This window comes from Nostoc sp. PA-18-2419 (genome assembly GCF_005869855.1).
Lineage (GTDB): Bacteria > Cyanobacteriota > Cyanobacteriia > Cyanobacteriales > Nostocaceae > Nostoc.
This window is the reverse complement of the sequence record NZ_SZNH01000003.1, coordinates 380,001-423,127: the sequence shown is the minus strand read 5'-3', so window position 1 is coordinate 423,127 and position 43,127 is coordinate 380,001. Positions and strand designations below refer to the sequence as shown.

38 protein-coding genes and 1 pseudogene are annotated in these 43,127 nt (G+C 39.3%); 20 read left to right on the top strand and 19 right to left on the bottom strand.

Translation table 11 applies throughout. From position 1 onward, the window contains the following. Positions 1 to 414: pseudogene (locus tag FCR06_RS05605) on the bottom strand (IS1 family transposase); the annotation flags it as partial. Between the two features lie 59 nt (positions 415 to 473). Here FCR06_RS05605 and FCR06_RS32420 point away from each other — a divergent pair. Then, positions 474 to 617, top strand: a complete 144-nt coding sequence (locus FCR06_RS32420; protein WP_189523329.1) for a hypothetical protein — start codon at positions 474 to 476, stop codon at positions 615 to 617. Positions 618 to 850: 233 nt separating this feature from the next. On the opposite strand, the gene FCR06_RS05600 is transcribed toward FCR06_RS32420, so the two are convergent. Both FCR06_RS05600 and FCR06_RS05595 read right to left on the bottom strand, forming a co-directional pair. Then, on the bottom strand, positions 851 to 1,534 hold the full coding sequence (locus FCR06_RS05600; RefSeq protein WP_138497842.1) for a DUF6875 domain-containing protein: 684 nt from the start codon (positions 1,532 to 1,534) through the stop codon (positions 851 to 853). 733 nt (positions 1,535 to 2,267) lie between these two features. Next, entirely contained in the window at positions 2,268 to 3,929 is a 1,662-nt protein-coding gene (locus FCR06_RS05595) for an alpha/beta hydrolase (protein ID WP_138497841.1), read from the bottom strand. A 402-nt stretch (positions 3,930 to 4,331) separates the two neighbouring features. Here FCR06_RS05595 and FCR06_RS05590 point away from each other — a divergent pair, with 402 nt between their 5' ends. After that, positions 4,332 to 4,772 carry a hypothetical protein gene (locus FCR06_RS05590; protein ID WP_138497840.1) on the top strand — a complete coding sequence of 147 codons (441 nt, stop codon included), beginning with the start codon at positions 4,332 to 4,334 and terminating at the stop codon, positions 4,770 to 4,772. Positions 4,773 to 4,875: 103 nt separating this feature from the next. On the opposite strand, the gene FCR06_RS05585 is transcribed toward FCR06_RS05590, so the two are convergent. Further along, positions 4,876 to 5,913: a M20/M25/M40 family metallo-hydrolase gene (locus FCR06_RS05585; RefSeq protein WP_138497839.1), complete on the bottom strand. Its 1,038-nt coding sequence runs from the start codon at positions 5,911 to 5,913 to the stop codon at positions 4,876 to 4,878. Positions 5,914 to 6,056: 143 nt separating this feature from the next. Next, positions 6,057 to 8,213 (bottom strand): TIR domain-containing protein, encoded by a 2,157-nt coding sequence (locus FCR06_RS05580; RefSeq protein WP_138497838.1) that lies wholly within the window; start codon positions 8,211 to 8,213, stop codon positions 6,057 to 6,059. Between the two features lie 327 nt (positions 8,214 to 8,540). Between FCR06_RS05580 and FCR06_RS05575 the strand changes: the two genes are divergently transcribed. Then, positions 8,541 to 9,812, top strand: coding sequence for a sulfite exporter TauE/SafE family protein (locus FCR06_RS05575; RefSeq protein WP_138497837.1), 1,272 nt, complete (start codon positions 8,541 to 8,543; stop codon positions 9,810 to 9,812). Continuing rightward, positions 9,787 to 10,464, top strand: coding sequence for a hypothetical protein (locus FCR06_RS05570; protein WP_189523328.1), 678 nt, complete (start codon positions 9,787 to 9,789; stop codon positions 10,462 to 10,464). The genes FCR06_RS05575 and FCR06_RS05570 overlap by 26 nt, the downstream gene beginning before the upstream one ends. 302 nt (positions 10,465 to 10,766) lie before the next feature. Here the strand turns inward: FCR06_RS05570 and FCR06_RS05565 are convergent, their stop codons facing one another. Then, the gene (locus FCR06_RS05565) at positions 10,767 to 11,012 is read right to left on the bottom strand and encodes a hypothetical protein (protein WP_138497836.1); all 246 of its coding nucleotides are present in this window, start codon (positions 11,010 to 11,012) and stop codon (positions 10,767 to 10,769) included. Positions 11,013 to 11,177: 165 nt separating this feature from the next. On the opposite strand from FCR06_RS05565, the gene FCR06_RS05560 reads away from it, so the two are divergent. Beyond that, positions 11,178 to 11,537, top strand: coding sequence for a hypothetical protein (locus tag FCR06_RS05560; protein ID WP_138497835.1), 360 nt, complete (start codon positions 11,178 to 11,180; stop codon positions 11,535 to 11,537). Between the two features lie 69 nt (positions 11,538 to 11,606). On the opposite strand, the gene galE is transcribed toward FCR06_RS05560, so the two are convergent. Continuing rightward, positions 11,607 to 12,605: a UDP-glucose 4-epimerase GalE gene (galE, locus tag FCR06_RS05555; RefSeq protein WP_138497834.1), complete on the bottom strand. Its 999-nt coding sequence runs from the start codon at positions 12,603 to 12,605 to the stop codon at positions 11,607 to 11,609. A 476-nt stretch (positions 12,606 to 13,081) separates the two neighbouring features. Between galE and FCR06_RS05550 the strand changes: the two genes are divergently transcribed. From FCR06_RS05550 to FCR06_RS05530, 5 genes are all read left to right on the top strand, one after another. Then, a complete protein-coding gene (locus FCR06_RS05550) occupies positions 13,082 to 13,735 on the top strand; it encodes a hypothetical protein (protein WP_138497833.1) in 654 nt (217 codons plus the stop codon). Between the two features lie 403 nt (positions 13,736 to 14,138). Next, positions 14,139 to 15,890 (top strand): ABC transporter ATP-binding protein, encoded by a 1,752-nt coding sequence (locus FCR06_RS05545; RefSeq protein ID WP_138497832.1) that lies wholly within the window; start codon positions 14,139 to 14,141, stop codon positions 15,888 to 15,890. A 171-nt stretch (positions 15,891 to 16,061) separates the two neighbouring features. After that, positions 16,062 to 16,802, top strand: a complete 741-nt coding sequence (locus tag FCR06_RS05540) for an SGNH/GDSL hydrolase family protein (RefSeq protein ID WP_138497831.1) — start codon at positions 16,062 to 16,064, stop codon at positions 16,800 to 16,802. Between the two features lie 192 nt (positions 16,803 to 16,994). Beyond that, the gene (locus FCR06_RS05535) at positions 16,995 to 17,666 is read left to right on the top strand and encodes a HupE/UreJ family protein (RefSeq protein WP_138497830.1); all 672 of its coding nucleotides are present in this window, start codon (positions 16,995 to 16,997) and stop codon (positions 17,664 to 17,666) included. 892 nt (positions 17,667 to 18,558) lie between these two features. Continuing rightward, positions 18,559 to 18,858, top strand: coding sequence for a hypothetical protein (locus FCR06_RS05530; RefSeq protein WP_138497829.1), 300 nt, complete (start codon positions 18,559 to 18,561; stop codon positions 18,856 to 18,858). Between the two features lie 60 nt (positions 18,859 to 18,918). Here the strand turns inward: FCR06_RS05530 and surE are convergent, their stop codons facing one another. Then, entirely contained in the window at positions 18,919 to 19,596 is a 678-nt protein-coding gene (surE, locus tag FCR06_RS05525) for a 5'/3'-nucleotidase SurE (RefSeq protein ID WP_138497828.1), read from the bottom strand. A gap of 740 nt (positions 19,597 to 20,336) precedes the next feature. Between surE and psb32 the strand changes: the two genes are divergently transcribed. Next, positions 20,337 to 21,074, top strand: coding sequence for a photosystem II repair protein Psb32 (gene psb32 / locus FCR06_RS05520; RefSeq protein ID WP_138497827.1), 738 nt, complete (start codon positions 20,337 to 20,339; stop codon positions 21,072 to 21,074). A gap of 71 nt (positions 21,075 to 21,145) precedes the next feature. Here psb32 and FCR06_RS05515 read toward each other — a convergent pair whose 3' ends face one another. From FCR06_RS05515 to FCR06_RS05505, 3 genes are all read right to left on the bottom strand, one after another. Further along, entirely contained in the window at positions 21,146 to 21,535 is a 390-nt protein-coding gene (locus tag FCR06_RS05515) for a DUF4346 domain-containing protein (protein WP_138497826.1), read from the bottom strand. A 151-nt stretch (positions 21,536 to 21,686) separates the two neighbouring features. After that, entirely contained in the window at positions 21,687 to 22,871 is a 1,185-nt protein-coding gene (locus FCR06_RS05510; protein ID WP_138497825.1) for a GNAT family N-acetyltransferase, read from the bottom strand. Positions 22,872 to 22,985: 114 nt separating this feature from the next. Beyond that, entirely contained in the window at positions 22,986 to 23,819 is an 834-nt protein-coding gene (locus FCR06_RS05505; protein ID WP_138497824.1) for a RibD family protein, read from the bottom strand. 285 nt (positions 23,820 to 24,104) lie between these two features. On the opposite strand from FCR06_RS05505, the gene FCR06_RS05500 reads away from it, so the two are divergent. After that, the gene (locus FCR06_RS05500) at positions 24,105 to 26,228 is read left to right on the top strand and encodes an ATP-binding protein (protein WP_138497823.1); all 2,124 of its coding nucleotides are present in this window, start codon (positions 24,105 to 24,107) and stop codon (positions 26,226 to 26,228) included. Between the two features lie 107 nt (positions 26,229 to 26,335). Here the strand turns inward: FCR06_RS05500 and FCR06_RS05495 are convergent. From FCR06_RS05495 to FCR06_RS05475, 6 genes are all read right to left on the bottom strand, one after another. Further along, positions 26,336 to 27,177 (bottom strand): IS5 family transposase gene (locus FCR06_RS05495; RefSeq protein WP_223280041.1). Its coding sequence is split into 2 segments (ribosomal slippage): positions 26,336 to 26,793 and positions 26,793 to 27,177, totalling 843 coding nucleotides; the frame shifts between segments, so codons are not numbered across the junction. 124 nt (positions 27,178 to 27,301) lie between these two features. Beyond that, positions 27,302 to 27,430, bottom strand: coding sequence for a hypothetical protein (locus tag FCR06_RS34170; protein ID WP_262984644.1), 129 nt, complete (start codon positions 27,428 to 27,430; stop codon positions 27,302 to 27,304). Between the two features lie 340 nt (positions 27,431 to 27,770). After that, positions 27,771 to 28,037 (bottom strand): NIL domain-containing protein, encoded by a 267-nt coding sequence (locus FCR06_RS05490; RefSeq protein WP_138497822.1) that lies wholly within the window; start codon positions 28,035 to 28,037, stop codon positions 27,771 to 27,773. A gap of 371 nt (positions 28,038 to 28,408) precedes the next feature. Then, positions 28,409 to 29,287: a sulfate ABC transporter permease subunit CysW gene (cysW, locus tag FCR06_RS05485; RefSeq protein WP_138497821.1), complete on the bottom strand. Its 879-nt coding sequence runs from the start codon at positions 29,285 to 29,287 to the stop codon at positions 28,409 to 28,411. Beyond that, the gene (gene cysT / locus FCR06_RS05480; RefSeq protein WP_138497820.1) at positions 29,274 to 30,134 is read right to left on the bottom strand and encodes a sulfate ABC transporter permease subunit CysT; all 861 of its coding nucleotides are present in this window, start codon (positions 30,132 to 30,134) and stop codon (positions 29,274 to 29,276) included. The genes cysW and cysT overlap by 14 nt, the downstream gene beginning before the upstream one ends. A gap of 346 nt (positions 30,135 to 30,480) precedes the next feature. Further along, positions 30,481 to 31,626 (bottom strand): sulfate ABC transporter substrate-binding protein, encoded by a 1,146-nt coding sequence (locus tag FCR06_RS05475; RefSeq protein WP_138497819.1) that lies wholly within the window; start codon positions 31,624 to 31,626, stop codon positions 30,481 to 30,483. 705 nt (positions 31,627 to 32,331) lie between these two features. On the opposite strand from FCR06_RS05475, the gene FCR06_RS05470 reads away from it, so the two are divergent. Further along, on the top strand, positions 32,332 to 33,474 hold the full coding sequence (locus FCR06_RS05470) for a sulfate ABC transporter substrate-binding protein (RefSeq protein ID WP_138497818.1): 1,143 nt from the start codon (positions 32,332 to 32,334) through the stop codon (positions 33,472 to 33,474). A gap of 346 nt (positions 33,475 to 33,820) precedes the next feature. Here the strand turns inward: FCR06_RS05470 and FCR06_RS05465 are convergent, their stop codons facing one another. Continuing rightward, positions 33,821 to 34,600, bottom strand: coding sequence for a class II glutamine amidotransferase (locus FCR06_RS05465; protein WP_138497817.1), 780 nt, complete (start codon positions 34,598 to 34,600; stop codon positions 33,821 to 33,823). A gap of 1,301 nt (positions 34,601 to 35,901) precedes the next feature. Here FCR06_RS05465 and FCR06_RS05460 point away from each other — a divergent pair. The 7 genes from FCR06_RS05460 (at position 35,902) to FCR06_RS05430 (ending at position 42,080) form a co-directional block, all read left to right on the top strand. Continuing rightward, on the top strand, positions 35,902 to 36,405 hold the full coding sequence (locus FCR06_RS05460) for a glutathione peroxidase (protein WP_138497816.1): 504 nt from the start codon (positions 35,902 to 35,904) through the stop codon (positions 36,403 to 36,405). 133 nt (positions 36,406 to 36,538) lie between these two features. Further along, positions 36,539 to 37,363, top strand: coding sequence for an SDR family oxidoreductase (locus FCR06_RS05455; RefSeq protein WP_138497815.1), 825 nt, complete (start codon positions 36,539 to 36,541; stop codon positions 37,361 to 37,363). 21 nt (positions 37,364 to 37,384) lie between these two features. Then, on the top strand, positions 37,385 to 38,314 hold the full coding sequence (locus FCR06_RS05450; RefSeq protein WP_138497814.1) for an alpha/beta fold hydrolase: 930 nt from the start codon (positions 37,385 to 37,387) through the stop codon (positions 38,312 to 38,314). 76 nt (positions 38,315 to 38,390) lie between these two features. Beyond that, positions 38,391 to 39,125, top strand: a complete 735-nt coding sequence (locus FCR06_RS05445) for a redoxin family protein (protein ID WP_138497813.1) — start codon at positions 38,391 to 38,393, stop codon at positions 39,123 to 39,125. 105 nt (positions 39,126 to 39,230) lie between these two features. Beyond that, the gene (locus tag FCR06_RS05440; protein WP_138497812.1) at positions 39,231 to 40,478 is read left to right on the top strand and encodes a hypothetical protein; all 1,248 of its coding nucleotides are present in this window, start codon (positions 39,231 to 39,233) and stop codon (positions 40,476 to 40,478) included. Between the two features lie 59 nt (positions 40,479 to 40,537). Continuing rightward, complete coding sequence (locus FCR06_RS05435) at positions 40,538 to 41,299, top strand: phosphatase PAP2 family protein (protein ID WP_138497811.1); 762 nt, start codon at positions 40,538 to 40,540, stop codon at positions 41,297 to 41,299. 136 nt (positions 41,300 to 41,435) lie between these two features. Further along, on the top strand, positions 41,436 to 42,080 hold the full coding sequence (locus FCR06_RS05430; protein ID WP_138497810.1) for a hypothetical protein: 645 nt from the start codon (positions 41,436 to 41,438) through the stop codon (positions 42,078 to 42,080). Between the two features lie 29 nt (positions 42,081 to 42,109). Here the strand turns inward: FCR06_RS05430 and FCR06_RS05425 are convergent, their stop codons facing one another. Beyond that, positions 42,110 to 43,093: a CHAD domain-containing protein gene (locus FCR06_RS05425; RefSeq protein WP_138497809.1), complete on the bottom strand. Its 984-nt coding sequence runs from the start codon at positions 43,091 to 43,093 to the stop codon at positions 42,110 to 42,112. Between the last annotated feature and the right edge of the window lie 34 nt (positions 43,094 to 43,127).

Here is a 43,127-nt window from a genome sequence, read left to right as displayed (position 1 = left end):
GATTTACTGCTGTCCACAGCCAGATTTTGTTTTGTCTTGAAAAGTTTGCTCAACGGGGGGAACCCCCGCACGCAACTTTTCGCTTTTTGAACCTATAAATGTCTCTAATTCATCTAGTTCTCCAACTTCTGGTATAGCATCTTCTTCTGGTACGTCTGGCAGCTTTTCTCCTATTTGTTTTACCCAAGAAATTATAGTAGTATGATGTACACCTTTAACCCGTTCAATCCCACGAAAACCCATACCATTAAGATACATTTTTAAACATTCTTGTTTAAGTTTCTCTGAGTATCCTTTTAGCGGATCGTACACATCAATAAATTGGCGCTCGCAGTTATTACAGATGTGATTTTGTTTACCTCTCCGTTTTCCATTCTTTCTAATTTCCGTAGACTCACAGTATGGACATTGCACAGTAGATGACCTCAATTCATCCCTCTATTATGCAACACCACCCTGTGCTTTGAGGGTTTGTGACGTACCGTAGTAATCTGGCGAAAGCTATTCACCTATTTGGGGATCGCAGCAACTTCAAAGTTGGTAAAGCTGATTTGCTTGCTGTTGATAATGATATATTGCCATACCAGACTCAACCATCTGTCAAGGGAATTACTTAAATAAAAAAATCATGAGTCAGAATTCACCAATGCTTGAAGTGATGCATTAGAACTCTTCACAAATTTTGCAGAGCAAACAGGGAACACAAAACACAAAACTCTTAACCAGAAACAAGATATGTAGAGAAGTAAGTAGCTTTTGCAAATATTGAATACAAGTTTATATCAGTTATAATTTATCAATCATTAGTACTAAATGATAACTTATCACTGATTCAGACCTGAATAAACATTTATTCAATCAGCACTAAGTTTTCTGCTTTTACTTGTTCTTTTGCTAAAGCCAAGGCTTGATAAGCATTTTTAAACCTTGTCTCATCTGTAAATTTATGACCAAAATGCTTTAGATAAGCTTCCAGATACTTAATACGTAAGTGTGGATCGCTCGGACTTTGCATAAAGGGGAGGTCTGCTTCAACCATGAACCGAATAGCTAACAAGGGAATAGGGCTACGAAGTGGACGGAAGTTTGGGTTATGCAAACCAGAACTTTCATTACGTTTATGAAATTCTCCGAGCATTAATCCTGATTCGACAAATAAAGGTTTAAGTTTTTGTTGAACGCTATCTATCAATTCAGGAGCTTCGTCTATATGAACGTCGGGAAATATTAGCAGAAAAGCTCTACTAATAGTTAATTCTTGCTCTTTGACTTCCATATTTAGGAAGATATCTCGGTAATGTTTAACTATATTTTCTACTTGTTCTGGATACAAGTCTTTTGTATGAATAACTGCTAAACGAATGCTATTTGATTTAAGAGAGTGAGGTACAAAAGGGCAAACTACACCAGGTCTGCCTAAATGAGGATGAGGTCTTCCTAAAAAATTTTTGACCCACTCCAAAATTTGGATGAAGTGGGGAAAGTCTTCGCCTTCCTGAAGTTGTTCAATTTCAATAGGTGTATAGAGTTGCATTAGCTTAAGTGTGTAGTAATTGTTCAATTTTTAATTCACAACTATTTGAATGATGCCGTTTAATACCTAAAATTACTTTTTATATAAAAAATTAGCCTTAGATTATGTTGTCTTTCTAGCTGATTTATAATCTTTAAAAGATAAATTTTTTATATTTTGTGTATTTATATTAGTTAAAAGCAACCCATACAGCACAAAATGTATTTTAGGCTTAAAGAATTTATTTTTTATGAACATCATTTATAATATTTTCGTTAAGATATCTATTTTTTGAGTTTGCCCTCCTGCTTTTTTAGTATTTATATAGCTCATAATATTTTTAACAAAAGTATTATAAAGTTAATATCTTAATATTTAATTTTATTGTGAAAATTTAGTATAGATTTTAAAATACTGATATTGAGTTATAAAAATAATCAGTATTAATATTTAAATATTAAAGTATATAAAAAAATATTTAAATATTTGTAAAATACAGTTAATATCATGCTATCAAAAGTTTATGATTAAGGGTAGCGCAGAGATATCTTGACACTCATAGCTTTGAATCACAAATAATTTTTTGAACTTGATACAAAGTAAAATAAGTATTAAGTAAATATACTTTAAATTTAAGTAATAAAAATAACAATAACAATTTTTATAAAGTTACTCATAGACCCAGGTAATATGCGATAGAGAATAGGCAATAAGGAATAGACAATTAACATTTTTTCTATTCCTTATTGCCTATTTATTTTTCAATAAATTCTTTTACTACTGCCATAGCGTTGGGAGGAATCTGGGTAATTAAGCGAAATGGAAATGCCGGGGTTGAGGAAAAGTTTGCATAATCCGATGTCAGAAAGATAGCGTAGTTTTTTGCTTCTGGAGTTAGTTGTGCTGCGAACGCCAAAGTTAAGGCTTTAACTAACTTACGAACATCAGCTGCTTGTTCGCCGACAACTTCACCGCCGCTAATCGGGGTATTTGTTTGTCCTATTTGATCCATAGTAGTACTGGGGTCTTTTACACTTAGATGAGTGCCTCCAACTACACCAACTAGCCATTTGGGGGATGGAATTTTGTCAAATCCGGTAATTTGTTCGGTTAAAGCTGGGGTGGTTTTATCTGCCGAACTTGTCAAGATCAAAGTAGGAACTTGCACCTTGGTTAACCCAGTTTTGCCAAATATTAAAGAAGTTGTGGGGTTAAGAGCGATCGCCCCTTTGATTCTAGTATCCCGTAATTGATAGCTATTTTCCGGCAGTTCTTGAGCAATGCACTGCATACCTTCTCCCAAACTCAAGATAGACAAGTTCTGTTTACAGCGCTGTTTGAGACTTTCTAGTTGTAACTCAGCACCAGCAATTGCTAAAGCTGTACCACCTCCAAATGAATAGCCAACAACCATCGCCTTGGTGGTTGCAAGTTTCCCAACAAGGGGGTTATTAGCTGTTTGGTTGAGCTTTTCTAATTCGTCGAGAACAAAACTAATATCTTGAGGGCGACGCAAAAATTCCTCAGGTTTGACAACTCTGGTTTTCCCTTGAAGTGCTGAATCGACATTGGTCGCATTACTACCGGGATGTTCTAAGGCTGCTACCACATAACCGTGAGATGCTAGATGTTCTGCTAGATAGCGCAAGTCTGTGCGGACTGACCCGAAACCATGAGAAAAGACAATTACAGGTTTGTCAGGAGTTGCAGCAGTTGACCAGTAAACATCAACTGGAATTTTGCGATTGTGCTTTTGGTCATTCAAGTCTAACTTGAGTACTTTTACTTGAGCTGTTCCTGGTTGAGAGGGATCAAAGGGAAAAGCAATCTGAGGTGTTCTAGGGTGTGGTGTTAGGAGGTCAAGTTGAGGTGCGATCGCTAGCATAAACTGTTGGGTGCGCCAAAAAGCAGTATTCAAACTCCCTGCAACTTTAAAAGCCTGTGGTAAATTAATTTCTAAGCGTTTACTCGGATAAGCGGCAATAAAACTGAGTATAGAAAGACCTTTTGGTGCAGTAGAACCCAATACCAATCCTGCTCGGAGTGCTTGTACTCCAGCTTTGTCCTTTCGGGCTAAGGCTGTAGCAAAGTCATTCAGAATACTTGTGCCAATTTGAGTATTAATTAATCTATCAATGGTGACAACATTTACTGGTAGATTCAGATTTAACGCCTTTAAAAATAACTGACGTTGCTGTTGAGATAATCCTTTAGAGTAAGGCTGCAAACTCCCAGGCAATTTTTTAGTTTTTGCAGCCTTTTGCAACTCACCAAGGGAGATGGCTTCTGTAAATAGACCAAAACGAACAACAACTGTGTCAGCGGCTTTTGCACAAGTATTTGTACTCAACTGTGCAAGTACTATGGCGCACAAGAAACCACCAAGTTTTTTTAGACTTATCCAACTTTTTGCCATAAAAATCTTTACCAATTCATACTTACGGGAATATAACCAATATTTGTGTATTTGACTACTCAATTAATTTACGCTGAATAGAGATAAATTTTTTCTTAAACTTGATAGCGATCACCTTTAACTGGTAAAGATATATGCAGATGCAATCAAAGCCCATCAAAAGCATCATCAATACAACTAACTGTACAATTCATTACAGCTAGAAAATTGAGCAAAATTCGGTGTTAACAGCCACAAAAAACCGATTGTTTCTCAACTAAGTTTAAACAAATGTCCTTTGTGATTAATCGTTTGCTAATCACCAATGACTAACCTGTTGCAGGTGCATAGTCTTATTGCTATTGCTGCACTACCATTACTCTTTAAATTGCACCAATCGCACTAATACTTTTTCCTATTTTTATGCGTCGCCTACTAATTTTTATTTTTATTTTCCTGCTTTCGCTGAGTGTTATTACACTATGGTGGCCAGTGAATGATTCTGCTTGCAATTTTGAGGGTTTTTTAGCATCAAAAACTACAAAATTTCAAGTACAAGCTAGTAAAGTTGTTGTTCAACCGTGGCGTGGTGAACATAAATCATACGGAATCTTTATGATTCCTAATGAATACAAGCAATCTCCATTTTTTGTGTTAACAGTTAAAGGTGCTGGTAGTTATTGTTCAAGACAATTTGGTTATAAAAAAAAGTTTGATGATGTTTTTGCTCAGCCAGGAACTTATTTAGTCAGAAAGTTTATTAGAACTCGAACAGCTGTGCGGATGACTCTCCAAGGTTTGTATTTTCAGCTTAATGATAAAGACAATTGGACATTGACTTTTCCTCAGCCAAAAGCCGAGTAATGAAGAACAATGTTCGCTATATTACCTATATTTGCAATTAAGAAAAATTCCTGTCATATATCAAGTTGCTCTATCCCTAAATGTATTAATTAATAATTACGAATTACGTGGCTGGCTGAGTTGCTAAAACTTCATTTTTTTCTAATAAAGCAGTCGTAGTATTGACTACAATCTGTGCTGCTCCTGTGAAAAATGAGCGATCAATAGTCGCTGGAATATCACTGGGTTGATGATAGTGAGGAGTACGTAAATTTGCGGTATCCGTTACGAGTACAGCACCTACGCCCTGATACCAAAATGGTGCATGGTCGCTGCGTAGGGTATCTGGTGTCAGTATTCCTTTGAGAGGAATTGGTAGTGTCAAAACCGCTGGCAGATTTGATTTTTCTTTATTCTTCTCTAAGTTTTGAAAAGCATTCACTAAAGGTAAATGTTCTGTATCACCTACTACCACTAAAAAATCACCCTTATTACTAGGTGGGCTAATAGGCAATCCTGCAGGATATTTTTGACACCCAGCAGTGTAACAAGCATAAGCTACCATATCCATGACAATCGCCCCGCCCAAATTTTCCAAGCGTGCTGTTTTCTTCACAAAAGCCTGACTACCCAAAAGTCCTGCTTCTTCTTGGTCAAAAAAAGCTAGCTGTAACGTCCGTGATGTGGGACGGGAACCGAGTAATCGCGCAACTTCCAGCATTACGGCTACACCGCTGGCGTTATCATCTGCACCTGGAGAAAAAGCGACAGTATCGTAATGCGCTCCTATAAGAATAGCTTTAGCAGCTTTATTAGTTCCTACACGTTCGGCAAAAATATTCACTCCGTTGGTGAACTTTTCTAATTTAGGCTTCCAGCCGAATTTTTTTAGTTCAGTTGTGATATATGTGCGAGTACGCGATCGCTCTGTTGTCGTGTAGCGCTGAAAATTCAAATTTTGGATATGGGCTAACAGCATGTCAGTAGACACTTGTAAAGTACTGTCAACTTCCTTTAACTCTGGCTGTGGTTGGGGTGTTTCCACTGGAATGCTCTGAACAATTTCTGGTGAGGAACGCTGTTCAAAAAAAGTGCTACCTCTGCTACCCACCACCGCAACTGCAAACAGCGCCAACAGCATCAGCCAAATCCATTTTCTCATGTCATTTATCCTTGGCTTCCAGACTTAGGGTAGCGTAAATCCCAGTCAGCCCACTTTTATTAAAAGGAAAAATTTTTAGCTAGCGCAGAGGCTATGCTTAATAACAAAAGCAATGTGTAGAACAAAACTATACTCTAACTACACTAACAATTAGATGAATTAACTATACAAAACTTAAGCTCACTATTGTTTTGCTCAAGATTATTGAGTTTAATCGGAGTAACCAAAACCCTAATGTTTTTTTCATTGCGATCGCCATTTTCGTCAAAACTTACTCGTAAGCCACTAACTATGCTACTTTCTGAACTAAATGTAGATAAATAATCTTTTATGCTTGAGCGGTCATTTTTTGTTTCTGATTCTAATATTTTGACCAATATTTTAGTTGCTTCATATGCCATAGCAGTTCTGTAATTTACATCACCGTACCAATATTTATATGCTGGCATAGCAAAAATATCTGCTCCAGTCTCTTTAGAATGCCAGTCAACAGCAATAATCAAGCGATTATTGAGTTGCAAATCTGCAAGTTTATTCAAGGTTTCTTGAAGATAAAGTGAATTTGCGCCCAAAATTAACTTGTTTGCATCTGTAGCTTTGATTACATCAATTGCTCTACTAAATGATTTATTACTTCCCACTGTTTGACCATCAGGGAAAACTGCTACAGCATTAGCTTCTCCGATTTCTTTTGAGTATTGACTCAAACTAAAGTCCTGTGCCCATAGTGAAAGCTCATCAATAACACTTCCTTTATTGTCTTTTTCTAAAGCATTTTTAAACTGCTCGAATAGAGATTTACTGAATTTTTCTTCAGGGTTGTCAAAAACAACAACCTTAGGATTAGGTTTTTTAGTTAATAAGTAATTGACCAGGGACTCAGCTTCTACTTTTGTAGAAGAGACAGTGCGAAAAAACACTTTATTATTATCTTTACATTCTGAACGTATATCAAACATAGTGCTACCTGGAGAAATCACAGCAAGATTGCCTTGGCTATATTGTTGTAGAGCCAAACAGGTGCTACTAGAAGCGTAATGTCCTACAACAGCAATAACATCTTTTTGGTTGTTGGCTATTTCATTTGCTATGTTCTCAGCCTGAGATTTATCATTGCCATCATCAGCAATTAATACTTGTAAATTTAACTTTGAATTTTCAGGCACATTAACAACTTCATCTTGTGCCTGAGCCACTCCAAGTAAAATCTGACTTCCAGCATATTTTTTTGTTGGAGCCGCAACAGCAATTGTGTAAAGAGCCGATTCTGGTCGATTAATATGATTCTGTCGTGCTTGAGCGTTGTTACCAAATATCAAAATTTCAGGATCTTTTAAAACTTCTAAAGCCGCATTTTTTTCAGTATTTGTAGCAGAAGCATCATTACGAGATCTCTCTACAACACTTTTAGCATCTTCTCGAATTTTATTAAATATTTCAACTGCTTTTTTATAATGCTCTTTTTTGAATTCTCCCATCCCTGATTCTTTAGCATAGTCATATTTTGCTTTGGCAGGTTTAACCTGTCCAGGATCAAGGAGAGATTTTTCCCCAAAGCTAATGAATTTTTCCACTTGAATGGTAGGTTGGGAATTAGGTCTTAGAAAAAAGAAAAATAGTTCTGATATCAACGGCGAAGCAATCAAGAGAATTACTAACAGACTGATAATTGTTAACCCTACCTGCCGACCAAAACGGTAGCGTCTGCGAAATAAGAGAATCTTGACTCTTCTAGTAATCTTATTTAACCATGATGGCTCGGAAGGTGGTACGACACGATCAGGATTTTCATTAGGTATAGGGAGTACGGGTTGGCGTTTATTATGCAGACCTTCAACTACCCGTCTAATTCCTTTCGCTACATCAGTTAAAGAATCATCCTTTAAACAATCCTTGCAGATAACAGGTTTACCATTTCTCGGCAAAGCCTGAAGATTGCTAAGAGGCTGATATTTCCAATCGCAATGACGAAGAATAACAGGAATGACACAAACTTCACCGCGATTGTGTCGATCCAGTGCGAGCGACATCTCAATGTTATAACAATAATTTGAGGCCAGAAAATCTGCACTAACCAGTAGTAAGACAATATCTGCTGTCCTCAACTGATCTTCAATTTCATTTTGCCAATTTAATCCAGGCTCTATTAGTCGATCATACCAAATTGTAATATAACGCGATTTGATAAGATGAGCGAGATGACTTACCAATTCATCCCGCAGCTTTTCGTCTTTGCGAGAGTAACAAAAAAATACCTTAAGCGCCTCATCTACTACTCCAGAGAATGAGCGTGAATTCATTTTTAGTTCTAAATCTAGTAGCGATTATTCTGGCAAAAATTTATTATACATTGAGACTCTTTACGTGGGAATATTGAGTTTTATATAAAACAAATATATTTGTTTTATCGGCTTTTGGGCAAAAGAACTAATTTTCTAAAATAAACATCAAGTTTGACGCTTTGTCTTTTGACACAGAGCGTAACTTCACTTAAAGTGCCCCAGTAGAGGAGTGCTGAGTACTGAGTACTGAGCAAAGAGAAAGAAAAAAACAATTTCTTCTTTTAATTCTTCAAAATCTTTATTTTGATACTCAAGACTCATGGCTCAGAACTCAGGACTTTTTTTATGGTAGATTTATTGCCGATCGCAATCCTGGGGTTCCTGGGTAGTTTTGGGCATTGCTTTGGGATGTGTGGCCCTCTAACAGTGGCGTTTTCCCTATCTCACCAGCCAAAAATTCCCCACACAGCTTCTTGTGGACGGACATCAACTTTAGAAAAGTCGAATACTCACCAACAGCAATTAAAATTTCATATCCTCTTAAATTTGGGAAGAATGTTGAGCTATGCTCTAGTGGGTGCTGGTATTGGAGCGCTGGGTTCGGTATTACTGCAAGGTGGACAGCTAGCGGGTGTTGGCAGTGATTTCCGGCGTTGGATGGCAATTATAACTGGTGTGATGCTGATTTGGTTTGGGTTAGGACAAATCAAACCCGATTTGCTGCCGCGCATTCCCGTGTTACATCCCCTATTAAAGGGCAGTTTACACGATCGCCTCAGCACTGCGATGGTCAAACTTTCTTTAAAAACCAAATGGTGGACGCCATTACTTTTAGGAATGACTTGGGGTTTAATGCCCTGTGGTTTCTTGTATACTGCCCAAATTAAAGCCGCCCAAACTGGCAATTTATGGATGGGTGGGGCTACTATGCTGGCTTTTGGCTTGGGAACCCTACCCACAATGCTAGGTGTCGGCGTCTCCACGTCTTTGGTGAGTAAAGACAGGCGCAGTCAGTTATTTCGATTAGGTGGTTGGGTTACCCTCGCCATCGGGGGCATCACCTTGCTGCGGACTGGGAACACGATGGTAGATTACACCGGACACGCCGCTTTATTCTGTTTAATTTTGGCTTTAATTGCCCGTCCAATTAGTGGCTTGTGGGCGTCACCTCTGCGTTACCGTCGCGCCTTAGGGGTAGGAGCTTTTGTACTATCTGTGGTTCACACCGTCCACATGATCGAACACTCATTGCAATGGAATTTTGCCGCTTTTTCTTTTCTGCCGCCAGAATTTCAATGGGGGATGGCTGCGGGTGCTGTAGCATTGATATTAATGTCCCCCGCCGCTTTAACGAGTTGGGAATCATTGCAGAAATCTTTGGGCAAGCGTTGGCGACAGATTCATCTATTGGGTGTGCCAGCTTTGCTTTTGAGTGCTATTCATACTCTGTTGATTGGTACCCATTATTTGGGTTCTTTGCAATCAACTTGGGGAAATAAATTAGCGGCAGTACTGATGGTAATTGTTACCCTCAGTGTTTTGTTAGTGCGATCGCGCTTTTTTTGGTCAAAGTTAGCCCTAGAAAAGTTTTATGTTCCCCCAACAAAATCACGGTAAATCATTCTTATTTTCTGGCTTCGTCCCAACGAGTCACAAACAGAGGCATTATCTTAACAAAGCAACAATCAAGTATTTATTATTCCTGAGTTGCTTAACTATATCAATAACTAATTTGTACCCCGTTGCAGCTCATGAAGTGGAAGTAGCTGGAGATGTCGGTGGTACTCTGCACATTGAACCAAATGATAATCCCCGTGCTGGAGAACCCAGCCAAGCCTGGTTTGCCCTTACCCGCAGGGGTGGAAAGGTAATTCCCTTGGCACAATGTAATTGTCGGTTGGCTGTTTATGCTGAACCATATGCACAAGGAGAGCCACCACTTTTAGAGCCAAGCTTAAAATCTGTGGCGGCTGAGCGTTATCAAGGCATCCCAGGTGCAGAAGTTGTCTTTCCCAAAGCGGGAATTTATCAGTTGCAATTAAATGGTAGACCAACCTCAGGGGCAAGATTCAAACCCTTTGAGTTGAAATTTGAAGTTACCGTGGCAGGAGGGTCTACAGAAAATACACGAAACTTGCGAAATGTCAATGGTGATGTAGCCGAGGACGAAAATAGAAGTTTACCATTTTGGGCGATCGCTCTGCCAATCCTCGGATTTATCGCCATTTTATTTGTTGCACTACGAGGAACAAGAGGCGGTAGCGAGTAAAAAAGTGAGGAGATATTTTTCTTGATGTCTCCCTTCGTTTCTATATAAGGTGATTTCTGATAAAAAATACCTATGTTGACGAGTTTCGACTTTCTCAACTCTCGACCACTCAGTTGGTTGAGCGAAGTCCAAACCAACGGCTATGGTAATTTTATTACTAGAATTCACCTTAAGCCTCAATGACAATCGTTTCTTTAAAGGTGGAGTCCAATCATCTATCATTGCGAAGATAATCGCCCTAATAGTTGAGTGTAATTTTCAGCGATCGCACTTTCGGGAAACTCCAAGGTGGATTGCTTATTTTACAAGGATGATGAAAATTCAGAAGGAGTGTTCCCTGTAGCAACTTCCACTTTCCTTGCAGCAACTTCCGCTTTCACGTTTGCGTGTTTCGCGCAAGCTGTAACAACTTCCGCTTTGCTTGCAACAACTTCCGCTTTCACGTTTGCGTGTTTCGCGCAAGCTGTAACAACTTCCGCTTTCCTTGCAATAACTTCCGCTTTCACGTTTGCGTGTTTCACGCAATCTGTAATAGCTTCAGCTTTCACGTTATATCAATTCGTAATTGATAATTGAGAATTTGTAATTACGAATTGGTATAAAGCAAATAAATTTTAGGCTTTTTCATAAAAATCAACAATTCCACGTATGACAACCTTTTCAAAAATTGTCCACTATAGAGTTATCAGTAATTTATAAAATAAGTATTAATTATGGCAAGGCGCAAACGCAATTCACGTACTCTTGGCAAAGCTGAACTACGTCTAGCAAGCGTTAAATCTATTAGTCAAACTCTTGATGTCGGAGAAGGCTTAACAGTCAAAGGTTATACTGAAAGAATTGAAAGAATGCGGCAATCTCTAGAAGCATACAATACCACCCTCTCTACTATTGATATTTTATTAACTCAACTCGTCGAAAATGAAGAAGATTTAGCAGACTATTCGGAAAAATTTTTGCGTGGTATTGCTTATAAATTTGGTAATAATAGCCATGAATATCAGATGGCTGGAGGTACTCGGAAAAGCGAGCGCAAGCGTACTGTGCGTCAAAGCGTGATTTTGCCAAAGTAAGCGTCATTAATTTAACTACATCAAGCAATCTATGAGTAAAGGGGGTGGCAACTCCCCCAGCAGATAAACTTATTTATGTCGCTGTTGATGCCACTGCCACGCATGAGCGACAATATCTTTAATGGATGGGTACTGAGGTTGCCAGCCTAAGATTGTTCTGGCTTGCTCGCTAGTGCCAATGAGAATTGGGGGATCGCCAGGACGGCGATCGCGTTCTTCAACTTTTATAGTAGCTTTTGTTACTGCCTCGGCTGCTGCAATCACTTCTCTGACAGAGAAGCCGCTACCATTGCCCAAATTAAAAACTTCGCTATCGCCACCTTCTAATAAATATTCCAATCCCAAAATATGAGCATCTGCTAAGTCATTAACGTGAATATAGTCACGAATACAAGTACCATCGGGCGTAGGGTAATCGGTGCCGAAAATTGAGATAGATTCTCGTTTGCCTAAGGCTGTCATCAACACCAAGGGAATCAAATGGGTTTCTGGATTGTGATCCTCGCCCAGCAAACCATCGGGATTAGCACCAGCAGCATTAAAATAGCGGAAACGCACTGATTTTAAATCGTAAGCCACATCAAAATCAGTCAGAATCCGCTCTACCATCAGCTTCGTAGCCCCATAGGGATTAATCGGATTTTGGGGATGGGTTTCTGGAATCGGTACGAATTCCGGTACACCATAGGTGGCACAAGTCGAAGAAAAGACAAATTTATTAACAGAAGCCGTCAACATGGCTTCCAACAGCGTCAGAGTCCCAAGGACGTTATTGCGGTAATATTTGGCTGGGTCAGTCACGGATTCTCCCACGTAGGCATAGGCAGAAAAGTGCATCACAGCAGCAATATCATGAGTTTTGAATAATTGATCGAGCAGAGGGCGATCGCTTGTATCGCCAACTATTAGTTCTACTTGTAAAACCTTTTCCACTAAGTCGCGATGCCCATATACCAAATTATCAAGAATGATGACGTTATAACCAGCTTGCTTGAGAGCAAGTACCGTATGGGAGCCAATATATCCAGCTCCGCCTGTGACCAAGATAGTAGGCTTTCCAGACAACATTAGTTTTTCCTTTTAAGTTACAATTACCCAATTAATTTAATTTACTGGTGCCACATTACTCTTCTGGAAATTTATAAATAATAGACGCAGTGTCAAAAAATTGCACTAAAATCACTACGACGGTAGTCTTTCGGTGTGAGGTTGAGGTGTTTTAAGTCAAATGGTGCAATTACTATTTGACGATAAAATAAATCCATTTCCCGAAACCTCTAGGCTAGCTCTTACGGGTTAGCCAGTTGACGCCAGTTGCTCATAGGGAGCTACTCAGTTGTTCGGTATTTCCCGCTCAACAGACTGTCTCCATAAGAATACACTGGTTGATTTATGTCGGGAAACCATTTTGGCAGTTCCTTGTGGGAACCCATAACCTTGGCGGGTAATGCCTGATTTCAAGGAAGTGGCACAAAATCCCTCTCAAAACGGACTGCTTTACCACCGCACTGGCTCACCGCACCAGAAAATTTGAGAGTTAATCTATGTTTCTATTGCTAAGCCGGATACTGCTGTGGCTGTTGATTGGCACTATCGTATATTCTCTGTTCCAGCGATTTTATCCTTCAGGAACTTTTGTCGGGCGATTAATCTTAGTCATTGTGTTGATAATCGTAGCCCTATCATTTCTCAACCCCAGCGAACCAGCTGTAGCGTCGTTGTGGAGGATGATCTCTTTTCCACTTAAGCCTCTAGGAGCCTCTGTTTTAATGATGATTTTTGCAGCTCAGAGGATCAAAGGAGGTGGGATAGACAAACCAGGAGGATACTTAGTGGGTTGGGCACTAACGATTTTGTTGTTGGCAAGTACACCAGCCGTTGCGTATTTTCTTTATAGAGCACCTTTAGCAATGACAGGTGAAAACTATGTAGCAACTGCTGTTCCAACATCTGGCACACTAGTGGCATTAAGTCAACAAAGCACCACAGCAAACATTTCAGATGTGACGGGGGATAGCATTCTTTCTTATAATTTGAGAGTGCCTCCTTACTTATTGCAAGGAAATCTTCAAGATATTCGCACACGCGGTTTACGACTTGAAGACTTTGTACCTAATGCGGAAACCCTGCAACTGACAACGAGAACTTGGGAAAGTTATCTCATTGAAATTTACAGGTTCTTGCGTGTTCAGCGGTAAGAAAGTAAAAAAAAATACTCAAAAGTCCGCAATCCACATTCTAGTAAGGTTTTTGGGAAGTCAAAAATTAAAAGGAGCCACTGCGGTGAGGCAGCCCTCTGATTGGCGGTTTCTGTCGTTAGCCCAAGCGGTAGCGAGGAACGAGCGTCTGGGGGACTGCTCAACCCGAAGGGTCTTGGGGTCTCCACGCCACTTCCTTCAACGGGGGTAACCCCCGCAACAGAGTGGCTTCCCAAGAGCAACTGCCCTCAAGTGGCTCTTAAAAGTTAAAAAGCTGACTTAATCAGCTTTTGGATAATTTTAAATAGTTGATTGACTTTTGTTGTGCTGTACTAGTGGCTGGATTAATTGCTTTGTGGGAGTCGCAGTTAATCTCGGATGATAAAGTTGCAAAATTGCTTTAATGGCAAAATCTCGAAGACTCGCTAAACTTGGTGCTTACCTTCGACCTCATTGGCGGGAAGTCTCTTTAGGCATTCTCGCTTTGTTGTCTGTTAATGCCTTGGGCGTTTATATCCCTTTGCTAATTAGAGATGGTGTTGACAAACTATCAGCAACCTTTACCTGGAATCAAATAATACATTATGTAGTTATAATTGTATTACTTAGTTCAGCAATGTGGCTGATGCGTATGGCTTCACGCATTTGGCTATTTGGGGTAGGGCGTCAAGTAGAATTTGACCTTAAACAACGGATTTTTGAACACTTACTTAGGTTGGAACCGTCTTATTTTGCCAGTAATACTGCTGGTGATTTGATTAATCGGGCTACCAGCGATGTGGACAATATCAGACGGTTAGTGGGTTTTGCCGTCTTGAGTTTGGCAAATACAGTTTTTGCCTATGCTTTGACACTGCCAGTAATGCTAGCGATTAGTGTGGATCTGACGCTAGCCTCTTTGGCAGTGTACCCCTTTATGTTCTTATTTGTGAGTTTGTTTAGCGATCGCTTACGCAAACAACAAGCAGTAGTCCAAGAGCAACTGTCTGACATTAGCGAACTCATCCAAGAAGATATTAGTGGTATTGCTTTAATTAAAATTTATGCCCAAGAAGCAAACGAACGCCGAGCTTTTGCCAAGAAAAATCAGCAGCTATTGGCTGCTAATTTGGAACTGGCAAAAAGTCGAAATACGCTATTTCCGTTAATTGGCGGTTTAGCTAACGTGAGTTCACTGGTAATTATTTGGCTAGGCGCAGGACGAATGTCTTCTGGGACGCTTCAAGTTGGTGACTTTTTAGCACTCTTAATCTATGTCGAGCGTTTAGTTTTCCCCACTGCTCTTTTAGGGTTCACAATTAGCACCTACCAACGAGGTGAAGTTAGTATCGACCGGCTTGAATCTATTCTCAGTGTTACACCGAAAATTAAAGACACAGCTGATACGGTACATTTAACAGCAGATGAACTTAAAGGAGAACTGACGGCTAAAAATCTCAGCTACGCTTATCCTGGTTCTACTACTCCAGCTCTAGCAAATGTTAACTTTACCATTGTTCCTGGAGAAACTGTGGCAATTGTTGGGGCAATTGGTTCGGGAAAATCTACTTTAGCCAATGCTTTGCCGCGTTTGTTGGATATTCAATCAGGACAATTGTTTTTAGATGGGCAAGATATTACTAAAATAGCCTTGGCAGATTTACGAAGTGCGATCGCCTACGTCCCTCAAGATAGTTTTCTCTTTAGTACCACAATCAAAAATAATATCCGCTACGGTGACCCAGTTAGCGAACAAGAAAAGGTAGAATCTGTAGCCAAACTGGCCCAAATTGATACAGAAATTCATAATTTTCCCCAGCAATACGAAACTATTGTTGGCGAACGTGGCATTACTCTTTCTGGCGGTCAACGGCAACGTACTGCCTTAGCTAGAGCTATGCTGGTCGATGCGCCAGTATTAATTTTAGATGATGCCCTCTCCAGTGTAGATAATCAAACAGCTACACAAATTCTCAAAAATCTTTCTAGTGGTACACAGCGTAAGACAGTAATTTTTATTACTCATCAACTATCTGCTGCTGCTGCTGCTGACCGAATTTTTGTTATGGAAAAGGGAGAAATCGTTCAGATGGGAAATCATTTAGAACTTGTACAACAACAGGGTCTTTATAGAAGTTTGTGGAGCCAGCATCAAGTTGAGGAATTATTACATTAAAAATAAGAATTTACAATTGAGAATACAGAATCAATTAGTAGTAGCTGTTGACTGTTAACAGTTGACACTCAACAGTTAACTGTCAATAACATGGGTAGCAAGATTTCACTTTTTCACTTAGTACTACTATGTGTATGTTTATTCTTCTTTTTGATGATTGCTTTGTTTAAAATGCTTGGGATACAGGTTGAAACAACTTCCCTGCAAGTAGCCGAACAGTCAATAAAAGTTTTATTTATTGGCAACAGTTATACATATTTTAATGACCTCCCTTGGTTAACACAACAACTAGCTGAGTCAGCAAAAGAAACCAAAATCCTTAAAACTGATATGGTTGTGGTAGGTGGAGCTACACTAAAAAGTCATTGGAAACGTGGTGAAGCACTCAAGCTGATAAAAGCTAAACGCTGGGATTACGTAGTATTGCAAGAGCAGAGTATTTTACCCATTACCAATCCCCAGCAAATGTACGAGTATGCTAGTCTGTTTAATGCCGAGATTAAGCGAGTTAATTCTCAAACTGTATTTTACCTAACTTGGGCAAAGCAAAATCAACCAGAAACGCAAGAGATATTGACTAATTCATATATGAGCATTGCTCAAAAACTTAATGCTAAAGTTGCACCTGTGGGAATTGTTTGGCAAAAAGTTCGAGAAGCAAATCCGAAATTAAACCTTTATACTTCTGATGGAAGTCATCCTAGCCCTATTGGCTCTTATGTAGCAGCATGTGTATTCTATACAACATTTTATGGTAATAGTCCTCTAGGTTTGAGTCCTCGTATATATAGCAGTAATTCTAGTGCCCCGAAAGAAAGCAACAGAATTGAGTTAGAAAGTTTAAGTGAAACAGATGCCCAAATGATTCAAAATTTGGTTGAGTACGTAGCTCAGCAGTCCTTGGAACGATAATTGATTAGGGCTTACCTCTTAAATTTCAAATTTTGGTAATTCTTCATACAGTTGGTTATTAGCAGACTGTGACTACTACTGAGACTTTATATAACTTTATAAAGTTCAGATGATTCATCGTTATGATCACGTTAGTTTTTTTGGTTAGGTGGGTAGTATAAATTACCGAAAAACCTAACTTGGCATGTGGTAATGTTCAAAACTAAATTATCAAGATTTCCTGCTACAGGGGAATTTTATATCTCTAAGATAGTTGATCGCCATATTGGAGCGATCGCAGCTTTGATTTTAATTAGCTTGCTCAGTTCGTGGAGTGGAACACCAGGCGTTCGCGCCATCTCTAATTCTTGGGAAGGTTTTCTCTGGGGAGTAGCAGATCCAGTCATTAGCTCAAAATGTTTGGTTGGTATTATTGCTATTGGCTTACTATCAGCTATATTTGCTCGTGGCGCTTTGATAGTTGGATGTTTTGTCTTAGCAGCAGTTTTAGGTATTGTAATTCATTTTTTTCAGCTAAATTTACCAGGCACAGAAATAGTGCTGGTTATTTTTACTATTATCTTAAGCATAATGTTGATAATACCAAATCAAGCAAACTTTATAGTAGTTGCTCTGGTGGGTATTAGTGTTGGTTTATTTCAAGGTTACACTCACGGAGAATCGATAACTGAGATAGGAATAATACCATTAATTACGTATATACCAAGTATGGTTTTAACTCAATTTGCAGTTACTATATGTGTTAGACAAATTGGTGATGCGATGGGGATAGGTAAAATCAATCGAATTTTATCCTGGAAAATCAGTATTGCTGGCTTGTCTTTGTATGCGATCGCCATTGTGTTTTTAAGCAATTCGATTTAGACAATTGAATATATTACTTTAGGGAGTGACAAATAAAAAATATCCCACTGTTCGCAGTCAACAGGAGCCAGTCTACAGTTATTCATAGGGATGCACAGCTAAGGTGTGTATCCCTATCGCTTATTTCTTCAATGAATACAAGTAATTAAGAATTATTTGCAAATACATGTATAGTTGTCCTTCAACTGTATAGCGTTTTGAGTAAATAAAATTTCAACTGATTGATTTTGTGAGCGATAGCGTTCGGCATTAATAAAAGTAATAAAATTAATAGTCTTACCAAATTCCTTCTCAGTTGTACTGAAAAATAAAAGGTAAATTGCAATTCTAAGAATTTAAGATTAGTACTTAAATAAATCCTGATTTATTGTCTTTGATAAATTGTTGGACAAAACGTTAAATAACAAGTGTATAATTACTTGGACTTAAGAGGATATCTGAGAAGTGTCAAATATTTCGCCTGATCCCTCCTAGCCCCCTCAAAAAGGGAGATTTAAGGGGATCTACAAGTCTCAAATACAACACCAAAAAGTTTTCAGACATCCTCTAATGACATTAGATACTTGGTTTAATTAAAAGTATCCATTTTAACTATAAATTTACTTAATTTTGGTAGAATCTATCAAGATAATGTAACCGCATTGATAAAAATATTTTTTAAATAACTATTTTTCTATATAGTTAACTATTTTAAACATCTAATTCAAAAGATTTATTAAAAAATGTAATTTATTCAGTACCTAAACACAACATTGGGTAGATGCATCAAGCAACAAAATCACACATATTATCACAATAACAGTGTTATCTAATGTTGGTACTGAAATTAATTATTTCAATTTAAATTAGGAACTTTACTAAGATGCTCTCTCAAAATTAGGGTGGTAAAGAAATGATTTCAACTGGAGTTGAAGTAAAAATAAATCGCTTGGAATCTATTGTTGAACAAATTGGGGAAGCTGTACTCTTAACTACTGAGACAATTGAACGTCTTGCGGAAAGATTGGAGACTGTCAGCACGCAACTCGAAGTACAGGGACAGCAGGTACAGCAACAAGGCTATCAAATTGTTGCTTTATGTGATGCAGTACAAACTCTTGCCGAATCTCAGCATAATTCACTGCAAAAACTCAACGAGTTGACACAAACTCTAGATAGATTTATGTGCTTAATTCAAGGAGCAGGTGATTAAAAAGTAAAAAGAACTATCATCAACTTGATTTTTTTACCTTGTGGCTGCTTTTTCTTTGTGTCAAACTCTTAATTTAGTTACAGCGATATTACCAGAAAAACACACATCTACATCGCTACCAGGAGTGCGATCGCGTTTGCTATATTCTCCAACATAATAAAAATCATTACCCTCAATCCGATAATTGACAGGCAAAGGTTTGATACACGGTTGACAAAACACCAACTCAGGATCTAATTCTCCTGGTTGCAGATGTGGCAAGTTTACATTCCAGAAGCTTCCTGGTTCCAGAGGACGCTTGAGTAAGTCTGCTAAAACTTCAGCTGTCAATTTTGCCGCAAAATCCCAATCGAAATTTTGCTTGGCTTTGCGGTAGTGAGAAATAGCAATTCCAGGAATACCGTGTATTGCGGCTTCTCGGACGGCTGCAACTGTGCCAGAAATGTAGGTATCGACTCCTAAGTTACCCCCAGCGTTGATACCTGAAAGAACCCATTTGACATCCGCAGTAATTTGTGTTATTGCAATTCTTACACAATCAGCAGGAGTGCCAGCGATCGCATATTCAGTTTTAGAACGTTGCTGGAGTTTGATCGCACGAGTGGTGGTGACTTGATGTCCACAGCCAGACTGATGCTCAACAGGAGCCGCAACAACAGCATCGCCTTTTACAGCTTTGACGAGCGCTCGGATACCAGGGGCGTCTATACCGTCATCGTTAGTTAGAATTATGGTCATGTATTAATATTGATATAAACTTAACTTAGACAATTTCTCAAAAAATCATTGGCATTGCTGAATTTAAAGCTGAAATCCCAAAATTACACTTCTTTAACTGGCATTGCATAAATGCACGATGATTATTACAGATTTTTCTTTACACGGCAGTTGCTACCCTCCGAAAACCGCCTTCGGCGTTTACATCTTGTTAATGCCTACCTTACCTTCGTGATGGCACTTACTTATGGGTAGCCAGCCAGTCTGTCGCAGGAGTTCTTGGCATTGTAGGAACTGTGTATAAAGAACGTGTTCTACGTGTTGCCTTGGTTTTTTGCTTGAGACTAATTCATAATTTTCATTGAGCAACGCTAAATTCTTTTTCTAGTTAAAAACAAAAAATGCAGATATCACCCTTTAATCGGTGTAGCAGCTATTACTTGCAGATATGAAAAAAATAACGCTGATTATACCAAAATTATCCATAATAGGATATCATTTCTAGATGGTTTGCAAATTCCGCCCTCAGCATTTGGGTTAATTCCCGAAAGGGCGGTATTTCTTGTAAGTATTCAGTGGGTTAGCCTCAAGTTCGATGCTTATAGTCCTCTTCAAAACAAATTTGTGTAATAAAAAATCCTGTAAAATATATATCTGCTGGCAGTAGCAGAAGCTTCGTTATTGGACAAAACTCGGAACTAGGTGATTTTTACAGTGGTTCTATAGTATTTTTGGTGCAAACCCGTCTTAGAGTTAATACGATGAAACAGCTCCTCAAACAAGTATTTAGCAATCAAAAACATTTTATCCGGCTAATTTTACCATTGGTAACGGTTACTTTAGCAGCTTTGCTATTTACCGCACCTGCTTTAGCCACGGGTGTGTATCAAATACCCAACCTGACATCAGGGAATGAAACCTGGGTTTTGGATCAAGGTGACGTGATTAGTCGTGTGAATGAAGGTAAGATTAGCAGCGCTTTCGAGGATTTGGCGAAGCAAACTGGAAATGAAGTCAGAATCGTTACTATTCGCCATTTTGATTACGGGGAAACACCGGAAAGTTTTACTAAAGAACTGTTTGAAAAATGGTTTCCAACGAAACAAGCCCAAGCTAATCAAACTTTATTAATTCTTGACACAGCCACTAACGGCACTGCAATTATCACTGGGGATCGGGTTAAGTCTTTGCTCACAGACTCTATTGCTGAGAGTGTAGCTAATGAAACCTTGAGTGTACCCTTAAGGAAGGGTAATAAATACAACCAAGCGTTTACGGATGCTAGCGATCGCCTCGTTGCAGTCCTCTCAGGCAAACCCGATCCCGGCCCGCCCGAAATCGCTGATGATGTCCAGGTAGAAGGCACCTTCAAGAAAGCAGGGGAAACTGACCAAGGTAGCGCTACTGCTTGGGTAATAGGATTGTTAATTGCCGCCACCATTATTCCAATGGCGACTTACTACATCTACCTAATAAATCAGCCATCATCTAATGGGTAGTGCCAGAGCTAGGAGTTAGGAGTTAAAAATCTTAACTCCTCACTGCTAACTTTTAACTCCTCACTTAAACTTTAATCTTGAACATACTCTTGTTCTGTAACTAAAGCAACTTCAGCCCGGACAAATTCTCGACCTAAATAAGCTGCATGATTTAATTGAGTAACTGGACAAAGTTGAGTTTCTTCAAAAATTTTCACGCAAAGTTCTTTCGCTGTTCTGCCATTAAAAACTGTAGTGTGAGTTCGTTCTACCTTTTCTCGTGCGGGAATTACTTTTCCCGTTGCTGGGTCGACTGCTAAACCACGCTCATCAATCACATTTGTAAAATGCTTGGCATAAATTAACCCTGCGTCTCTATCCAAGTAAATAATGAAATATCCACTAGGATCGAGGTCAATATGACGCCGAGAAAGTTGCTCGTCAATTGCTGCTAAATCTTTAAACATTAAATCGGTAAGCATTATCAAAAGCAAATTTTTTCTTGAGAGTTTTTACACTCTATCTCAAGTGTAATTCGCTGTTGAGTCTCTAAGTTGTAAGTAGAAAGCAGGAGAAAATAACATTTTCATGCTTGGTGGTGTACAAAGTTTATTCAAACGGACTTTGAATTATTTAAGAATCTCCTCGGTTACTAAATGGCAACTCTGCATTAATTGCCTCAATCTCTTGCTGTTGGAGTTGATTTACTTCTTTAAGATAGGGGCGAATGATTTGTCCTAAACGATTATTGTAAAAGCGGTGCAGACTGTGATTGGGCATAGCTGGGAAACCGCGCCGTTTTTTGTGGCGTCCACCGGCGCCAGGGTCAAAAATTTGGATTCCGTTAGCGATCGCCCACTCAATCGGTGCATAATAACAAGCATCAAAATGCAAGCAATCTATTTCTTGAAAACTGCCCCAATAGCGTCCATAGAGTTTGTCAGCTTTAAACAAACAAAAAGACATTCCTAAAGCATGAGAATTATCTTGCTCGCTATATGCAGCAAATAACAAAACTCGATGGCGATAATCAGTCTGTAGCTGCTCAAAAAACCGTTGTGTAAGATACTTACTACCCCACCAGCCAAATTTATCACAGGTGTCAGCATAAAACTGATACATCAAACGAAAGCAAGACTGAGAAATTTCATCCCCAGTTAACGGCTGCAATCGTAAACCAGCCTTTTCGACAGCTTTACGTTCCCGCTTGATATTGCGACGCTGATTGGCGTTAAATACTTGCAAGTAGTCGTCAAAAGTTTTAAAACCAGAATTTTCCCAGATGTAGCTGTGGTGTAGCCAACTTGTAAAGCCATGCTGTTCCAACACCGGACGCCATTGGGGATCAACGAAAAGAAAATGACAGCCAGAAATTCGATTTTTAACACAGAAAGTGTCAATTTCATGCACCATTATTGCTGTAATTTCATTCTCATCTTCTCCTGGAGCAATTAAAAATCGATAACCTTCAGCGGGGGTAAACGGTGTCATTCCCAGTAGCTTAGGATAATAGCGTATACCAATGCGATCGGCTAATTCTGCCCATTGGTGATCGAAAACAAATTCACCAGAACTATGTCCTTTCAGATAAAGTGGGGCGGCAGCAATGAGTGTTCTATCTCGCCACAATGTCAAATGATTTGGCAACCAACCACTTTTAGCCGTAGCACTTTGGGAAGTTTCGAGATTATTCAGCCACTCCCACTCTAAAAAAGGCGTTTTGAGTGGCATTGCCAAAGCGTTCCAGGCATTTTTGGGTACTTCGGCGATTTTGTCCGTCCAAAGAACAGAATAACGGGGCTTGAGTTGTTCCACCATTGTGTGGGTTGTTAAGCGAGTGGGGACTGGAGACTGGGTATTGGGTATTAACTATGGAAAAACTAATTCCTAATCCCTAGTCCCTAAGCCCTAATCCCCAGTCCCTTACTTAGCCTAATCTAAGAAAGCTGGTTGTTGCAGGCGATAGTGCAAAAACACTTCTTGCTCAACTTGATGAACTTCTAAAAGTTGCAATTTTGGAGCTAAATGTGATAAAAATCCTTTACCATCTACAAGCGTGGGTGCAGTACTGCCACCTAAAATCAGCGGACAGACAGTCAACCATAATTCATCGATTAAATCTAATTCCAGCAAGGAAGCTACTAATTTACCTCCACCCAAAACCACTAAGCGTGTTATATGTATAGTGGCTAGATACTTCAATGCTGCGAGGATGTCAATTTCTCCCGTAGGTGTTTCAAAAACCATAATCTGTTCAAATTTTGGAGGACACTCCTGTGCAGAGGTTTGAGAAGCAACACTCTCCTGTGGTTCAAAGAGTTGTTCCAACTGCTGCCCTTTTGGTAAGCCAGCTTCGTGTTGACCTTTATCTAATTGAAGCGAGTGGCGTGATCCCTTTTGGCTTATGTTCCAAGAAACTGCTCCTGCTGTTGTCGTAAGTAACCAGCGTTTAACTGGTTGCTTGAAAAACTTAATTTCCGGATTCAGGGTTCCAGAGCGTGTAATCACTATATGAACTGGCTGTGGGGGTTTAACCCATTGTGCCCGATGTTGCAGTAAAGTTGGATCTGTTACGGTAAGTGTGGTTCCGTAAGCGGCGACAGTACCAGCACCGAATAAAACGGCATCAGAGGCAGCGATTTGTTTTTCTAAGTGTGCTTTATCAGCCCTTGAACCAAACCGAGCAGGCGAGCGCCTAAAATCTGCTATCTTGCCATCTATACTCATTGCTAAAACAACTGTAGTATGAGGACGATGTTGCAACATGAGATTAGTTTGATTATTTTGGTTGTGAGTGTATAAATATTAAAAAATCCATGCTTGCAAGCTGCTGTTTCCCAATTTCACCACTATATCTATATGAAACACAAATCGTTTTTATATCTACGGTGTATGAGTTTTGGTATAGCACGTTTCTTTTTCTACTATAACAATTTGTTATTTTTAAACATTGAACATCAAGTTATGATAATTTAACTAAATGTCTCATTTAGCTGGTCTAAGTTGCATATCTTTGCTTTTATGGTTTGCAGATGCAAAGTGAGACACTCGATGAGTAATTCCCGTCAATCATCTTTTCGTCGAATCTTAGTAACGAGAATATTGCTTCTTTTTGTCCCAGTTTTACTTTTAGGTGAAATTGTGGCTTTGAATAAGGCACGTTCTAGCCTATTGGCAACTGCCCGTCAAAATTTAACAGAAAGTGCTATTAGTAAAGGGGAAAAAACAACAGATGCGATCGCTCTTCTGAAAGCTGATTTGCTGGGTGCCACTAAAACAACAGTAATTTCCTCGCGTTTGCCTAGCGAAGAAAATGAAATCCTCAGACAATTAAAGCAACAACTTCCAGCGAGTATTGAATGCATCCAATTAACAAATTTGCTCAACCAAAAAATAATTGCTAGTAATTGTGGTGAACGATCAATTGGAGAATTAAGGTTTCCTTTGCCTAGTGACGGAATTGATGTCAAGGCAATGTTTCCATCAAAGTCAGGAATGACTGGTAAAAGAAGCAGCCAAAACCAACTGCAATTAGTATTAACTGCACCAGTTTACGATCGCCGAGGAAATTTAGCTTACAGTTTAAGTATTCAGTCACCACTCTACCAAAAAACGGTAAATCGTCCGGGATCGCTCACAGGTGCTATGGTAGTCATTGCTGAGGACGGCACAATTTTGGCGCATCCATTGACAGGTTGGGTGGGAACTAATATCGAGCAGCATCCAAATGCTTCCCAACTCCAAACTATAATCAAAAATGCAATTGCTGGGCGAAATGATTCAATAAATATATCTTTTCAAGAACAAGAATTACTAGCTGGCTATACAGCGATCGCAAATCCACTCAGCCAACAACAGCAAGAAAAATGGATTGTTTTAGCTGTTACTACTGTTGATAATGCGCTTTTTGGTTTAGAAGAAATCAAACTTATCCTCATCGTTTTAACAGTTGGTTTAATCGGTGCGAGTTTAGTAGCATCCCTATATTTAGCTCCTTACTTGGCAAGTCCTGTAGAAGAATTGCGAGACTACGCTCTAAATATTCACTCTCACCACGCTGCACAACCAGTTCCTCGCAACTTCAAAATCCGAGAATTCAATCAACTAGCTCAAGCACTAGACCAAATGGTAGAACGACTCAAAGCTGGGGCAGAAGAACTAGAAATGGCTTGGAAAGAAGCAAAAAGTGCTAACCAAGTTAAAAGTCAGTTTCTGGCTACGACTTCCCATGAATTGAGAAACCCATTAAATATTATTATTAACTGTATTCGCTTGGTTGAAGAGGGTTTATGTGATGACCGAGAAGAAGAAGTAGAGTTTCTCAAACGTGCGGATGAAACAGCAATTCACTTGCTAGGAATTATTAATGATTTACTCGATATTTCTAAAATTGAAGCAGGTAAACTTTCAGTAGTCACAACGCCAATTGACCTCAGACAATTATTGCTAGAGGTAATTAATTTACAATCAGTTAATGTTCAACAAAAAGGCTTACAATTGAAATGTGAGTTAGATACTAAACCGATACCAATTAAGGCAGACGTCGCAAAACTCAAGCAGGTGCTAATTAATATTATCGGTAACGCTACTAAGTTCACTGACGCTGGAAGCATTACCATTGCTACAGAAATTGAATATAGTAATGGTGCTAAGGTAATAGTCAGTATCAAAGATACAGGTATAGGTATCGATCCAACTCAACAGCACAAACTATTTCGTCCCTTCGTGATGGTGAACGGTACAACTACACGCCAATATGAAGGAACTGGACTAGGATTAGCAATTTCACGGAACTTAATCGAACTCATGGGAGGTAACATCACTCTTGAGAGTGTAGGACTTTATCAAGGTACGACAGTCAAGATTACCTTACCTTTGATTGATATCTCCCTGTTATCAATTCCGAAGAAAGAAGAAAATGTAAGGGATCTTGGATTCTCATCTACAAATGAGGGGGTAAAGATAAGCCCTTACCCTAGCCCACACGAATCTGGCACAAGTCTAGTTGTCGGGACCAACAAATCAGAGAAAGCAGGGGTAGACAAAAAGAACTCCCCGAAGCTTCAACAGCTACCTGGCAAGGAAATTTATCAAATTAGTCTTTCGCCTCAGCAAACTATCCTGCTAAGTCTTCCCAAAGGAGGGGTTTGTGCAAATGGGACATCTCAAAGATAAAAGTAGAAAGATAGCTGATGACTGATGACTGTGAACAGGGGGATATTTTTTTATTTGTCAGTCCCTAAAAGAAACAAGAAAAACAATAGACCTCTTGCAAAAGTCGCTCAGGAAGATTTGATTTTGGGGAGACAAAGCTCATAATTGTAGAGAGCAGCAATCAAATAAAACCTTAAACTAAATCGTTTTCGGCGATTTCTATAAGTAAGGGACAAAATTTTAAATACCTTTAACTTCCGATTTACATGCTCACCTAGAACTCTAATTCTGGCTAATTCTTGATTACTCTTTTTATCCTCACAACTTAATTTATCCCCTCTAGGTTTTTTCTTGGGAATCTGACTATTGTTATGCAGTTTTTGAATACCTTGATAACCTTTATCGCCCAAGCACTCTATATCTTCTCTCAATCTAACTCGACTATTTTTAAATATCCAAAAATCATGCTCTCTACCCTTGCCATGAGCGGTGCAGATGATTTTACCATTTGCTCGGTCTACTACTACTTGTGACTTAAGTGTATGCTGTTTGTTTTTTCCACTGTAAAACTTTTTTTGTTTTTTTTAGGACGTTCAATGGGACTTTCTGTAACATCAACCACTACTACTTCTAACTGATAATTAGAACTAGCCAATTTTTTCTTCCCTGGAAGTGTAAACGCCCTAGATTTAGTCAGTGTATCTTCTATTTTTCGGATAATTCGGTAAGCTGTAGACTCGTTCACTCCCCAAGATTGACCTATATGGAAGTAGGTACGGTACTCTCTCCAGTATTCCAATGTCATCAACAATTTGTCTTCCAACGTGAGTTTACTTGGCCGTCCTGTTTTCTGTTTTGCAAGGCTTGGCGATCGCACTATCTCTAGCATCTGGTTAAAAGTCTCCGGTCGTACACCACACAAGCGTTTAAAGTCTTCTGGCTTTAAGCTTTTTACTTGTTCGTAGGTCATCAATGCTACCCAACTCTAACCTACTTGTCCCACGTATTTGGGACTTTTGCAAGAGGTCTAATACCATTTTGGATCTTGAATTGAAAATTATCTTCTAAATCGTAAGTTCTTAGGACTTACGCATTCACAGTAAATACCAAATGTGTAGTATAGATGCCCGAATTTTCGCCAGAATTTTCGCCAAGATTTTTTGGTATTGAACCGTTAGCTGTAGCTGTTTGTGACACTCTTCCACTTCGTGGAGGTTTGACATTCTCTAATCGCTTGTTGTCATAAAGTCAAGGGAATCATGAAATACCTACTTTCAGTGTTTCCAGTTTATTTTTGCGATCGCCCCTTGAACAAAAACTGATACAACATGAAATTTTAGATTAGCAATCATTTTTAAAATTGGTATGAGTATGCTAGGTTGTATTTTCCAGAAAATGACGACGACGAGATAATTTATTTTTGCGAATACTGTAAGTTATATAACAATTTGCAGTTGAATATGACGAAAGTAGGGTGGCACAGCTATGCTACCCTACTACAATTTAATTTTCGGCATTGCCGAACAGTGGATGAAGCGTAATTGCTGCAATCATCAAATTACTTTACCAATCACTTGTTTTTGCGTCGTCCCAGACTTCTAATTCCAAATCATGAAGATAGGTTAGTCCACTCTGAATTTGTGCTTGTGTTCCTTTTAGTTCTAAATCAAACCAACCATCACCGACAGCATTGGCTCCGAGAATTGCTGCTGTAATATTCACAATCAGACCGTAATCAGATATTAGGCGAGAAATTACAGGTTCCTGGTGATAGTTCTTAGGAATTCTAACTCTAATCCGTTTATGGTTAAGTGTATCGTCAATAGCCATGATTGTTATACCGATTTGAAAAAAGAATGCGACAGATATAAACATCTAAACCTTTGTTCTGTCTGGCTTTCTTAATGCGTAAATTTTGAATTTTGAATTGGTATCACTCGCTGTAAAGGAGAGTCAGGAGCTTCAAGGGCACCAAAAGCAGGGAAGTAGGACAAGAATAGTAACTAACTCCAAACTTTAACTATTACAGCCTATTGCAGGTTTATGCGGTACAAAACTGAGAATTCAAAACTCTAATTATTCTTTATCCCTTCTCCCTTCTGCCTCTTGCCTCCTGCCTCAAAACCTATAACTTTGTACTTCATGTAAACGAAAACTGCTGTAACTCTTGACTCAGCACTCCCTATTTGGGCCAAACTTAATTAGTTAACATCTTTAATACGGGTTTTCCGTTCTAAAATCTCCTTAAGCACTAAGGTGACTACTGCTAGCAACGCTAATAGGACAGCCGCAGAAAAGGCAGCTTCGGTTTCATACTGTTTATAAGCGTCTTCCACAAACAGTGGTAGGCTCTGGGTTTGGTCGGCAATGTTGCCTGATACCACTGAAACTGCGCCGAATTCACCCATTGCTCTGGCATTTGTCAAAATTAAACCGTAGAGTAAGCCCCAACGGATACTCGGTAAAGTGACGCGCCAAAATATTTGCCAATCTTTGGCACCTAAAGTTCTAGCAGCTTCTTCTTGGTCTTTACCAAATTCCTCTAAAACAGGAATTACTTCCCGCGCCACAAAGGGCATACTCACGAAGGCTGTAGCCAGTACCATACCTGGAAAAGCAAAGATAATTTTGATATCAACTGCTTGCAGCCAAGGGCCAAACCAACCATTACGTCCGTAAAGTAAAACAATCATTAATCCTGCGACTACAGGGGAGATGGAAAAAGGCAGGTCAATAATGCTCAAAACTACGGCGCGTCCGGGAAATTTATGACGAGCGATCGCCCAAGCTGCACATAAACCAAATACTGTATTTATTGGGAGAGCAATCGCAGCCAACAATAGCGTCAACCAAGCTGCATGGACAAAGGCTGGCCTAGTCAGGTTGGATAGAAATGGCCCGACTCCTTTGCTGAAAGCTTGGATAAAAACGTTAATTGCAGGGATGTATTGAACTAAGGTTAAATAGGCGATCGCTATAGTAATTAAAACTATTGGCACCCACTTATTCTGCTCTTTCGGCTTGGCTGTAGATGTCTCATCAGATGCAGATGAATGAAAACTTGGCTTATCTACTGTCATATCGCCTTGCCCATGCTTGTAAGAAATTAATTGCTAATAACAATATTAATGAAATTGATAGGAGAACTATGCCAATTACTGTTGCCCCAGAATAGTCATACTGCTCTAATCGCTGGAAAATCAGCACAGGCGCAATTAAATCCTGGAATGGGGTATTGGAAGAAATAATCACTGTAGAACCATATTCTCCAACTGCACGAGAGAAACCCAAGGCAACACCAGTCAAAATTGTCGGAAATAACGGTGGCAAAATCACTTTCCAAAAGGTCTGCCATTGAGAAGCACCCAAACACCAAGCGGCTTCTTCAATTTCATGTTCCATTTCTTGAAGCACAGGTTGTACAGTTCTCACTACAAAAGGCAGTGAGATAAAAATCATTGCCACTGCTACTCCTGTCCGGGTGAAAGATACTTTAATTCCTAAAGGTGATAGCAGGGAGCCTATCCAGCCGTTATCGCTATAAACGGTTGCTAATGTTAACCCTGCGACCGATGTTGGCAATGCAAACGGTAAATCCACCGTGGCATCAATCAGACGTTTCAAGGGAAAGTCATAGCGGACTAAGACCCAAGCAATCAAAGTACCAAATACGCCATTGAGCAGGGCAGCAAACAATGAAGTCACAAAAGTTACGTTGTATGTTGCTAATGCAATATCACTGGTTGCGATCGCCCAAAACCTAGCCGGAGGTTCTGTACTCGCTTTCAGGAACATAGCAACTATCGGCATAAACAACATCACCATCAGGTATGCTATTGTGATTCGCCAAGTCCACGGAACCCGCCCCAATCTTTTCCAGAATGGCGTTTCGCGTTCAACTTCCACAGAAGGAGATACAGTCGTCATAGTCAAAAAATTCAAAATTTAAAATTCACAAAGAAGCTTTTTGCGAGTATTCGTAATTTCTATAGCGGTTCTCGACCCAGTGAAGCACAGTTTTTATCTCTCTCCAAACCTCTGTTAAAAGGAGAGAGGTTTTAAATTTTTCCCCCTTCGGGAAAGGTGTTAGAGAGTTAGGTCTATTTGGATACCTGTACCTCTTTGAATTTAAAATGGCTATAATTCGTAATTGCTAATTCGTAATTCCAGGACAGACTAACTAAATTTAATTTTGGACAAAATCAAAGTTGTAGAGTCATAATTTACGAATTACGAATTACAAATTACGAATTACGAATTACGAATTATTTAATTACCGTTTAGTTTGCGCTTGAATCTTATCAAATACGCCCCCATCTGCGAAGAACTTCTTATCAATTGCTCCCCAACCGCCGAGGTCTGCAACTGTACCCAGAGTTTTCAGCTTAGGAAATTTGTCTGTGACTTCCTTGGTTTGAGCTAAAGTCTCATCCACAGGACGGAATCCCAATTTGACAAACTCTTGCTGTGCTTCTGGGCTATAAAGGTATTTCACAAAACCTTCAGCAACTTCGCGGGTTCCGTGCTTATCGACGTTTTTATCTACCACAGCGATGGGATTGTCGATGGATATATTCACATCGGGGACGACATACTCAACCTTCTCGCCCTTTTGCTGTGCCAAAATAACTTCGTTTTCGTAGTTGATTAAGACATCTCCCTGCCCTTGCTTGGCAAATGTATCAGTAGCTTCCCGCGCATCTTTAGGCAAGATTGGTACATTTTTATAAACTTTAGTTACAAATTCAGTCGCTTTCGCCTCATCGCCACCTGTTTTAATTACAGAATCCCATAATGCTAAGAAATTCCACTTAGCACCGCCGGAAGTTTTGGGGTTAGCGGTAATTAATTTCACACCGTCTTTGGCTAAATCTTGCCAGTCCTTGATGCCTTTAGGATTGCCGGCACGAGTAACTAATGCTGCCACAGATTTCGAGACAATACCATTGTTGGGAACTTCTTTTTCCCATCCTGATTGAATTAATCCAGCCTTCTCAATTTTGGTGGTGTCTCCTGCTAATGCCAGGTGGACAACATCTGCTTCCAAACCATCGATAACGGCACGAGTTTGGGAACCAGAACCGCCATAACTTTGCTTGAAGGTGACAGTTTGGTTATGGTCTTTCTTCCACTGTTCTACAAATTTAGGAATGATGGCTTCGTGAGCAGCTTTGGTAACCGCAAAGGAAACGAGGGTTAGTTGAACATCCTTATTAGTAGCAGCAGCAGGATTGGCAGTAGGTGCTTCGGCCGAAGAATTGCTTCTATCTCCACCAGAGCAGGCCGCTAGCGCCACACTCAATAAAGCCCCTGCTAAAAACAGCGATACAAAGCCTTTGAGCGAATTCAGTCTGAACCGATTGATTGTATGTTCAGCGATCGCTTGTAATATTTTCAGTGGGCGCTGCCACAAACTCATTCTTTTTACTCCACTAAATCTACGTTTACTAGATGGGAATACAGTTATATCCTGTAGTATATTACTAGATTTTTGCAGCAATTTGGTTATAAATACACATAAACCTCATATTCTCGATAGAAAATATGGTGATTCTATCAGCTCTGCGAGGAATTACAAATACTTCGAGTTAAAAATATTAAATTTTCATTAGAATTAACGACTGCGGGATCAAGCAAGCAACTTGCAGGAAATGAGGCATGGGTTAAACAGAACATTAGTGATTAATGGGTCATTGTTAAACATTACCCATTCCCTATTTTTTATTACTTGCTAAGTAGAATGGTGTGGAAAAACAAAACTATATTAAGAAAAATTAAATAGACTTAAACCTTCTTCCTTCGTGCCTTGTCTTCGACACGCTAAGCGAACTGCCTTTTGTCTCCTCCCTCATTCCAACAATAAATATTCACACTAACCTACTTAATACCTAATCACTAGGACAGTTAATCTGACTTCAAGTTTAATTAAAGTTTAAATAATTTTTCATATTATTTTTACACGATTTGAGTTATGAAGTTTCCGAAACAGGAAATGAGAAATTTTCGTATAAAAATTTAGTTGAATTTTGAGAATTCATCTGATAATCTCTATTCTCAAGATAAAATACGGTAATTAGACAGATTTACCGTATTTTATTAATCAACTACACAACATCCAGCCACGATGACACATCTTCAACCCAAGAATTTACAAGTTTTCCGTCCAGGTAAACAACTATTTCCTCAATTAAAGCCTGCTTCAAATCGTCAAACCTCTGCATTCTTATTAGCGGCTGGCTTGAGCTTAAGTACCCTTGTTCCTGTTTATGCTGTGGGCAGTGTTTCTAAAACTATTCGTTTTAACCAAAAGCCTCAATTGATTAGTCAAGGCCGCAAGACAGTTGAAATTACTCTAGTTTCTTACGCAGTCACCAAGGCAGCTTACGATAGGATAGTTCCGAAGTTTGTGGCAAAGTGGAAACGCGAAAAAGGTCAAGATGTAGTGATTAGGCAGAGCTATGGTGGTTCTGGCTCTCAAACCCGTGCAGTGCTTGACGGATTAGAAGCGGATGTTGTAGCTTTAGCACTGGCCTTGGATACCAAAAAAATTGAAAAAGCAGGACTGATTGGGCCAGGTTGGGAAAAAGAAGCTCCAAATAACTCAATTGTCACCCACTCAGTGGTTGCTTTAGAAACTCGTGAAGGTAATCCTAAAAAGATCCAAAGCTGGAATGATTTAGCGAAACCAGGCGTCAAGGTGATTACAGCCAACCCCAAAACTTCAGGCGGTGCGCGGTGGAACTTTCTAGCTTTGTGGGGTGCGATCGCCAAGAATGGTGGAACTGAAGCTCAAGCCTTAAAATATGTTACCCAAGTCTTTCGGAATGTCCCTGTGTTGCCTAAAGATGCGCGGGAATCCAGCGATGTTTTTTACAACAAAGGTCAAGGGGATGTTCTGCTTAACTACGAAAACGAAATTATCTTAGCAGCGCAACAAGGAAAAAGTTCACCCTCTTATGTAGTTCCCCAGGTCAACATTTCCATAGATGGGCCAGTAGCAGTTGTGGATAAAAATGTTGATAAGCATGGTACGCGACAAGTTTCGCAAGCTTTCGTTCAGTTTCTTTTTACACCAGAAGCTCAACGTGAGTTTGCGAAAGTTGGTTTTCGACCTGTTAACTCTGCTGTCGCCAAAGAAGTACAGAATAAATTTCCTAAGATTTCTAAGCTTTATAACGTTCAAAGTTTGGGAGGCTGGGACACTGTTCAGAAAAAGTTCTTTGACGATGGTGCAATCTTTGACCGCATACAAAGTAGTGGACGCTAATATAGCCTTTCTGTATTGCAGAGAAAGCACAATTAATTGAGATTTTTGACCAATATCAAAGATAGATTGGAACAGGGGAGCAAATTCTCCAGTTCCCTTCTTTGATGTTGCCAAAAATGATCTATCGATGTATGTATATTAAATATTTGTTGAAATTGTATTAATTACAAAATAGAAAAATTATAAATATTAGCGAATAATAAGATTCCCGACTTATTAAAGAAATCGGGAATCTAAAGCTTGGGATTTGAACAAGATTAATTTAGGATTGTTAGAGCAAATTTTTTCCAGAAAACTACCAAAATATTTGTTGAGTATTATCGGTTTACCCAACCTACATCCGCTATTAACTGACGGCATATTTCATGGGTAACCCGTCCTGAAATACTAGCAATTCTCCGGGTTCGATTTGTGTCCAAACTTCGTTGTCGGTGAGGGGGGTGGTAGCGATGACGGCGACGCGATCGCGTTCGGTAGTCACTTCCCGAAAATCTACGGTCATATCTTGGTCAATCAAATGGGCAGCAGCAAAAGGCGCTTGGCGTACAATATAGCTGAGTTTGGTTGAGCAATAAGCAAAAAAGTGTTCTCCATCTGAAAGCAAATAATTAAATATACCCACTTTAGAAATTATTTCAGTAATTTCTTGCAGTACAGAATAAAGCTCTTTAATGGAAGGCTCACCTTTAGGAAAGCGTTTTCGCAATGTTTCTAACATTAGACAGAATGCTTTTTCACTATCCGTATCACCTACGGCTTGATAAAAGCCCATATTTTCTAGATCAAAATCAGGTAAATTACCGTTATGGGCAAATACCCAATACTTACCCCACAATTCTCTGCGGAAAGGATGGCAGTTGTGTAAGGCAACTTCACCCTGAGTAGCTTTGCGGATATGGGCTATGACATGGGTTGAGTGGATGGGATAACTCCGGACAAACTCGGCTACCGGAGAAACAATAGAAGGTTGGGGATCTAAAAACATCCGACATCCCTTTCCTTCAAAGAAAGCAATGCCCCAACCATCGCTATGATGATCCGTTTTTCCTCCCCGTGCAGAAAAACCTTCAAAAGAAAAGCAAATATCCGTTGGGACATTGCAATTCATTCCAAGCAATTGGCACATAGATGTTGCAAGTTTCAATTTTCGACTAAGGCTTTGCTGTTCAAGATACTTCAAAATCAAGCTTGATTCTGGAGCGATCGCTTCAATCTGACAATTTATATCATGTCCAGTTGATTAGTTATGATTCCCGTAATCTATGCACAAATCAAAAAGCGGTCTTTCCCCCTGTTAAGAGCTCCCAGCAAGAATTGCGGTCTTAACGATCTGTCTTTCAACGGACACAATATTATATCATGTCTGCTCATATAACGTCATTGCGATCGTAGCAAAGCAATTCCGAAAACTTATGATTCGTCGTTTTACTATGCTGCGGGAACGCCAAGCGCGAACATTTCACTTGTTTGAGACATATTGTCGGTGATTTGCCAGACTTGATTATTAGCGAAAACAAAAATTCATTTATGCTAAAAGCCGATGACAGCGAATATCTGGTGCAGCAGCCACCAAACCTTCGAGTTTAGCTGCTACTGCTTGGAAATGGGGTGAGTCGATATGAGTCTTTAAGGCTTGATCGGAAATCCACTGTCATAGTACCGTCAAAGTCGCAAAAAACAATCCACTTCACTTTTACTCCTGCCAGTTCTTCGTTTCTGGGTATTTCCCAAGCTACTGCCTGAGCAATCCGAATTTGTTTACTTCTAGGGACTTCCAGAAAATAAATTATCCCATTTCACGTCTATCAAAACGACTTTCTCTCCCCCTGTCCCCTGCTCCCCTGCCCTCAAAGCGTTCGCGTAGCGTCCCGCAGGGATGGAATATTTTTTTAATTGGAAGTCCCCTATACTCAGCAACCCAACCTTCAGCGCTTACTAAAATATTAATATTTTGTATTAAAAGCAACGCAGATTTCCAATATTTATCCGGAAATAGCGGATTAGTGGAGCAATTTATAGATAGGTTATCACAAGTTTAAGTAGAACGATGTGGAAAAACCAAACTATGTTAATAAAAATTAAATAGACTCAAACTCTCTTGGCTTCTGCCTCCAGCAACAACTGCCTTGTCTTCGACACGCTACGCGAACTGCCTCATCCCAATGAGAAATATTCACACTGACCTACTTACTCAGAGGCGATCGCTAGTTAAGGGATTAGACGTTGGGCAGTGGCTAGTGAGAAACTATTCCCAAGTATTCTTAAATATTTATTTTTAAGTCCCTAGTCCCTATTCTCCACTCCCCACTCCCTAACCTCAGCCAGCAAAGTTGATTTGATAGACTACTAGTTTTCTCAACCAAACCAAGTTTAAAGTGCCTGTAATATGGGAGACTTGGCAATATTCCCTATCAATTCCGATTCCAGATGAGTAACACAATTTTTGACATTGTGGTCAAAACCATCAATGACCAGGATAAACAATTAAATGACCACGCACAAAAAGTACTTTTAATTGTGAATCTGGCTTCCTACTCTGGTTATACATCCCAAAACGCCGGATTAGAAAAGCTGAACCAAAAGTACAAAGAAGCTGGGTTAAGTGTTTTAGGGTTCCCCTGTAAGGATTTTGGGCAGCAAGAACCCACAAGCAATCAAGAGATTGTCAAATTTTTTACAAGCCAATTTAATGTTACGTCTAAACTATCAGGGAAAGTTGATGCTACAGGATCGCAGCAACAGCCAGTTGATGACAGACTTAGCGAAGCCGTTGAGCCAACGAGGACTGTTCGTTGGAACTTTGATAAATTTTTAGTTAATCAGCAAGGCCAAGTAGTAGCTCGATTTAATAGTAGTGTCCATCCTTCTTCACTAGAGCTAATTACCACAATTGAGAGCGAGCAAATTAGCAAATTAGTTAATAGTCATTAGTCAATAGTTATTAGGTAAAATCTTTTCTACTATTGACTGTTGGCTGTGGACTGTTAAATTTATTTACGTGCAGTCTCTTAAATTGATAATCTTCTCTCAATGAGTAGTTTAATTTATTTGCGTCTACTTTGCCATGAACGTTGCAATCATTGGTTGTGGTTATGTTGGTTATAAAGTTGCTCAATATTGGCAGCAAAATATGAATTTTGTTGTCACTGCAACCACAACTTCTCCTGAGCGTCTTTCTGTACTACAATCAGTAGCCCAAAGAGTTGTAGTTACTACAGGTAATGACCTAGATGGTCTAAAATCAGTTTTACAAAATCAAGATGTTGTACTTTTAAGTGTTGGTGCCAAAGGTGCGGAAGTTTATGAAGAGACTTATCTGCAAACTGCCAATACTTTAGTTTCACTCTTACGGCATATTCCCAATGTGAAACAATTAATATACACAGGAAGTTATGCAGTGTATGGTGACAGAAATGGTGTTTGGGTAGACGAAGAAACACCACTTGCACCTGCTAATTTAAATGCCCAAATTCTCCGAAAAACTGAGGAGGTGCTGTTATCAGCTTGTAGCGAAAATCTTCGTGTTTGCATCTTCCGCTTGGGAGGAATTTATGGGACTGGCAGGGAATTGGTGAAAATATTTGGTAGATATTCTGGTACAACTCGTCCCGGAAATGGTGAGGATATCACGAATTGGATTCACCTAGATGATATTGTTGGTGCGATCGAATTTGCGCGTCACCGACGCTTGCAAGGGATTTACAATTTAGTGGATGATGCACATCTCACCAGTAGAAATTTGCTCAATAGCTTATTTGCGAAACATAATTTACCTAAAGTTATATGGGATACTTCTGTCACAAGTACTCGCCCATATAATGCCTTGGTATCTAATGAAAAGCTCAAAGAAGCTGGATATGAATTGATTCATCCCCAGATGATTTTTTAGTAAGTATTGAAACTAGGAATTATGCAACCATCAGCTGTAGCTAACACAACCGATTTTACAGCATCTCCTAGCCAGTTTTTCACTTGGCAAAATTATCGTTGCGCTTACGAAGTCGATCAACCAAGTAATACAATACCCTCAGGTATTCCTTTACTATTAATTCACCCGATTGGTGTGGGATTATCGCGGCAATTCTGGCGAAGATTTTCCTATGAATGGTACAATTATGGTCAGCATAATTTGATTTACAGCCCTGATTTACTAGGATGCGGTGAAAGTGATATGCCCCATGTGGCTTACACTCCTAGTGACTGGGCAGAACAGTTGCAATACTTTTTACAAACAGTAGTGCAAAAACCTGTGATTGTAGTCGTACAAGGTGCGTTATTCCCAGTTGCTATCGAATTAGTCCAAAAGGCATCAAATTTAATTGCTGGACTCGTACTTTCTGGGCCGCCAGCGTGGGCTGTAATTACCAATAAATCACCACAATGGCAACAAAAACTCCTTTGGAATCTGTTAGATTCGCCTTTGGGAAGTGGTTTTTATCGTTATGCACGCAGGCCAAAGTTTTTACACTCTTTCTCGACTCGTCAACTCTTTGCTGACGATAATGCTGTTGATACAGAGTGGTTAAAGACATTAGTAGCAGGTGCAGAAAATCTTGCTAGTCGTCATGCAGTGTTTTCTTTTTTAGCAGGGTTTTGGCGACAGGATTATAGTAGTTTTATTACTTCTATCCAGCAGCCAACATTAGTAGTTGTGGGGGAAACAGCATCAAGTATAAGCCAAGAAGGTAAAAAAGAAACGCCAGATGAACGCTTGGCTGACTATCTGGCTTGTTTACCTCAAGGTCGAGGTAAAAAAATAAATGGGCGCAATGTTTTACCATACGAATCAACCGCTGAATTTATAGCAGCGATCGCCCCATTTATCAATCAACTTTCTTAGCTAATTGACGGTTAGATGAAACCAGTAATCAGATTGTAGGATATTACTGGTATTGATTACTTCAGGAAGCAAAATTATGTTGCCTAATTACGAAGGAAAAAGAGTTCCGAGTGTTACTTTTCACACTCGTAAAAACAATGACTGGGTAGATGTAACAACTGATGAGTTGTTTGCTAATAAGACAGTAGTTGTTTTTTCCTTACCGGGTGCTTATACTCCCACTTGTTCATCAACTCATCTCCCTGGTTACAACGAGTTGGCTAAGGTTTTTCAAGAAAATGGAGTCGATGATATTATTTGTCTTTCTGTGAATGATGCTTTTGTAATGAACGAATGGTCAAAACAACAAGAGGTAGCTAATATTACATTAATTCCTGATGGTAATGGTGAATTTACTGAAGGAATGGGAATGCTGGTAGATAAATCAGACTTAGGATTTGGTAAGCGATCGTGGCGTTATTCTATGCTGGTGAAAGATGGTGTAATTGACCACATGTTTATTGAACCAGATGAGCCAGGAGATCCCTTTAAGGTGTCTGATGCTGAAACAATGCTCAGATATATAAACCCGCAAGCAGCCAAGCCCGAAGTAGTTTCTCTGTTTGCGAAAGTTGGTTGTCCCTTTTGCGCTCGTGCCAAGGCGATGCTCAAGGAACATGGCATGGATTACGAAGAAATTACTTTAGGTAAGGATATTACCACACGCTCTTTACGAGCAGTTACAGGGGCGACAACAGTTCCCCAAGTATTTATCGATGGCAAATTAATTGGTGGTTCTGAGGCACTAGAAGCTTACTTCGCCGCTAAGTAGATTTCAGTTTGGTAGCACATTAGTGCTACCTAATTTAAGTATATTTACATAAATAAATATGATAAAATTTATTTTGATTAAATTACTATTGATTAAAAACACAATATGTTTGCCAGCATCCGCCGTCTTTTAAATCAATTTTTTAGGAAATCAAGAACTATTAACAACGAACCACTGAATAAAGTAAGTTTGATTGTAATTATTTTAGTTGATATTTTTATTTTAATTAATGTTTTTACAGGACTGGATAATATTAGTAGATGGCATATCAGTCCAACTGAGGCTTATCCATGTTATTCAGAGTGGCAAAATTATCGGGTAAAAAATACTAAAGATAAAGATTACGAAATTGTTAAGCTTTCATTTCCATATAGCCCAAACAATCAATTCAGTTTTCAGCAAAGCTATCAACAAGGCGAAATAGCTCATCTCGGAAAAGTCAATCAAATATGCTTAAAGTATGGTGAGTATAAAGATAAAATTAACAATCAGCAAAATCAGCAAATTATCAAAACTATTGAGCAGAAACAAGAAAAAATAAGTAACCTCGAACAAACTAATCGCAATATTCGTGCTAAATATGATTCGACTCTCTTAGAAAAAATTGCAGGTCAGTCTCGCGAACAATCAATTAATCAAGTCGGTGCAGAAAAAGCCAAACAACAGTTAGACCAAAATGACCGCCAAATTTCTACTCTCCGACAAGAAAATTCTAATCTTCAGAAGGATCTAGTTGCAAAACCAGAAAGCACTAGTTTTCTATCTTTTATTCGAGATGAGAATCAATTTACAGAAGTTGAAAAAGGCTATCAAAAAGCCTTATTCTGGTATCCAAGTATTCAGCTTGGTTTTCAATCTCTCTTTCTTCTACCGCTGATTATCATTGCCTTATTAGTTCATCGATTTGCCCAAGTCAGAGGATATGGACTGATTTCGCTAATTAGCTGGCATTTACTAGTTATATTTTTTATCCCGCTAATCATTAAAGTCTTTGAATTTTTCCAAATAGGAGCAATATTTCAATTTATTATTGATATCATCGCTCCTATTTTTGGCGGGTTGCTTTTCTTAATCAATTATATTTATATTTTGCTGATTCCACTGATTGGCTTTGGAATTATTAAGTTTTTTCAAAAATTTGTCTTTAATGCTAAAGTCCAGGCAGCTAACAGAGTACAAAAATCACTCTGTCTCAATTGTGCAAAGAAAATTCGGCATCGCGATCGCCACTGCCCGCACTGCGGTTATTATCAATATTTAGAATGCGAAAACTGTCATCTTCTGACTTATAAACATTTGCCATACTGTAAACATTGTGGATATTTCCAAAATTCCAGTAAAACTATTAACTAGCGATAAATAATATTTAATACTTGATTGAAATAAAGTATTCAGGAGTCAGAATTTAAAATATGCAAAGTGTCAAAAAGCCCAATCAAGAAAGCCGCTCGCCCCTTGATTTTCTGAAAAATTTATTGCTTGCCCGTTGGCGATCGCTCTTACTCCTATTAATTGGAGTATACTTACCTTTGCAGATATTTGAAATTTTGGCAGTGAAGCTATGGAAAAATGAAGCTAGCTTTCCGTGGGATGTGCCTATTCTGTTAGCAGTTCACTCCACAGCAAACACTCAGCTCGATATTTTAGCAGTAATGCTGGCTATCATCGGGTCGCCTTGGACGGCAATACCAATTGTAGTTGCGATCGCACTAATATTACTACTTCAAAAACGCTGGCGATCGCTAGCTTATGTACTTACTGTTTCATTAGGAAGCTTCATTATCAACCTCATAGCAAAGGAATTCATGCATCGAGTTCGTCCGCAATTGTGGGAGTCCATTGCACCTGAGTCTAGTTTTGCATTTCCCAGCAATCATGCGATGACCAGCGTAACATTAGTAGCAATTTTGCTCATTTTCAATTGGGCTAGCCCTTGGCGTCGATTGGTTTTTATCCTCAGTAGTTTATACATAATAGCGATTGCTTGGTGTCGTCTTTATTTGGGGGTTCATTTTCCAAGTGATATTCTTGCTGGTTGGATGGTTGCATTAGCTTGGGCAATTGGTGTCAGTCTAATTATCAAACCCTATTTAACTATAGCCAAATCTGTAGATGAACAACCCGCTAAGGATGAAACGACATTACTACCCGAAGAAAAAAAATTGATTAGCTAATGTGCGTCTAAGTTGAATCCCCACACTCTCCCACTACCCCATACAGACTGCTGCATAAATTAATAACCGCAAACCTATTGATTGAGTGAAGGGATTTAATCCTAAAAAAACCTACTCACATCAAAGGAAAACTGTGATGAAAACACAAATATTCTTCAGCCTTGCCTGTTCTATATCTGTGTTGGGTTGCATCATCCTCCCAGCTAGTGCCCAACCAGTTATCATTCAGCCTCCTCAATCAACTCAAGCAGTCACTCAAGAGATTGACATTCCTCAAGACACAGCGATTGTTGTCTCGTTTCCAGCGTCTATTACCGTAGATGTCGGGCAAAAAAAGGATTATCCTCTTACCGTTCCTCTAGCAAGCCCTATTCAAGATACTCAAGGTAATGTTGTAGCGGCAGAAAATACTCCTGTAACTATTATCCTCAAACCCACTGATGGCGGCGCTAAAATTATCGCCCAATCATTAGTTGTCAAGGGTCGAATTGTCTCAATTAAAGCATCAAGTCAAATGATTCCCGGTACTACCATTACCCATATGCGAGCTAATGATAAAGCTGTTGAGAATGGCTCTATTTGGGGCAGAATTGGTGGAAGCACCTTAGGCTTTTTCAGCCAAGGCGATCCCGACCAGTTTGACCGGGGAGCAATGCTAGGAAGCGCTGTAGGATTGATTTCTGGCTTGCGTTCTGCTGAAAATACCCGGATTGTCCAGATTCCTCAGAGTAGTGTTTATGTTTTATCCTTAGAGGCTCCGATTCAATTGTCTGCTCGTTAGTCCAATCCTTGTCGAACTAAAACTAACTTTTAATTTATTACTCCCGAAAGTGGGTGCAGTATTGTCAAATGAAAGCTGTGCCTGGTTTCAGTTTTCAGATATCTTTCTTGCAAGGGTTGCCACTGCTGCCAAGCCTGGTAACGGTTTTCAGTTAACAAAGTAGTAAGGGTAGGTAGCTGAGTTTGAATTTCTGACTTAAAAATATCTTCTAGCCAGTCAGCTAAAACCACACTATCTTGCATCGTACCTAAAATTTCTTGGATATTTTTTACTTCTGTAATGTAAGCCGCGTAAGACTCGCCATATAACTCAGTAAATAACTCCATCTGGTAGCGTATACGTTTAGCTTCTTTTCGCAAACTATGCAGAATTTCGCCTTGGGTTGATAATTGTTGTTCTATCTTTTCTCGTTCCCAGTTTTTCTGGACTTTCACTTCTGATTCCACAAATTGTGTGCCAATTAACCAACCTGGATGCAGTAAGAAATTACTCACTTCCGGTAAAAGTAAATCAGGTAGCACTTGCCCAATCGTCACAGATGCCAAAGGTTGATAACTGGGTTTCTCTAACCAATTTTCCAATGCCTCTTTTAGAGACTTGTAAGGTTCATCCTTTAGCGTCTTTTGTACACTTGAGAGTACATCTTCACGTTGTTTAGCCAAAGCTGCAAAAGCTGTTTGTAGAAATTCCTGTTCTTTGCGGGGTAAATTTGGTTTATAGTTGTTTTCTAAACTTTCTTTAAGTACATCTAAATCTCTCAGACTACCAAGACGACGAGCTATTTTACCGATATTTTTATCGCTGACTGGCTTGGACAGATCTACTGCTAGCCCAAACCTAGTTACAGCCGTCCGTAAGCGACGCATTCCTACTCGCATTTGGTGCAGTGCTTCTGGATCTTCATCTTTCTTTACTGATTTTTCCCACTTCAAGGTTTTCTTAAAGTGTTTTTGAATCGCTTGGTAAGCATAGTCTCCTAGAGTTTTTACTGTGGGATGTGTGGCTAATTTCATAATGGATTATTAATTAGATGCAAAATCAAGTTAT

What these genes read in the sequence shown, in the direction of transcription:
- FCR06_RS05600 (WP_138497842.1), bottom strand. Translation starts at nt 1,534, where the DNA reads ATGCAACTCTATACACCTATTGAAATTGAACAACTTCAGGAAGGCGAA.
- FCR06_RS05595 (WP_138497841.1), bottom strand. Translation starts at nt 3,929, where the DNA reads ATGGCAAAAAGTTGGATAAGTCTAAAAAAACTTGGTGGTTTCTTGTGC.
- FCR06_RS05590 (WP_138497840.1), top strand. Translation starts at nt 4,332, where the DNA reads ATGCGTCGCCTACTAATTTTTATTTTTATTTTCCTGCTTTCGCTGAGT.
- FCR06_RS05585 (WP_138497839.1), bottom strand. Translation starts at nt 5,913, where the DNA reads ATGAGAAAATGGATTTGGCTGATGCTGTTGGCGCTGTTTGCAGTTGCG.
- FCR06_RS05580 (WP_138497838.1), bottom strand. Translation starts at nt 8,213, where the DNA reads ATGAATTCACGCTCATTCTCTGGAGTAGTAGATGAGGCGCTTAAGGTA.
- FCR06_RS05575 (WP_138497837.1), top strand. Translation starts at nt 8,541, where the DNA reads ATGGTAGATTTATTGCCGATCGCAATCCTGGGGTTCCTGGGTAGTTTT.
- FCR06_RS05570 (WP_189523328.1), top strand. Translation starts at nt 9,787, where the DNA reads ATGTTCCCCCAACAAAATCACGGTAAATCATTCTTATTTTCTGGCTTC.
- FCR06_RS05560 (WP_138497835.1), top strand. Translation starts at nt 11,178, where the DNA reads ATGGCAAGGCGCAAACGCAATTCACGTACTCTTGGCAAAGCTGAACTA.
- galE (WP_138497834.1), bottom strand. Translation starts at nt 12,605, where the DNA reads ATGTTGTCTGGAAAGCCTACTATCTTGGTCACAGGCGGAGCTGGATAT.
- FCR06_RS05550 (WP_138497833.1), top strand. Translation starts at nt 13,082, where the DNA reads ATGTTTCTATTGCTAAGCCGGATACTGCTGTGGCTGTTGATTGGCACT.
- FCR06_RS05545 (WP_138497832.1), top strand. Translation starts at nt 14,139, where the DNA reads ATGGCAAAATCTCGAAGACTCGCTAAACTTGGTGCTTACCTTCGACCT.
- FCR06_RS05540 (WP_138497831.1), top strand. Translation starts at nt 16,062, where the DNA reads ATGCTTGGGATACAGGTTGAAACAACTTCCCTGCAAGTAGCCGAACAG.
- FCR06_RS05535 (WP_138497830.1), top strand. Translation starts at nt 16,995, where the DNA reads ATGTTCAAAACTAAATTATCAAGATTTCCTGCTACAGGGGAATTTTAT.
- FCR06_RS05530 (WP_138497829.1), top strand. Translation starts at nt 18,559, where the DNA reads ATGATTTCAACTGGAGTTGAAGTAAAAATAAATCGCTTGGAATCTATT.
- surE (WP_138497828.1), bottom strand. Translation starts at nt 19,596, where the DNA reads ATGACCATAATTCTAACTAACGATGACGGTATAGACGCCCCTGGTATC.
- psb32 (WP_138497827.1), top strand. Translation starts at nt 20,337, where the DNA reads ATGAAACAGCTCCTCAAACAAGTATTTAGCAATCAAAAACATTTTATC.
- FCR06_RS05515 (WP_138497826.1), bottom strand. Translation starts at nt 21,535, where the DNA reads ATGCTTACCGATTTAATGTTTAAAGATTTAGCAGCAATTGACGAGCAA.
- FCR06_RS05510 (WP_138497825.1), bottom strand. Translation starts at nt 22,871, where the DNA reads ATGGTGGAACAACTCAAGCCCCGTTATTCTGTTCTTTGGACGGACAAA.
- FCR06_RS05505 (WP_138497824.1), bottom strand. Translation starts at nt 23,819, where the DNA reads ATGTTGCAACATCGTCCTCATACTACAGTTGTTTTAGCAATGAGTATA.
- FCR06_RS05500 (WP_138497823.1), top strand. Translation starts at nt 24,105, where the DNA reads ATGAGTAATTCCCGTCAATCATCTTTTCGTCGAATCTTAGTAACGAGA.
- FCR06_RS34170 (WP_262984644.1), bottom strand. Translation starts at nt 27,430, where the DNA reads ATGTCAAACCTCCACGAAGTGGAAGAGTGTCACAAACAGCTACAGCTA.
- FCR06_RS05490 (WP_138497822.1), bottom strand. Translation starts at nt 28,037, where the DNA reads ATGGCTATTGACGATACACTTAACCATAAACGGATTAGAGTTAGAATT.
- cysW (WP_138497821.1), bottom strand. Translation starts at nt 29,287, where the DNA reads ATGACAGTAGATAAGCCAAGTTTTCATTCATCTGCATCTGATGAGACA.
- cysT (WP_138497820.1), bottom strand. Translation starts at nt 30,134, where the DNA reads ATGACGACTGTATCTCCTTCTGTGGAAGTTGAACGCGAAACGCCATTC.
- FCR06_RS05475 (WP_138497819.1), bottom strand. Translation starts at nt 31,626, where the DNA reads ATGAGTTTGTGGCAGCGCCCACTGAAAATATTACAAGCGATCGCTGAA.
- FCR06_RS05470 (WP_138497818.1), top strand. Translation starts at nt 32,332, where the DNA reads ATGACACATCTTCAACCCAAGAATTTACAAGTTTTCCGTCCAGGTAAA.
- FCR06_RS05465 (WP_138497817.1), bottom strand. Translation starts at nt 34,600, where the DNA reads ATGTGCCAATTGCTTGGAATGAATTGCAATGTCCCAACGGATATTTGC.
- FCR06_RS05460 (WP_138497816.1), top strand. Translation starts at nt 35,902, where the DNA reads ATGAGTAACACAATTTTTGACATTGTGGTCAAAACCATCAATGACCAG.
- FCR06_RS05455 (WP_138497815.1), top strand. Translation starts at nt 36,539, where the DNA reads ATGAACGTTGCAATCATTGGTTGTGGTTATGTTGGTTATAAAGTTGCT.
- FCR06_RS05450 (WP_138497814.1), top strand. Translation starts at nt 37,385, where the DNA reads ATGCAACCATCAGCTGTAGCTAACACAACCGATTTTACAGCATCTCCT.
- FCR06_RS05445 (WP_138497813.1), top strand. Translation starts at nt 38,391, where the DNA reads ATGTTGCCTAATTACGAAGGAAAAAGAGTTCCGAGTGTTACTTTTCAC.
- FCR06_RS05440 (WP_138497812.1), top strand. Translation starts at nt 39,231, where the DNA reads ATGTTTGCCAGCATCCGCCGTCTTTTAAATCAATTTTTTAGGAAATCA.
- FCR06_RS05435 (WP_138497811.1), top strand. Translation starts at nt 40,538, where the DNA reads ATGCAAAGTGTCAAAAAGCCCAATCAAGAAAGCCGCTCGCCCCTTGAT.
- FCR06_RS05430 (WP_138497810.1), top strand. Translation starts at nt 41,436, where the DNA reads ATGAAAACACAAATATTCTTCAGCCTTGCCTGTTCTATATCTGTGTTG.
- FCR06_RS05425 (WP_138497809.1), bottom strand. Translation starts at nt 43,093, where the DNA reads ATGAAATTAGCCACACATCCCACAGTAAAAACTCTAGGAGACTATGCT.